The organism is Chryseobacterium sp. RR2-3-20, assembly GCF_017808115.1.
In the GTDB taxonomy this organism is placed as follows: Bacteria; Bacteroidota; Bacteroidia; order Flavobacteriales; family Weeksellaceae; genus Chryseobacterium; species Chryseobacterium oryzae.
This window is the reverse complement of the sequence record NZ_JADQBD010000013.1, coordinates 1-55,891: the sequence shown is the minus strand read 5'-3', so window position 1 is coordinate 55,891 and position 55,891 is coordinate 1. Positions and strand designations below refer to the sequence as shown.

Below are 55,891 nucleotides of genomic sequence, written 5' to 3'. Positions count from 1 at the left end.
TATCAAGGGGTTCTTTTTTGAAATTAAATGTAAAGCTAAATGTAAAATAGGTATTTAGGCTGTTTCTATTTTTAATAATTTTTATTTAGGACAGTATTGGGATTAGGAGAAAACACAAAGAAAAACGAACCTCAATAAAAGTTGTTATTAGTATCTCTAAAAGATATCACAATATTCAAAAGTTTGAAAAAGTATGGGTAAAAGAACTATGAATAGGTTTTCTTAACTTAACCTCATATTATAAGAATAAAATTTTAATTCAAACTCAACTGGGGAAATTATAGCTTATTGTTTACTACTAAAAATATCTAAAATAATAAAATCGACAAAACGAATAAGTTAATTCTCTTCAATTAAAATGAACTTATAAAAATATTAAAAACGCTATAAAATATTTTTATACAGCTGGAGTTGTATTACTATAAAGAAATTAATTAAAATATTTTATAAAAGCCCATATAAATTGATAAATGATAATTACTCTAATTATGATGAAAAATACACTAGCGAAAAATGAACTATGATATAAAATAAAAATATTGGTTTAGATGTGGAAAATGTTCAGGAATGACAGAGCAATTGTACTTGCAGTAACAAAATAACACATCTTAATCTAAAAAAAACCTTTAAATCCACCATAAAAAAACATAAAAAACCCGGAAAATTAAAATTTTCCGGGTTTTTATTCTAACTGAAATCTGTCAATATACTATATGACTATTTCAAAATAATAAGCAAATAGATTAATATCCAGTAAATACATCAGTATATGATGACTTTCCACCTGAGGTATATGTCGCTCCAGTTGGAGTACCATAAGATAATCTAAGATTCATTATTTTATTGCAAAAAGAAACATTCCCTTTTGAACCATCTACAGCAGGTTTAGCAAAAATTAATCCATTCGCTCCATTTACATATCCTGTAGACTGAGCTGTACTTGGTAAAGAAACCTCTCCTGTTAATGGATTAAAATTAACAATAATATCAAATCCAGTTGTAACATAATCTTTTAATACAAATGTATTTGGGGTTGAGCCCAAATTAATCTCTGTATCATATGTTCCAAAAAATGTATTTTTCACAGAAAAAATTCCAGGAAAAGTAGATGCAGGACATACCAAGTTAAAAGTAACTTCTACTTCTTTGTTAAATACTGCTATAGGTAAAGAAGCTGATTTAATGGTAAAATATGCTTTTTTCCCTGCTTTAGCAGCAGCTTCTTTTACATTAATTTTAAAATCACCAAAAGTTGCACCAGCCTTTAAAACATCTGTAGATTCAACAATAGTGAAGTCTGTTCCTAAAACAGCAGTAGACTTTGAAGAATTAAAAACTAATTCTACAGTATTATCAGAATCCGCAGGTTTAGTAACACCATAGGTAATAACATTATCAGCATTACCAGTGTCTTTGGTAACGAAGACTGATTGAGAAGTCTTATCAAAATGAGCTTCACTATTACCTTCAGTATAAGGTTGCTCAGCTTCACACGATACATTCAAACTGCATATTGCTATGCCAAAAAACAATGTATTTATAATTCTTTTCATAAGAAAATTTTTAAATATTAAATTAATAACCAGGATTTTGTTGAATAGCAGAGTTAACTCTAGTTTCAATTGTAGGGATTGGTAAAGCCCACTTATAACTATTTAAAGGTAAGTTTACAGGATTAGCAGCCGGATAATTAGCTGTTGATGATTGATAATCTGCAGGATCTCTATCAATACCTGAGTTAGCTAATGTACCAAGTCTTTTCAAATCAATAAATCTATAACCTTCAAAAGCAAACTCAATTCTTCTTTCATCTAAAATAGCTTTCCAAGCTGAAGTTACGTTAGCATATGTTGGAAGAGTTTGTGCTGTACTAAATCTATTATCTCTAATATTTTTAATAACTGTAGCAACACCCACTAAATCGCTAACGTTTGCTCTTGCCTCAGCTTTTATGAGATACATTTCGGAAAGACGCATTATTTTAATGTCATTGTTATTTGCATTCGTAGCTGTTCCAGCCCAAGGGTCAGCATTTATAGTTAATGTTCCACCGTGTTTATTTAACATTAATCTATCTGAAGATCTAACGTTTGCGGATGTTGCATAATTAGGATCAATAATAGAATTTGGATGTACTAAAGTTCTATAACGAGTATCATTCAAATCTAATTTATTATACAACGCTCTACTCAACTCAAACCAAGGTGCACCACTAGCAGATGGAGCTCCATTGTACCACGCATTATGTAAATTAGTAGTTTGGGCGTTTTGAGTTGCTAATCTCTTAAATTTGAAAATAACCTCAGAATTTAAAGCATTTGATTCTGTAAGAAATACATTTGGATAATTATTATAATTAGCAAGTACTAATCCTGAATTATTAATCACATTATCTGCCCAAGTTTCAGCATTTACATAATCCCCTGCATAAGCATAAGCTCTAGCTTTCAAGCCTTGAGCAAAAAATTTGTTTGCAAAAATATTAGAAAATGCCTTATTGGTAAGACCATCAAATAAGGTAATTGCATTAGTTAAATCGTTTTGAATAAAACTATAAAACTGAGCATTTGTATTTCTAGGATAATCATTATCATCTTTATAAAAGATTCTATCAGCTAAAATTCCAGCCAAAGCATTTGGATTTTTCATATCTGTTGTAAAATATGAAAGAATCGTTAAATGACAATATGCTCTTAAAGTAAGGGCTTCTGCCTTAATCTTATTAAGTTTATTTTTATCATCAGCAGTTTTGGCAGGCAATTTATCTGCTAAAATAAGAATTCTATTAATTCTAGCTAAACTCGCATAATTATTTGCCCAAATATTTTCTGGACCACTAGATAAAGGGTTAAGAAAGAATACATAATCATCATTAATACCCTGTCCACCATTATCAAAACCTATACTGGTTTCATCTGTAAAAACAGATACAAAAGCTGACTGACTACGACTTGTTAGCCCTGAATAAGTTGTATTTAAAAAAAGTTGTAAATCATTTGCATCTTGTATTGCAGTTTCTTCTATTAAAGCTCCTGGTGCATATGTTTCCATTAGTTCTTCGCTGCAAGAAATAAAGCTTAAACTGAAAACTGCTGCAGCTATGTAAAATATCTTTTTCATTAGTTAAATTTTAAGTATTAGAATTTAATATCAAATCCAAGAGTATATGTTCTTGGAGTTGGATATCTCCCTTGATCTGAAGCTATATTACTTTCAGCATCAAATCCTTTCCATTTACTCCAAGTAAGGATATTTTCAGCCTGCAAAGTAATAGCAAGACTATTAACAAAAGTTCCGCTAAGTAATGATTTTGGTACATCATATCCTACTTGTAAATTTCTTAATCTCACATACGAAGCATCTACTAAAAATCTGTCTGATAGACCTTGGGCACTGAAATTTGCAGCTTTTAGAGATGGTATATTAGTATTAGTATTATTTGGTGTCCAAGCATTAAGCAAATCAGCACTCATATTGAAGTTTCCGATACTACTAGGATTCATAACTGAAGACCAATCGTAATCATATCTATAAACTTGAGCAACATAAGTAAAGGTCGTACTTACAAATAATCCTTTATAGTTGAAGTCAAATCCAAAACCTCCTTGATATCTTGGGCTAAAACCATATTTCAACGGCTTCAAATCAGCAGAAGTAGGGTTTTCGGTTGGTCTTCCATTAATATCTTCAAATAAAAGATTACCATTTGCTTGATTAACTCCAAGATAATGATAAACATATGGTGTCTGGTATGGTTTACCATTAGCACTATAAACTTGAGGAATTTCACCATCAATTAGTGTTTCTGTAGGGAGATTATACACTCTTTCTTTATTGAAAGCTCCGTTTCCTCTCAAAGTAAATCTAACATTACTATTTTTAATAATATCATATGCTAAATTAACTTCTACACCATTATTTTTTAAATCGATTGGAGAGTTCATATTTATTGCCCCTTGTCCTACAAGAAAACTTTGTGGCCAAGGATAGAAGATTTCAACTCCTTTCTTTTCATATACATCGAATGTACCTCTTAATCTTCTGCTTAATAATTCAAAGTCAACTCCAACATTCCATTGTTTTGTAGTTTCCCAATGTAAATTTGGATCTCCCAATGTTAGGTTTAAACCTTGTGTTCCATTATAAGTATTTGTAACACCTAAGAAAGAATCTTTATATAATGGTGGATTTATACCTGCAAAAATAGACCCATCAAGAACTCTTTGGTTACCTGCAGTACCATAAGAACCTCTAAGCTTTAATATGTTAACAAAATCTACATTTTGCATGAAGTCTTCTTCATTAATATTCCATCTAGCACCTACTGACCAAAAAGTACCCCATCTATTATCTTTACTAAATCTACTTGTAGCATCTCTTCTAACATTGGCAACTACTCCATATTTTGAGTTATAATCATAATCTAAGTTACCAAAAAAAGAATACATATTGAGTCTAGACTGCCCTGCACTAACATTAGGAACATTATAATTATCCCCTGGCACGAATGCAGGATAACCCGTTCCTGTTCCTGGAACCCACAATTTCGGATTCAATCCATTCTGTGTAAAACCTTGGGTTTTTATCATATAATTATTATACTCAAAACCTCCCAACACATCAAATTTGTGATTACCTACACGTTTTACATAATTTAATTGATATAGGTTATTAAAATTAAATTGTCTTGAAGCAGACATAGATTCAAATCCTATCCAAGTTTGCCCTACACCTCTGAAATAGTTAGAATTCCAAGATTCAGGTCTTTCATAAGTATTTCCATCCAAAGACAATAATTGAGCGTTTGTTCTCATTGTTGCAGTCAAATCATCCGTAATTTTATAATTAACTTCGGAAGTCAAATCTAATCGCAAATCATCAACATAAGTCTTATACGTTTTAATTTTATCTATAAGCATCAATGGAGCATTAACCAAATTAGCTGAAATATTTCCATTTGGCGCCCATTGATCTGGCGATATGTATCTTGGTCCCCTAAGTGCACCAATCACTAAATTGTTATTAACACCTCCAGTACCTAAACCTGCAGCTTGGTTATTTCTAGACAAACCAGCATAAACACCCACTCTATAGGTTAGTTTATTATCATTAGATTTCCCATTAACATTTGTTCTCAAAGCAAATCTTTTCAAACCAGTTGTTGCCAGGATACCCTCTTGTTCTAGATAATGAACATTTGTGTAAGAACTTAAATTTTTAGCACCAGTAGTGATTGAAAAATCATGACTTTGTAACAAAGAAGGATTAAAGAAATAATTCAACCAATCAGTATTTACACCATTATAATTATTAATGGCATTATCTGTCATTCCAGAACCTCTACCCGCACCATACATCTTTTCAATTCTTAGCAATTGTTGGGCATCAGCCATATTGTATCTACTTGTCTGTAGAGTTGAAACCCCAATTTGAGAACGATAGTTAAATGTTGTTCTAGCATTAAAACCTCCTCCTCTTGTCTTAATTACAATTACACCATTTGCACCTCTGTTACCATACATTGCAGTAGCTGAAGCATCTTTTAAAACCTCCATACTTTCAACATCATTTGGATTCAGCGATCTAAAACTGTCTGCATTTGTAGGAAACCCATCAATAACGTATAATGGATCGGTGTTACCATTAATTGTACTAGCACCTCTAATAATTACCGTTGGCTTAGCTCCAGGCTGCCCACTTCCAGTAGATATATTAACACCAGCCAACTGACCTTGAGCAATATTCATAAGGTTAGGATTGGGTCTGTTGTTAATCTGCTCACTCTCTATTCTTGCCGTAGAAACTACAGCTTCTTTCTTTGTTGTTGATCTAATACCAACAACAACAACCTCATCAATTATTCTTTCTTTTCCATTTTTTACACTATCGCTAGGTTTTTCTTGCGCAATAGCCATAGTACCGCCTAAGAAAAAAAGCACACCAGTGCTTAGCAACTTTAGTTTCACATTCATATTAACAAATTTTAATATTATTTATTGCAAATATGTTAAAAAATATTAACACCACCAAATTTTCTATGTTTTTTTATTTAAAATAAAATATTCACAAAAAACAAATCATATAATTAAAGATAATTAATAGAATATGTTTTAATTAACACAAAATAACAAATTTTAGAATTTTATTATTTCAAAAACAATATTCTTTTAAATTTTACAAACATATATTTTGTCCATACCATTAATAAATTTATAAAAAAAGTATAAGATATTAATTTTGAAAACATTATCTTATTAAATAGATTATTATAAAATTAATCCTAACAAAAAGTAAATATTATTTTTCAATTATTATAAAGAAATAATACATAAAAAAAGGACTGTATCGAATCATCGAACAGTCCTTAATTTTAATATAATTTAAAAATAAATTAAAATTATTCTTTTATAAATTTAAAACTTTGAGATAATCCATTATTGTTCTTAACAGTTACCATATAATTACCTTTAACAAGGTTTCTAATATCAAGTTTACCACCTACTAGTTTAGAGGAAGACACTAATTTACCTGATAAATCATATATCATAATATCTGTATTACCTCCAACTTCATTTAAGTAAATAAAGTCTTTAGCAGGATTTGGATAAAAACTAACCTCATTTTTTTTATTTGGTAACTCTGATGTTGACAATGTAGATAAGTTGTCAGAAGTAACTATCAAGGTGAAATTTTGAGAATTATTTACTAAACTTCCTTTATGAGTTATTGTAATTGTATAATTACCTGAAGGATTATCAACATCTACCCTTTCAAAATTATCAACATTATTAGTAGAATTACGTGTTGCAGGTGAACTTGGAGCCGACATACCTTGTAACTTCCAAGGATAAAATGTAGAATCATCTTTTGTCACTTTAACATCTAAATCATTTACCAAATAAACATCTGTAGGATCAACATTTCCATTATTTTGAGCAGAGGAAGCAGGATCAGTCCAAGAAATTGAAACCCTTAGAGGTGTTGTTCCACTAGCAGTAATAGATTTGCTATAAGATTGTCCATTTTGCAATGTCAATTCCTCTATTATACTTTTAGATCCAGTCGATTTATTTTTATCACGAATTGCAATCGCAGCTTTTTCCGCGTTAACTAATCCCCAACCATACGAATAATCTGGACCTATTGTACTACCTGCTTCATCAGCATTGTGTAGTATTAACCCTTTTGCGGTTGCAGCTCTCATATATCCATTATACAACTGATTATAATATTGCTGAAGCAACAAAACAACTCCAGTAATACCAGGTGAAGCCATTGATGTTCCATCCATAAAACCGACAGCTGTATCAGAATCACTTAATGTTGATCTTACCTGTACACCTTTGGTTGAAATATCCGGCTTTATTCTTCCATCATCAGTGGGTCCCCAACTGCTGAAGCTAGACATAATCACACTAGATGGCCCAGTATAGTTACTTACCTGCTGAACAGCGGCAACGGTAATTATATTTTTGGCATTACCATGACCAAATATCAGATCATAGCCATTTTTTTGGGATATCTGAGTAGATCCTGGAGGAGTAGTATTATTACGATCATTACCAGCAGCAAAAACAGGTAAATAATATGGATTTTGAAAACAAATTTGATCAACTTGTTTAGCCCTAGAGTCATAAGCTCCATAATACCATAAAGAACTTAGGGCTCCCATAGCATAAGAATGATTAGATGTTAATAATCCATTAGATGCCTCACCAGTCATTTCTATTAAATCACTATTCCAATCATATGAATTTACGCTTGAATTGAAAGCAATCCCTCTTACCAAGGGATTAATTCCCTGAGCTGCAATAGTACCACACACATGCGTAGCATGTTCATCCTGCACTCCTCCATCCATAATGTTCACCTTAGGAAAAACACCCACAACAAACTCTTCATGTGTCGCCCTAACACTTCCACCATCCCAAACAGCAGCAGTCATATTCTGCCCCTGAATATTAATACCTAAAGAACCATTATTATAAAGTTTGTTGGCTCTAGATGTAGTTGCAGAACCAAAATTATGAGTTTGAGCATATATTAATTCTCCATTAGAATTTACACCTACAATTTCTCTCTTAGCCTTACTAATTGGGAGAATCTCAATCCTTTTTTTATCTGGATTATTAAGTAAATAGTTTTCAAGTCTAATTTTTGATTCTTTTTCCTCCTGAATTAACTGCTTAACAAGTTCTTGATTGGCCTTTTGATTAGAAAATGAAGCTATTTCAGCTTTTTCTTTCAAAGATTGTGAAAAAAAGAAATTAGGTAAAATTAACAAACCTATAATGCAATATTTATGATTCATTTATTAAATTTTTACAAAAATACATTTTTTTATAATATTATACCTTATCTTTTATTATTATATAAATTCCTTAAATGATAAAAACTATTAATAATAAAACAATACTCTTTTCAATGAATAAAATGCTTTATGATACAAAAGCCTTAAATAAATTTTAAGAATATATTCTATCTAATCATTTAAAATTTTTGCAATCTTTTTTACATCTTCTTCATTTTGAAATTTTATTTTGTTCTCTTTAAAGAAGATATTAAGTTGCTCTTTTTTGGCAGGAAATTGCTCAATAATCTCCTTTGAATTTTTAACTTTCTTTACGCTTCCATCTGAGTTTTTAAGATAATATACTGGATCTTGGGCTCTAAATGTAGCTGGTTTATCACTAGAATATGTGTTTGAGGCAGGGATAACATCAGTGAACTTGGTTTGAATTTTTTTATAAAGAGAAGCATATTTCCCATTAACTATTTCAAAAAAATACTCATCTTGATTGTCTGCTGTTTTCAAAAGAACTAATGTTTGCTTAGGAGATGTAATTTCTATCCTTGCAAATTTAGAGTCTTTTGGAAGCACCATAATTTTCCCATCCTTTTCAAATTCAACTTGATCTTTATAAGAATTATATCGCACAGGTATTTTCTCATAATTATCCGAGATTTTAGCCAATGAAAAGTTTGTATTTGAATAAGGAGAACCTACAACTTCATCGTAGTTGAGAGACCTCCCTGAATTCTTTGAACTAACAAGTCCAGAAAAAGTGCTACCTTCTGCAAAATCTCTATTAGATAGAATCATTCCATTTTGTGCAAAACAAATATTAGAAGAAATTAATAAAATACTTAAGACTATTATTTTCATTTTTCAATTTTTTTTGTTAAAAATACAAATTATATATCTTACATTATATTTATTATTTTTTTTTATGATTTTTTAACGTGATTAGTATTTTAGATCTATAGAAGTTTCTATTTTTATACTATAGTAGTTTATTTTTATTAGTTAGCAATAAAAATATCAAAGTAAAGTTTATTATTTAGAATTATTACTATTGATATATACAACCTTTAATAAATAATACCGCCCGCATCTTCGATGCGGGCGGTATTATTTATTAGCAAAATTAAATTACTTTAATTTCTTTTTCACAGCAACTTCTTCGTAAACTTCAAGAATATCGCCTTGTTCAATATCATTATAACCTTTAAGGTTCAATCCACATTCGTAGCCCTTCGTAACTTCTTTAACATCGTCTTTGAAACGTTTTAAACTTTCAAGCTCTCCGTCGAATTTCACGATACCGTCTCTTAGTAAACGTACTTTTGAGTTTCTTGTAACTTTTCCGGTAAGAACCATACAACCTGCAATGGTTCCAACTTTAGAAATTTTGAAGACTTCACGGATTTCTACATTACCGATAACCTGCTCCTGAATTTCAGGTGAAAGCATTCCTTCCATTGCTTCTTTAACCTCATCAATCGCTTTATAAATTACAGAATATGTTCTGATTTCAATTTCTTCACGATCTGCAAGGTCTTTTGCATTCGCTCCAGCTCTTACGTTAAATCCTATAATAATAGCATCCGATGCAGCTGCTAAGTTGATATCAGACTCTGTAATCTGTCCTACTCCAGAGTGAAGGATATTTACGCTGATTTCCTCAGTGGAAAGTCTTTGCAACTGATCAGAAAGTGCTTCTACCGAACCATCTACGTCACCTTTAAGGATAATGTTCAATTCTTTAAATTCACCTAAAGCAATACGTCTGCCCAATTCTTCAAGCGTTGTATGTTTTTTGGTTCTGATAGACAATTCTCTCTGAAGCTGTTCTCTTTTGTTAGCAATAGCTTTACCTTCACTTTCATCGGCATAAACACGGAATTTATCCCCCGCAGTAGGAGCACCGTCTAAACCTAAAATGGTTGCCGGAATCGATGGTCCTGCTTCTTCAAGGTTTTTACCTCTTTCGTCCAATAAAGCTTTCACTTTACCGTGGTTTTTACCCGCTACAACATAGTCTCCAACTCTTAAAGTTCCTGTCTGAACCAACATTGTTGCAACATAACCTCTTCCTTTATCTAGGGAAGCTTCTATCACTACTCCATTTGCAGAACGTTCAGGATTAGCTTTTAATTCCAGCATTTCTGCCTGTAATAAAACTTTCTCCAACAATACATCTACATTATTACCAAATTTAGCAGAAATTTCCTGAGCCTGAACATTTCCGCCCCATTCTTCAACCAGAATATTCATTCCGGAAAGTTGTTGACGAATATTATCCGGATTTGCATTCGGCTTATCTACTTTATTGATTGCGATAATCATTGGAACCCCTGCCGCCTGTGCGTGAGAAATAGCTTCTTTGGTTTGCGGCATCACATCGTCATCGGCAGCGATTACGATAATTGCAATATCCGTAACCTGTGCTCCTCTCGCTCTCATTGCTGTAAAGGCTTCGTGACCTGGAGTATCTAAGAATGTAATTCTCTGACCATTTTCCAGCTTCACATTATAAGCACCGATATGCTGAGTAATCCCTCCAGATTCTCCTGCAATTACGTTTGTTTTTCTAATGTAATCGAGCAATGAAGTCTTACCGTGGTCAACGTGTCCCATTACAGTTACAATAGGTGCTCTTGGCAACAAACTTTCTTCAGTATCGATATCTTCTTCTGAATCTGTATCTTCTAAATCAGCATCAGAAAATTCAATTTTATATCCGAATTCATCTGCAACTAATAATAAAGTATCGGCTTCAAGTCTTTGGTTCATGGTAACCATAACTCCAAGAGAGAAACAAGCTGAAATTACTTCGGTAGGAGAAACATTCATCAAACTTGCCAACTCACCAACGGTGATGAATTCGGTAACTTTTAATGTTCTGTCTGCAGCATCAATTTCCTGCTGACGTTCGTCCTGCTCTCTACGGAAACTTCTTTTATCTTTTCTATGTTTAGAAGATTTAGATTTGCCTCCTTTGTTGGTTAATTTTTCAAGGGTTTCCTTAATCTGATTTTTAACTTGTTCGTCAGTTAATTCAACAGGCATACTTCTTTGCCCAGGTCTGTTGTTACCAAAACGGTTTCCTCCTTGACCTTGAGGACGGTTTTGCCCGCCTTGTCCTTGAGGACGATTTCCTTGATTATTTCCGAAGCGGTTTCCTCCACCTTGACCTTGAGGACGGTTTTGACCACCTTGTCCTTGAGGGCGATTTTGCCCGCCTTGACCTTGAGGACGGTTTCCTTGGTTATTATTTCCGCCTTGTTGGTTATTCCCGGTATTTTGGTTTGTGCCTCCAGGCTTTTCTATTCTCTTTCTTTTCTTTTTAGCTCCTGAATTTGGTTTTGGTGCAAACTGTGTTAAATCAATCTTTTCACCAACAATCTTAGGACCATCCAGTTTTTGGTAAACGGTTTCTATTTTTTGAGGCTCCTGAGATTCTTCAGAAGGAGTTTCTACTTTAGGCTCCTCGGTCTTTTGCACTGGTTTTTCAGGTGCTTTAGGAGTTTCTTTTACTGGTTCCTCCGTTTTTTTCTCTGCTTTAGGTTCTTCAGCTTTTGGCTTTTCCTTTTTTGCAGGTCTGTTTCTATTGCTTTCGATTTGAGACAAATCTATTTTATCTAAAACCTTAAATTCCTGCTTTTCAACAACAGGCTTAACTTCAGCAACAGGTTCAGTTTTTGGGGTTTCCTTTACCTCTTCTTTCTTTTCCTCCACTGTTGGTGCAGGTGCAGGTTCAGGAGTAGGCTCGGACGCAACCGTTTCCGTTTTTTTAGGCTCAAGATCTATTTTGCCTAAAATTCTGGTTTCTGGTTTTATATTAGCTTTAGCTCTTATTACTTCAGGGGTTTTCTTTTCTTCGATTTCCAGCTTTTCTTCCGGAACTTTAGAAATCACCACCTCTTGGGAAGCCTTACGTTGCTCGCCATCTTTGGCAAACTCAGCTTCCAATGCAGAATATGCCGCTTCTTCTAATTGAGCGTTAGGATTGGTTTCAACCTCGAACCCTTTAGACTGTAAAAACTCTACCAATCTGGACATCGAAATATTGAATTCCTTAACCGCTTTATTTAATCTTATTTTTGGCATCTATATTTTTTACTGTTTTTTAATTCTTAAAAATTAAAGTTTCTTTTTACTTATTATTAAAATTTATTTCTAAATATTAATCTTCAAATTCTTCTCTCAGAATACGTTTTACATCTTCAATGGTTTCCTCTTCAAGATCCACCATATTCAGCAAACTTTCTGTATCCTTATCCAACACCGATTTTGCCGTAGTAAGACCTACTTTATTAAATTCATCCAAAATCCACTGTTCGATATCATCATTAAACTCTCTCAAGTCTACGTCATCATCTTCACTGGCTTCTCTGTATACATCAATTTCGTAGCCAGACAGCCACGAAGCCAGTCTGATGTTTTGCCCCTGCTTACCGATAACTTTGGAAATCTCTTCAACCGGAGTATATACTAAAGCATAATTAGTATCCTCGTTGATGTCAATTTTATTGATGGTAACATTTCCTAAAGCTCTCTTCACCATGATTTCAGGGTTTTTAGACCACTGAATAACATCTATATTTTCGTTTCTCAATTCTCTTACAACACCGTGAATTCTTGATCCTTTTACTCCGACACACGCTCCTACCGGATCTATTCTGTCGTCATAAGCATCTACAGCAATTTTCGCTTTTTCACCAGGAATTCTTACTGCTTTCTTAAGAATAATCGTTCCGTCCTGAATTTCAGGAATCTCCAATTCTAATAATTTCTCCAAAAATTTCGGAGCTGTTCTTGAGATAATAATCTGCGGTTTAGAACCTTTAAAATCTACACTTTCTACAATTGCTCGGATATTTTCGCCTTTTTTGAAGAAATCTGAAGGAATCTGGTTTTCTTTTGGCAGAATAAATTCATTTCCTTCATCATCAAGCAAAATTACATGCTTGTGTCGGATGTGGTGAATTTCTCCAATAACGATTTCGCCGATTCTGTCTCTGAACTGCTCATAAAGCATTGCATTGTTATGCTCCTGCAATTTTGTTGCTAAAATCTGTTTCAGCGTTAAAATATTTCTTCTTCCTAACTGTGCAACCGGAATTTCCATGGTAAAATCTTCCCCAACTTCAAAAGTAGGATCTATTTTTTTGGCTGCGGATATTTCAATTTCAAGATCATCATCTTCAGACATTTCGTCTTCAACGATTGTTTTATTTAAAAATATCTGAAAATCTCCTTTATCAGGATTTACAATTACATCAAAATGATCATCAGAATCGTATCTTTTTCTAAGCAATGTTTTAAGGGAATCTTCAATGATTGCCATTAAATCTATTTTACTGATCCCTTTTTCGTCTTTAAAATCACCAAAGGATTCAATCAACGCTATATTATCCATTTATCTTTTTTTCTTTTATTAAAATTTAATTACTACCAATGCCTTTTTAATCTCTGTGTAAGAGATTTCTTTTTCTTCCACCACATCTACTTTGCCTTTACCGATATCTTTAGGTTTTCTGTAACGAAGTATCAAGGTAATTTTTTCTTCGTCTATCTTAGCAAGTTCTCCTTCAATTTCAGACGAATCATTCAAAAGAACTTCAATCTCTCGCCCAATATTTTTCTGATACTGCCTAGGAATAGAAAGCGGCTCACTTAGTCCCGCAGACATTACCTGCAAACTGAAATCATGCTCTTCCCGATCCATATTAAACTCTATTGCACGGCTTGCATCCAGACAGTCCTGCACAGAAACTCCATTATCTCCATCTAAAATTACGGCAATATCGTCCGATGCAGAAAACTTCAAATCAATAAGAAACAAATCCTTTCTTGTTTCCAGGAAATCATTTAATAATGTTTCAATATTTTTTCTAAACTCCATATTTTAAAATAGCTGATTTACCAGTACGAAAAAAGGCTTTCTCGTAGAAGCCTTTCCATTTTTTCCGTAAATCTACGGCAAAGATAAAACATTTTTATAAAATACACAAACTCTATTCATAATCAGCAAAATACCGCTACATACTCCTAGTTCATATAAAATTAATACTCCGCAGAAATTTATGTTCATATCTTTCGCTTTAGATATACTATTTAAAATAGATTGAAAGTATTTTAGTATTTTTGTTGCGAATTTTAAAAACATACATTTTGAATATTACAATAGTAGGAACGGGCTATGTAGGATTGGTTACAGGAACCACTCTTGCAGAACTTGGAAATTCTGTATACTGTGTTGATATAGATGAAAAAAAAGTTGAAGGAATGAAAAACGGCATAGTTCCCATCTATGAGCCGAATCTTGAAGAAATGTTCCTCAGAAATATACAGTCTGAAAGATTGTTTTTCACCACCGATTTAAAAGAAGCTTTAGATAAAAGCGAAGTTATTTACTTAGCACTCCCTACTCCACCCGGAGAAGACGGATCTGCCGATCTTTCTTATGTTTTGAAGGTAGCACATGATATTGGAGAAATGATGACCGAATACAAGGTTGTTGTAAATAAAAGCACTGTTCCTGTAGGAACCGCAGACAAAGTTAGAGCAATGATCTCTTCTAAAACAAATTTACCTTTTGATGTGGTTTCCAATCCCGAATTTCTACGCGAAGGATTTGCCGTAGAAGACTCTATGAACCCTGCGAGAGTGGTTGTAGGATCTAGCTCTGAAAAGGCAAAAGAAATAATGGCTAAAATTTATCAGCCATTTACCAATACAGGAACTCCTATCATTTTCATGGACGAGAAATCTTCCGAACTTACTAAATATGCCGCAAATTCTTTTCTGGCAGTAAAAATCACGTTTATGAACGAGATTGCCAATTATTGCGAAAAAGTAGGAGCCGATGTTGACAAAGTAAGATTGGGAATGGGAAGCGACGACAGAATTGGTCACAGGTTTTTGTTTCCGGGCATTGGCTACGGAGGAAGCTGTTTTCCTAAAGATGTAAAAGCTTTAATAAAATCTGGCAAAGACGACAATTTCGATTTTGAAATATTACAGGCAACCGAAAAAGTAAACATTGCACAAAAAGTTATTCTTTCTTCTGAAATTGAAAAATATTTTGGCGGAAATTTAAAAGGGAAAAGAATTGCGATGTGGGGACTTGCTTTTAAAGCCAATACGGACGACATTAGAGAAGCTTCTTCTTTGGATAATATTGCTATTCTTTTAGAAAAAGGTGCAGAAATTGTCGCTTACGACCTTATTGCTGAAGAGAATGTAAAGAAACTTTTAGGCGACAGAATATCTTACGCCAACACAATGTATGATGCACTTGAAGGCGCAGATGCTTTATTCATTGCTACAGAATGGCCCGAGTTTAAAAACCCGAATTTCTCACTTATGGCAAAAAAAATGAACAACAAGGCAATATTCGACGGTAGAAATATGTTTCCTTTGGAGCTTCCACAGCAAAACGGTTTCTATTATAAATCTATCGGGAGAAAAACAATTCAACAATAACAATAAAATACTATTGCAAAGTCATTTGCACATTATTATGAAAAATATAATCATTACAGGTGGCGCAGGATTTATTGGTTCTCACGTTGTCAGAGAATTCGTAAAGAACAATCCAAATACCAAAATTATCAATCTGGATGCGTTAACATATGCGGGTAATCTTGAAAATCTAAAAGATATTGAAAATGAACCCAATTACATTTTCGAAAAAGCAGATATCACCAAACCGGAAGAACTAAGAAAAGTATTTGAAAAATACAACCCCGATGCAGTAGTGCATTTGGCAGCAGAAAGCCATGTAGACCGAAGTATTACAGATCCAATGGCATTCATTAATACCAATGTAAACGGAACCGCCAACCTTTTGAATCTTTGTAAAGAATTTTGGACTTTAAACCCAGATCACACTCACGGAAGATTTCCGAATGAAAAAAGAACCAATCTTTTCTACCACGTTTCTACTGACGAAGTTTATGGAAGCTTAGGAGAAACAGGCTTCTTTCTAGAAACAACTCCTTACGATCCACAATCGCCATATTCTGCAAGTAAAGCCGCATCCGACCATTTGGTAAGAGCATACGGAAATACTTATGGGATGCCTTTTATAGTTTCCAATTGTTCAAACAATTACGGACCAAACCATTTTCCGGAAAAGCTGATTCCGCTTTGTATTTCTAATATCCTTAATGAAAAAGATTTACCTATCTATGGTGATGGAAAATATACAAGAGATTGGTTATTTGTAATCGATCACGCAAGAGCAATTCATCAAATCTTCAACGAGGCAAAAACAGGAGAAACGTACAACATCGGAGGATTTAACGAATGGCAGAACATTGATTTGGTGAAAGAATTAATTAAACAACTCGACACCAAATTAGGAAAACCGGAAGGTTATTCTGAAAAACTAATCACTTACGTTAAAGACAGACCGGGACATGATAAACGTTACGCAATAGATGCCAATAAACTTAATAAAGATCTCGGCTGGAAACCCTCTGTAACTTTCGAAGAAGGCTTATCAAAAACGATTGACTGGTTTTTGGAAAACAAAGAATGGCTGGATAATGTAACTTCAGGAGATTATCAGAAATACTACGACAAGCAATATTCTTAATACTTAAAGTTATGAAAGGAATTATTCTAGCTGGAGGTTCAGGAACCAGATTATATCCATTAACCATTGCAGTAAGTAAGCAACTGATGCCTGTTTATGACAAACCCATGATTTATTATCCACTTTCTACGCTTTTATTGGCAGGGATTAAAGATATTTTAATTATCACAACACCACACGATCAGGCAGGTTTTATTAAACTTTTGGGTGACGGATCACAAATTGGATGCAATATTCAATACAAAATACAGCCAAGTCCGGACGGATTGGCACAGGCATTTATTTTAGGGGATGAATTTATCGGAAATGATGCAGCAGCATTAGTGTTAGGCGATAATATTTTCTACGGTTCTGAAATGGGAACACTTCTCAAACATAAAACCAATCCAGACGGCGGAGTGGTCTTCGCATACCATGTTACAGACCCCGAACGTTATGGAGTGGTAGAATTTGATGATGATTTTAAAGCAATATCCATTGAAGAAAAGCCTTTGAAACCAAAGTCGAATTATGCCGTACCCGGATTATATTTCTACGACAACGATGTTGTGGAAATTGCAAAAAACATTAAACCATCACCAAGAGGCGAACTGGAAATTACAGATGTAAATAATGTCTATCTGAGCAAAAACAAATTGGAAGTAGGCGTTCTAGACAGAGGAACAGCATGGCTGGATACGGGAACTTTCGATTCTCTTCATGATGCATCAGAGTTTGTAAGTGTAATCGAAAAACGACAGGGATTTAAAATCGGCTGCATCGAAGAAATTGCATGGAGAAATAAATTCATTAATGACGAAAAGCTTTTAGAAACTGCGACAAAATACGGAAAAAGCGGATATGGGAACTACCTTAAAAATTTAATAAAATAATCCGAATCACATCCAATAAACAAAAGCTACCTATATTTATCGGTAGCTTTTTTGCTAAAGGCATAAATATCAATACCTTTACATTAAGAATTGTTTATTTATCTGCTGTAACAACCTACAAGAATTCTGTAAATCAATAATTTATTATAAATTTGCAAAAAAATCCCCACAAATGAATGAACCACAGCAAAAGTGGACAGAAACCATTGAGGCGCATCACTCTTTATTCAAGCTTAATTTAAAGGAAGTCTGGCAATACCGTGATCTTGTATTCATGTTTGTAAAAAGAGACTTTATTGCATCTTTTAAGCAAACTATTTTGGGACCACTTTGGTTTTTCATTAATCCTATTTTAACAACTATTGTTTTCACTTTAGTTTTTGGGGGTATAGCCAATCTTCCCACAGACGGCATCCCTCCTATCCTCTTCTATCTTGCGGGTAATACACTTTGGGGATATTTCAGTACTACAATGCTGAGTGTTTCTAATGTATTTACCGGAAATGCAGGGATTTTCGGTAAAGTATATTTCCCAAGACTGGTTACTCCAATCTCTACCATCATTTCCAGCTTTATGCGGTTGGGAATACAGTTGGTTTTATTTTGGATTGTATTAGGATATTATTTTTACAAAGGCGAAGTACATCCCAATTCCTGGGCATTTTTCTTCCCTGTCTTAATTATATTTCTGGCTTTATTTTCTTTAGGATTGGGTATGATTTTCTCCTCTCTTACAACAAAATACAGAGATTTATCGTTGCTTTTAGGATTTGGAGTAAGTTTATTCATGTGGTTTACACCGGTAATTTTACCCACTTCTTTAGTGAAGCAGAAACTTGGAAGCTATGGATTCTTAGCAGACCTTAATCCTTTAACGCCGATTTTTGAATGTTTTAAATATGGTTTTATAGGTTCCGGAGACTTTAATGTTTCAAGACTTTTGATGAGTTTTGCATTTATCATTTTAGTTTTACTTCTTGGGATCGTTATCTTTAATAAATCTGAAAAATCTTTTATAGATACTGTTTAACCGAAAATTAAATGATGTATCCAGATGGATACATTGCTTTAGTTTTATCCTTTTTAATTTAAACATCAAATAAAACACATGCTTGCATTAAAAGCTGAAAATATATCAAAACAATACCGACTCGGACAGGTGGGTACAGGAACTCTTACGCATGACCTTAATCGGTTTTGGCACAAGGTAAGAGGTAAAGAAGACCCTTATCTTAAAATTGGAGACGCCAACGATCGTTCTTCCAAAGGGAGTTCGGATTATGTGTGGTCACTTCGCGATATTAATTTTGAAATTGAACAAGGTGATGCCGTTGGTATTATAGGTAGAAACGGAGCAGGAAAATCTACACTTCTTAAAATATTAAGTAAAGTAACCAAACCCACTACCGGAAAATTGTACACCAATGGTAGGATTGCCTCTCTTTTGGAGGTTGGCACCGGTTTTCATCCGGAGATGACGGGTAGAGAAAATATTTTTCTCAATGGAGCAATCTTAGGAATGACGAAAAAAGAAATTACCAGAAAGTTTGATGAAATTGTGGACTTCTCAGGCGTTGAACGATATATTGATACCCCTGTAAAAAGATATTCTTCCGGGATGTATGTTCGTTTGGCTTTTGCAGTTGCCGCACATTTAGAATCTGAAATCTTGATTGTAGATGAAGTTTTGGCAGTAGGTGATGCTGAGTTTCAGAAGAAATGCTTGGGGAAAATGGGGGATGTTACAAAGGGAGAAGGAAGAACTATTTTGTTTGTGAGTCATAATTTAGATTCAATTTCAAAGCTTTGCACAACTGGTATATACTTAGAAAACGGAAGAATGAAATATTCTGGAGGGATAAATAATACAATAAACACATATCTGTTGGCTAATGATAAAAATAATGCAAGGAAAATATACAATGAAAGAATAGATGATTTCATAACCCTAAAATATGCAAGTGTTTTGAATGATGAAAATGAAGAAATTTCTAGTTTGCTTGTAAACGAGAGTTGGAAAGTAAACATAACATTTGAAGTTAATAATGACATTTCTGGTTATGTTTTTGGCTTAGGGATGACTACGCAAACAGACATTGCTGTTAACACTTCTTGGAGTAATCCTTTAAATTTAAAATCTGGATTATATTCATTTGACTTTAATATTAGAGACTTTCCTTTACAAGCAGGGAGATATAATCTATTATTTGGTGTGACTAAAAACAAAAGATCTATATTTTATGATGATAATTTCCTTTCTGTTAACGTTGAGAATATATTTTCAAATGACAGAATTGAAAAAGCAGATGGATCTACTGGTATTTTCGCTAAACAATTTGATAATGAAATTACATCTCTATAAAATAAAAAATTTTCTTATCTCATTTTTTAAAAAAGAGATTCCTAGTTATAAAAAAAATTATGTGAATTACAAGAATTCTTGGATTCATAAGACCGTTAGAATTGATAATTATGACAACTTAATCATTGGTAACAATGTTGAAATTAAGGAAAATGCTATTATTCAAATCTTTAATGGAAAGATAAAAATAGGCAACAATACGCAACTAAATCCTTTTACTGTAATCTACGGAGGCAATGTTACAATAGGCGAAAATGTACTAATTGCTCCTCATTGTATGATAGCTTCTGGAAATCACAATTTTCTCCAAGTAAAAGTACCAATAAGGTTTGCTGATGATATTACTAAAGGCCCTATAACTATTGATGATGACGTTTGGATAGGTGCTAATTCTACTATTACTGATGGAGTACATATTGGTAAAGGTGCAGTCATTGCAGCTAACAGCTGCGTAACAAAAGACGTTGAAGATTATTCTATTTATGGAGGGGTTCCTGCAAAAAAAATTGGTTCAAGATTAGAAAAAAGCACAAATGATAATCACTAAACTCCAAGGCGGTTTGGGAAACCAAATGTTTCAGTATGCTATAGCCAAAAGCAAAAGTATTAATGAAAAGGTTTTTTTAGACTTTTCTTTTCTGAAAACCAATAATATTTCTACAGAGCATTTCACTAAAAGAGAGTTTGAACTTGATATTTTCAATATTGCTTACAGAGATTTTTCACAGAAACAAAGAAATATATGCTTCGGAAAGTCTCTCAAAAACAGATTACTAAGAAAACTGTTTTACGGGTATACAAAAATTATAAAGCAGACCGAAAACGAGCTGATCTCAATTCCTGATGTAAAAAACATATATTTCGACGGATATTTTCAATCGGAAAAATATTTTAAAGATATCCGTTCAATACTTATAAAAGAATTTACCTTTCCTAATTTGGATACTCAGAATAAATATACTTCGCATAAGATAACATCTGTGAAAAATTCGGTATCTGTTCATATTAGAAGAGGTGATTACTTAAAGCCCGAAGTGTTGAAGTATCATGGTATTTTACCATGGGAATACTACGAAAGTGCCATTAATTTTATAAAGAATAAGTTTGATGAAACACATTTTTTTGTATTTTCTGATGATTTAGAATTTGCAAAAACACTATTCAATGATTCACAAGAAGTAAGTTTTGTAGAAGGAAATATGGGTAAAGATAGCTGGAAAGATATGTGCTTAATGTCTCATTGCAAACATCATATTATCGCTAACAGCAGCTTTAGCTGGTGGGGGGCATGGCTTGGTGATGAAAATGGCTGCACAATAGCACCCAAAAACTGGTTTAATCCTAAAGTTGCCAACTTTAATATTGACGACTTTATTCCTCAGAATTGGTTCAAAATATAAACAATGGAAAATCCTAAAATATCAATATTAATCGCCAATTACAACAATGGTCATTTTTTCAAAGACTGTTATAATAGTCTAATGGCTCAAACTGAAAAAAATTGGGAAGCTATAGTCATAGATGATGGCTCTACCGATAACTCTGTTGAGGTGATAAAAGATTTGATTCAACAAGACACTCGTTTTCGATTCTATCAGAACGAAGAAAATCTAGGATATCAAAAAACATTGATAAAAGGTATTTCTCTTAGTAGAGCCGATATTTTTGGAAGATTAGACCCAGACGATGCTTTCACACCTAATGCCTTAGAGGCCTCTATAAAGGCTCATTTGGACTTCCCAGAAGTAGGGTTGGTATATTCTAATTTTATTTTTTGTGATGATTTGCTAGTACCTACAAGTGCACATAAAGCCACTCAGATCCAAGAGCTTGATGTTTCTGCTTATTATAACTTTGCAGGAGAAATATCTCACTTAGCGACTTTTAAGAAAGCTGTTTATAACCAAACCAGCGGAATTGACATACAAAATAAAAAAGCCGAAGATAAGGATATATATATGAAAATGTGCGAGGTAGCTCCTGTAAAATATATTGATGAAGACCTCTATCTCTATAGGGTACATGCTGGCGGGATTTCTACAAATAGCAATACAGATAAAGCCTATTTTTGGCATTGGGTGGCTCTTATAAAAATGGCAGAACGAAGAAATGTTAATATCGAAAATTTGTTTCTGGAAAAATTTGTAAGAAAAGAGCGTTATGACTTCGAAATTGCACAAAAAGACCGCAAATTAAGTTTGTTGAAGAAGTCGAGAATTTTAAAACTTTTATACAAAATAGGTCTTTTTAAAGCATATAAGTATTTGTGATAAAAAATGACAATGAATATCTTTAATTATATATAGTTTAGCTCTATTTTGTAATAATACAATAAAACAGTTTAGCTTTCTACAGAATGATAACAACTTGTTTGTTTTTAGTACTATTATTAAAAGTGAATGGAGATTCATTCATCAGGATATGCCTCAGTTTTTTAGCAAAACCACAGCAGAACTAAAGAACGAAAAATCTTGTTAATACAATAGCTTTATATAAAAAACAACCTAAAGGACTTTTGGCATCCTGCCAAAAGTTTTTTACTCTCTATCTTTTGCCATTCAACTTATAACCCATAGCACCATGAGTATTTTATCTCACATTTTACTCCAAGAAAAAAGGCAATCTTAGGCAAATCTTAGTCTTCTATCTCAAATTTCAATATCTTTGTCAACAAGAAAACAACAAATGACACAACCTCTTATTTCCGTCATCGTCCCCTGTTATAACCAGGCACAGTACCTCGATGAATGCCTGCAATCTGTCCTCGACCAAACCTACGAAAACTGGGAGTGCATTATCGTGAATGATGGATCGCCAGATAATACCGAAGAAGTAGCCAAGCTATGGGTTGAAAAAGATTCTAGATTTAAATATTTATATAAGGAAAATGACGGGTTGTCATCTGCAAGGAATGCTGGAATAGAAATTTGTAATGGAGAATGGATTCAGTTTTTAGATTGTGATGATAAAATTGCGAGGGAAAAATTTGAGAGTTCAAATCTTTTTTTTGAAAACAATGATATTATTATCACGAATTTTGAGTTATTTAAATCAGAACTTAATTATCCACCGTTTTGTCATTTAGAAAACGCTAGTTTTAATTTGGAAAATATAATTCTAAAATGGGACAATGGCTTAAATATTCCAATTCATTGCGCGTTATTTCATAAAGATACAATCAACAATATTACGTTTAATACAAAATTAAAATCGAAAGAAGATTGGGATTTTTGGATTCGATATTATGAATCTGAAAAAAGGACATTTTTTGTAAATAAAAACTTAGCTTACTACCGTATCAATCCAAATTCAGTAGGGTTAAATTTTGAACTTATTAATTTTGCTAATGCTGTAATATATAATAATCACTCAGACATTATAAAATCATTAATGTTTAAGAGATTAAATGACCTTAATCTGTCAAAAGATATTCTTAATAGAAATCTAGAGGCCAGAATTCAAAAATTAGTTAATAGTAGATTTTACAAAATTTATAGTAAAATTAGAACTACAATTAAGTTTTAAAATAATGCTTTCAATAATAACCTCATCTTATCAAGAAGATTTTTTCGTTCAATTTTCTGAAAATGTTAAAAATACAATTGGAAAAAATATTGATTATGAAATCATCCAAATATGGAATCCCGGTGTAATGGGGATATGTAAAGCATATAATATAGGTGCAGAAAAAGCAAAATATGAAAACTTACTTTTTGTGCACGAAGATGTTTTGTTTGAAACTCAAAATTGGGGCGAAATATTAGTTGACTATTTACAAACCGAGAATATTGGATGTATCGGTGTGGCAGGAGCTACTTACATACCTAATGTACCCTGCGGATGGTGGATGGTTTCCGGATATGCATACAGTCATCTTGCCCATATTAATAAAAAGACAAACGAAAGACACGATTACACCTTTGCAGGCAGTGAAAATGGATTGCTAAAAGTGAGGTTTATAGATGGCGTTTTTATCGCATGTAAAAAAGCTACTTGGGCAGAGTATAAATTTGATGAAAGATTAACAAATTTTCATTCTTATGACATTTCTTTTTCTTTGCATTTAGACAGTAAATTTCAGAATTTCATTACCAATAGAATTAATATTTCTCATTTTTCTGCAGGAAGCTTAACAAAAGTTTGGTTAGAACAATTGCTCTTAAACCGAAAACTCAACAAAAATTTTTACAAAGAAAACAGAATTAATAATGACACAGAGATTAGGATATACAGGCTTTTTGCTCATCATCTAAAAGAATATGAATTTACAAAAAGGGAAATTTTATTTCACCTCGTTAAATTTCTAAATTTAAAAAGATTAGGCGTAAAAGGCTTCTTGAAAGCATTAAGAATAATCTATTGGAGTATATAATATAATTTTTTAATGAGTCCAAAAATACTAATTATAGAACAAGGCTTTATACAACAAGATGCTATATGCTTTTTGCAAAGTTTAGGTTATAATATCGATTTCTTTTTAATTGATAATAATTTTACTTACAAAAGAAAGTTTTATCATAAATATATTAATATTTTTAAAAGGCTGTTTTTAAAAGATAATTCTTATTGGACAAATTTGGACATTAAGCATAAAAATAAACATTATCTAAGACAAATTAAAGAAAAAGTATGCGATATTTATGATTATATCATAATAATCCGCTCAGATAATTTTAATGTACATTCCTTACGTTATCTTTCAAAACATTCTCACCATAAACTTGTCAGCTATTTATGGGATAGTGTGAATATGCCAAAATCCATTTCGATTCGTAAGTCGAGGCATTTATTTTCAGACATATTTTGTTTTGATAAGAACAGCATCATCAATTATCCGGATCTTAGACTCAAATACGAAACTAATTTCTATTATCCGGTCGCACAAATTGAACAATTAAAAAAAGATTTGCCTGTAAAACGTGCTGATGTTATATCCTACGTTGGCAATATTGCAGATAGAAGAGATAGAATCATTACAGAGATTCTGGATAATATAAATTTTCAAAAAGCCAAAATCAATCTTGATATTAGTATCGTAAAGCATGACCTGGAGGTAGATACTTTGGAAAATAAATATGCTTTCAATTATCTGCAGAACGGCATTTCAATTCATGATTATTTGAAAATTACATTAAATTCTACGATTGTTTTAGATATTCAGGCAGGATGGCAAAATGGTTTTACATTTAGAATTATTGAGGCAAGCTACCTCAAGAAAAAGGTAATAACAACCAATCAGTTTGCTAAAGAGTTAAAATTTTTCTTTTCGAGACTTTCCTTTAATCAACAAAAAAAGATGATCAAAAAAATAATTTGGAGTAAATAATCCTAAAAATTAACTCAAGATCTATAAAAATAAATACAAACAACAGAATATGCTTCATAAATCTAACCTGTTAATTGTAAATCCTCTTTTCACAGAATTATTCATAAAAAACAGCAAAGAAATTCTGAAGGATGAATATATTGTTGACGAATTTTTTATTAAAAGAACAAGGAGAGAATATCGACTTTTGAAGTTATTCCACAAAATTTGCAATTTATTCTACATTCATATTCTTAAGAAAAGAGATTACTATAAAAAAGTTGAAACTACAATCCAAAATAATTACTACAAACGTTGCTTAGATAAAATTAAAAATAACAAGTATGAAAAAATTTTATTTTGCAGAGGAGATAGGTTACCTGCACATGTATTAGCTAGACTACGTGTATTGGGAAATGAATTAATAAACTACCAGTGCGATGGTGTAAAAATGTGCCCTGATATATTTGATAAAAAGAAATATTTTTCTTCAATCTACAGTTTTGAAAAAGATGATATTTCTCTCTACCCTGAGCTAGAATTAATATTTATTCCTAACTTTTATTTTGAGCATTATCGTGAAACCAAAGAAGTTGTATATGATCTTTATTACATTGGTATAGGTTTAAACGAACGTATTAAAATTTTGGAAAATTTGGCTCACCTTCTACCTCAGCAAAGAATCCATTTTATGGTTTCGGGGCAAGAGAAAGAAAACTCATCAGCTTTGATATTTTTTTCAGATTATATTTCTTATGAAGAAAACCTCAGCAATGTAATGAAGTCAAAATGCATAATAGACCTTAAAATGGATGTTCATAATGGTTTATCTTTTCGTTTCTTTGAAGCAATGTATTACGAAAAAAAAATAATTACCAATAATACAGATGTTAAAAATTATAACTTTTATCATCCAGACAATATTTTAGTTGTCGATTATAAATCTATAGACACTGTTGAGGTTTCAAACTTTCTTAACAGAGATTATTATAAAATTGATAACGATATTATACAAGATTATTCTTTTAAAGTCTGGTTGAGAAAGATATTAGAAATTTCTTCTAATTAAGCTTAAAAATCTCAGTTACCAAAAGAAAATCCCATCATGAAAATCGGTTTTTACAGTTCTATGCCTCTGGAAAATAAGGCAAATTGGTCCGGAACAATGTATAAAATGTACGAACAAATCTCTGCATTAGGCTATGAGATAGAATGGATTCCGCAAATAAAGTTAGATGAGCAGGAAACTGCAAAACTCACCAAAATCCAGAAGCTATTTTATACAATTTTTCATCGCGGTTACAATACAAAAGTTAATTTTCACTCGTCAAAAAAACTCGGGAAAAAAATTTCCTCTTTTTTAAAGGATAAAAATTATGATATTCTTTTTGTTCCAACTTACCTCAACGATTTTGCTTTTGTTAAAACCAGAATACCCATTATCTATCTCAATGATGCCAATGTTGCCCAATTATTAAATTATTACCCCTATTATTCGGGATTTGGATGGCTTTCTAAATGGGAAACCAAACAGGTTGAGAAAATAATGCTGAATAAAAGTGCCATAAATATTTTCTCTTCCGAATGGGCTGCGAATTATGCTGTTCAAGCTTATGGCATTAATCCTGAAAAAGTAAAAGTTTTAAAATTTGGAGCCAATTTAAAAGCTCCTGCGGCAGAAAACTTAATCCAAGAGAAAAATAAAGAATTTATTTTCTTATTTCTAGCGGTAGACTGGGAAAGAAAAAGAGGCCACCTTGCTTATGAAACCATAAAGATTCTTCACCAAAAAGGTTATTCGGTAAAATTACAGATTATCGGCTGCAACCCCAATTTAAATGAGACCTGGGTAAATATTATTCCCTATCTTAACAAGAATAACGATGAAGATTTAGCAAAGATTCAGGCTCATCTTTTGCAGTCTCATTTTCTTTTTGTTCCCACAAAAGCAGATTGTACACCTATTGCGTTCTGCGAAGCTGCAGCATATGGTTTGCCCATCATTACAACAGATACAGGCGGGGTTTCGGCTCATGTAGAAAACGGAAAAACAGGATTGCTGCTTTCTCAAAATTCGTCTGCGAAAGAATATGCAGCGGCTATCGAAAAAATTATTAATAATGAAGAACTCTTACATAGTTTTTCCCAACAGGCAAGAATAAAATATGAAAAAGAACTCAACTGGGAGATTTGGAGAAAAAAATTTAAGGAAATTACCCACAAAATTATTTCGTAAAAGATGACAAAGGTTCTATTTATATACAAAAACCAAGTATTAGGCGAACCATTCGTAGATCAGTTTATTAAAAACGGGTATGATCTGGAAATACTTTTTAAAAACAAACTCTACTATAATCAGTTTACTTTCCTTCAAAAGCTAACGAATCTTTTCTATAGAAATGTTCTTAAAAATAAACAATATCCTATCATTGCCAATAAAATAAACTTTGAGAGATATTGCAAAAAAAGTGTTCAGCAACTTCAAAATAATAGTTTTGATTATTGTCTGGTCATTCGGGGAGATCTTGTTCCTGAATATGTAATAGAAAAAGCAAGAAAAATCAGCAAAAAAATGATAGATTATCAGCTTGACGGCATTTCTGTATCCAAAAAAATTCTTTCTTACCGAAAATATTTTGATGAAATTTTTGTTTTTGATCAAGAAGATATAAAAAACTACCCGGATTATGATTTAAAATTCATCACGAACTGTTTTTATGAAAAAGATGATACGGATTATAAAGCAGAGTACGATTTTTTTTACATTGGGCAGTATCTTCCGGAAAGACATGAAAAAATACAGCATCTTCTATCCTATCTTGATGACAATAAAATTTCTTCAGAACCTCTTATTTATCTTAATACAGATAAAGAATATGCCAATAACGACAACAGAATTAAAAACCTTGTCGAGGCAACATCTTATCAGGAAAATTTAGAAATGGTAAAAAAAGCGTCTGTGTTGATTGATATGAAACGTGAGGAACATGGCGGACTTTCACTTCGTTTTTTTGAGGCTCTCAATTATAAGAAAAAAGTAATTACCAACAATGCTACAGTACAATCGTACGATTTTTATCATCCCGATAATATTTTCGTTACCGATTATAAAAATTTCGAGGGGTTATCAGAATTTCTCAAAAAACCATATCAAACAATTGAATCAAAAATTGTAGAGCAGTATGAATTCAAAAACTGGGTTCAAAGATTACTTGTTTAAATAGTAGAGAATAATATTTGATGGAGAAATATCTTTCAGAATTCTAAATATTTGGTTGGGGATATTATGGGAAAATGCAAAATAGTTTTTCAGAGCTTTTATTCTGATTTCTTTAGGAATATTGGATGATGCAAGTTCTGACCAGTAAATAAGAGCGTAATTTACCGATTTTTTAAAGTTTTCCCAGTATTTTGCTGATAAGCCATCTTCTAAATAATCTCCTGTATATATCGACCTACCAAAGTAATAAAAGGTATAGTTTTGGGAGATTCTGTTTAGCACCAAAGACTCCGGACAAAACTTCTCTCCCTCTATAACAGGAAATGGAAATTGTTGAGCTATTGAAGTTTTTATGCAGACTGCCATTTCTTCGTTGTAGCCATATTTGTAGGTAAAATCCAAAGAAGAACATTCCATTTGTTGACCATCGAAAGATCTTTTAATAACATCCTGATTAATATAAGACCTTAAACCAATCAACCCCGCATTATTATCTTTTTTAATATTATTACTTTCTTGCTGCAATATTTCTAAACTGTCATTGGGTAAAAAATCATCACTATCCACTGTGAAAAAGTAGAAACCTCGGGCTTCTTTTAGTCCTGAATTAATTGCAATATGTTTACCCTGATTTTTTTGTTTAAAATATCTTATATTCAACTTATTTTCAGCAATAAAAGATTGAATTAATGCTTCCGTATTATCGGTAGAACCATCATCAACAATTAACCATTCAAAATCTCTGAAAGACTGTTTAAGCAAACTTTGGTATAAGTTTTCAATAATATATCCTCTATTGTATGCTGGAGTAAATATGGTAAATAGCATAAACTTTTAATTTAAGAAAAAATTTCTTTAAAAAAAGGAGACTTTTTAGCATATTTTTCGAATAAAAGACCGTCTATTCTTTTTCCCATCCAGGGTTTATCCTTCCCAACATAATGATAGATATAAAACCAATTTTCTTTTTTACTGAGACCAAAAAACTCTTTCATATTTTCTAAAAAAATTCTTTTGGCTGTAATCCGGTAAGATTTCGTCATGTTATATTTACTGGAAATCAATTTTATACCACCATTTCTTGATAAAACAGAATTAAGAATATCCTGATCCTGCAATAACGGTTCTTTAATGGTTTCTAACGCACCGAAAAGTTTTTCAGTTATATTAATTTCATTCATTTTCTTCAAATTATATAACATTACCCCGGCATTAAAATACTTTAACGGATCGGGCATTTGCAGATAATTGCGAAAATAAGTTTCGGTAAAAACTTTATCTTTTCCTTCCTTTATTTTGTCTATAACGAATGGACTTGGCGAACAGATGGCTAATCGCTCTTCAAAATCTATTGAAGCCAGCTCAGAAATATCTGCATCCACAATAAGATCACTATCCAGATACAATATTCTTTCATATTGAGGAAACAACTGAGGAATATAAAATCTGTAGTATGTACTTACACTCATATAGGAATTGAGATAGAATTTATCCGCATCAAAATTTTCTAATGTTATAAATTTCAGAGAGAAGTTGGGAAACTTAGAAATTTGCTGTTCTGCCAGTTTTTGATTTTCCTGACTTATGTATTCACTTATGATATTAATTTCATACCTGCAATCCTTATTTTGGTTCGTTAGAAGTGAGGCAATAACCACACTCGTGTACTTGAAATAAGAATCATCACAAGTAAATACAATGGGAAGAAAATTCATCATTTTAAAAAATATCTCAAAAATACAAAGAAATACATTAAAAACTTTAATCTTCATATATTTGCAGAAAGTTATTTCTATCACAGATTAAAGAAATATTTCCTGCCGCTGTAAAATAGAATGATAATGATGAAAAAAACTAAGCAAATTCATGAGAATTGAGCAATTAACCTTTACTCGTTTTGTAGCAGCATTGGCTATTGTTGCTTATCATTTCGGAAGACCTCTTAACATTTTTTCTAATCCAATCGTTAGTAAAATTCTAACGCAAGCTAATGTAGGCGTAAGCTTTTTTTTTATTTTATCTGGTTTTGTAATGATAATTGCTTATGGAAACAGTAAGACGATTAAATTTAAGTCTTTTCTTAAAAACAGATTTGCAAGAATATATCCTTTATACCTTTTTGCCATATTCTTAATGCTTGCTTTGCATTTATTATATCCTAAAGAAAACATTCTTGCTACAGATATAATTTTAAATATAATAATGTTACAAGCATGGTTTCCGGATAAGGTTTTTACCGTTAATCTTACAGGATGGTCATTATCCGTAGAACTTCTTTTTTATGTTATTTTTCCTTTTGCTTTTAATTATTTTTACAGAAAATATACTGTTAAGCAGCTTTTATTCCCTATACTCATATTTTGGGGGATTACACAGATTTTTCTTTGCTGGGCAATAAACAGCCATTGGGAAATCAATAACGCATTATTTACAAAAAGATTTCTTTTGTATTTTCCGATCATGCATCTCAATCAATTTTTGGTTGGAAATCTTGCAGGATTATTTTTTATTCAATATTTAAAAAATAAGTCTGGAAATTATGATTATGCCATTCTTCTCATTTTCCTAGCAATACCCACTGCACTGGTTTTTCGCCCGGAATTCTTGAATTATCATGATGGATTTTTGGCGTTACTTTTTATCCCATTCATCATAATAATGTCTTTAAATACGGGAATAATAACCCAGATTTTCAGATGTAATTTTTTTGTATTCTTAGGAGAGATAAGTTATGGTATCTATATTTTGCAAATTCCTGTTTTTTTATTCACAGAGTTTATTTTACAAAAATTTCATGTATCAGGGGATCTGAAACTTTTTATTTGTGGTACTATTGCTTTATTATTTTTTTCTGCTTTAAGCTATCGTTTTATAGAGAAGCCATTGCGTGAAAAAATTAAAAAAATTAATTTCTAATATCCAGAAACATGCTAGGAACATTATTATATAGAATTGAACGCGCTTGGGCTGTACTAAAAGGGGAAGCCATTGCTACCAACAAAAAAAAGAAAGAAAAGCCATTCCGTGATGAACCTTTTTCTGAAGCAGATCAAACCTTCATCAGTTCTATAAAAATAGAATTTTTCTTCGCAGAATTTGGAGAACAGAGAGTAAATGGAGGTGGAGCCGATTTTCAGAATGGAGAATCCCGTTTGGATCCTTCTTTACGGACTTTAAAGAAATATTTCCCTAATGCCAAATATACTGTTTACTCCGATTTCAATTTAGAAATAGAGGGAGTAAACCTCATCCGGGCAACTTCCCCCGTTGCTCATCCAGAGCATGAAAGATATGGCTACAGAACTGCAGATTATTTTAAATTTTATTCTTTGACTCAATCTGATGCAGATTTTAAATGTGTTTTAGATTCCGATATGGAAGTAGTTTCCAGCGACATAATAGCTCTTATTTATTTAACTGAAAAATTCGGATTCTGTGTCCCCGATAACGACAGGCAACTGCTAAGACAGGATATGATCTGGTCCAGAGACGGAAAACCAATCACCGATGAAAGCTTAGGTTTAGGGCATTCTTACAACCAAAGCCCCATGACTTTATGGAAAAATGACGAAAAAGGAAAGATTTTTTATGAAAATTGTTGTGAAATCATGATGACAGATCCTTCAAGAGCATCCCTTGTGATGTGGAAATCCGCATGGAAAACCGGATTTTACCCATACATCCTACCCAAACAATGGTGTCTTTGCGATGGAAACGAAGGTCTTGGCGAAGAAGTTATTCTACATGTTGGACATAAGAAAATAAAGGACTTTTATAAATTGTAGTTTAATGAAAACAATACATTAATCATTAATATACTAAATTTTAAAATATCCATAATTGTATAACATGAAAGACAAAATTTATTATACAGTTCCTCTTATACATATATTCGTTATAATATATAGTGCCTTATACTTTATAACAGAGACAAATGATTCTCGAGATTATTATATGATTGCAGATAATTTACCTCGAATTACAAATAGTCTTTTTCCTATCATGTATCCTGTCATTCTGCGAACTTTCAATACTTTTTTGAATGATTATTTTCTATGTTCAAAAATTATTAATGCAATATGCATTTTATCATCTTTATTTATTGCAAAAAAATATCTCCAAGAATGGAAGCTATATTGGATTTTAACTTTATCCTGGGGCTTTTTTTCCATTACAACATATTCTTGGTCAGAAATATTAATCATTCCTCTTGGGTTACTCTTATTTATAAATCTTAAGAGAGTTTTCGAATTAAACCATTCTTACTGGAAAATAGGCTTATTGCTTTTTTTACTCTTTTTAACAAAATATTCATTAATTTCTATTTCACTAGGCTTATTATTAATATCTGCCGTGAAATATTACATCAGTAGAAGTAAAACTTATAAAAACTTAACGATATGGTCATTTTTCAGTATTGTAGCTAGTTCCATTTATTTGTTTTTGAATTATCTTCTCACTGGTTTTTTAACAGGAAACAGAGAAGCATTGGGCGAAGTAAAGTTGAATCTTAGATTAAGTTTTTTCAATACTTTACAGGCATTTAATCCTCTTTTTTCAAATTTGTTTGGGAGAATGCCATACATCATTGTTATCCTAATTTTTATTACTTTAATTTTTATTTACAAAAAAAGATTACAGGTTCTTTTAAATAAAAGCTTACAGGTAAATACAAATTTCATATTTATATCTATTTTTTATCTTGCATTTTTATGGATAACATATTTTTTCACAAAATTAGATGTTTTAAATATAAGACTGCTATTTCCGTTTTACTACTTTTTTTTCATGGGTATTTTTTTAAATTCGCAACAGATAAAGGGTAGAAAAATGATGGAGATTTTAATAGTCAGTAATTTCATATTATTTATTGTACTTTCATCTTTACGCATATCAGATTATTTTTAAATGATTATAGGAAACGGACTTATTGCCTCGCTTTTTAAAGAAAATGACTTAAAAAATGTCATGTTCTTTGCATCTGGTGTTTCAAATTCAATGGAGACAAGAAAAGAAGAATTTCTACGGGAAGAAAACCTCATTCACAAAACCATTTCTGAAAACCCCGATACCATTTTTGTTTATTTTTCAACTTGCAGTATTTATGATTCTTCCAAAACAGGAAGCGACTATGTTCTACACAAACTGAAAATGGAGCAAATTGTAAAGAATTCGTGCACTGATTATCTTATTTTAAGAGTAAGTAATGCCGTAGGGAATGGCGGAAATCCAAATTTATTGATGAATTATCTAACCCGGTCTGTTCGGGCAGGAGAAACGATTAATGTGCACACCAAAGCCACAAGAAACCTTATTGATGCAGATGACATCAAAAAAATAACATTGAGCTTACTTGAAAATCAAGAATTAAATAAAATTGTAAATATTGCATATCCCCAAAACTATACGATTATAGAAATTCTGGAGATTATTGAGCAGTTTTACCATAAGAAAATTGATATTCATCTCATTAAAAGTGGGTCGGGATACGACATCAACATTACCGATCTCGAATCTTATTTTGCAGAAAATGTTTTAACAAGCAAAGAAATTTATTTAAAAAATATTCTCAAAAAATACTATTCTGTAGTTTAACACAAAGATCCCATGCAAGATTTACCTCTTATATCCGTAATTACAACGTATTACAACTCTGTTCAGCTGGGCGATTTCGTACAATCGTCTATGAACTGTCTGCTTCATCAGACCTATAAAAACATCGAATTTGTATGCGTTAACGATGGTTCTACAGATTCTACACTTGCGGAATTGAAAGTATTTGCAAAGCATGATTCCAGAATAAAAATTTATACGAAAGAAAACCAAAAATATGCACAATACTCCAAAGCTTACGGACAGGAAAAAGCTTCAGGAAAATTCATTTTTTTATTCGATCATGATGATGTGATTGATCCGGATACTGTTGAGAAGTGTTATCAAACTTTTTTAGAGCATCCAAATCTCGACATTGTAACCCCCATTGTAGTTACTCAATTTACAGACGGAAAAATAAAAAGTATAAATAATATTTATCATGAGGATTCGTTGGATAAGAAATTTGAATATAAAGAATTTTCAGGGAAACAAATTATACACGACACTGTAGGGCGTTACGACATTCATATAAGAGGACTTTATCGGGCAAAAACGTTCAAATCTCATTCTTTTTCTTTTACAGAGCCACTTTTAAATGCCGATGAGATTGTTGAGCGGCTCATCTTTGAAGAAGCCTCTATGATCGGGAACTGCAATGCCGTTTATACCCATTTTATTCATCCAGATTCTTCCGCAAAAAAATTGTCCATTAAAAAAATAGATCTTGTGCGAACAGATGTACTGCTCAGAAATATTTTTAAAGAGAAGAATATTTATGAAGACCGAAAATCAATTTTTGAATTTGTTGCGTATAAAAATCTGGTGAATGCCATCAAAATTTTTCATCATTTTTCTCATGAAATGACAGCTGAAGAAAGGCACATTCAGTTTAATAGAATCAAAAATTCTTACAAAAATTTAGATAAAAATGAAGTTAAAACTCAGTTTAAAGGATTGAGTAAGGCTTACAATTCTATTTTGCTTTCAAATTTCAGTTTCTTATTTCTCTATTATAGATTCAAAAAATAAAATATTACCTTTCAAAACGGTAAATAAATAATTTCGCCGCAAAAGCCGATGGTATATTTTGGAATAAATTCTTCTTTTTAACGTCGCTGCTGTATTCAGAACTAAAATAATCGGCGAAACTTAATCTGGTAAGTTTTTGCATTCTATCGATATTAGTCTGAAGATAGTTTTTATCCTTTAGTGCTTTCCATTGCATAATAAGAACCATTTCTTTGAAGAGTATAATTTTGTTCTTAATAAGACGTTTTAGTTTGATGTTTTTTTCATTCCGGTAAGCCGTGGTAAAGTATTCTAAAATAGTTAGAAAGTTTTCGAAATTCCTTTTAGTTCTATTGAAAATAACCGATTCTCCATGCAGATAGTACAGATAAGTAATATCGTCTATTACGGCTAAAGAATCTGTTTTAAGCAAAAGATGAAAGAACCAAAGTTCGTCTTGTGCGTACAGCCCGGGAACAAAGTAGATTTTGTTCTCTACAATAAAATCTTTTTTAATTAATTTATTCCATGAAGATGAAGGAAAACCGCCGTTACTGTATTCGGAGAAAATTTCCAGTCGGTTAGAGTATTTTTTTTTTGCAGCATTGGTTGGAAAACCGAAATCTTTAGTTGTATTATCAAAAGTATTAATCCAGCGGTTTTGGGCTACTGTTATTTGGGCATTGGTCTTTACCGCATCGTTTACCAATAATTCGATACATTCTTCAGTAATTTCATCGTCACTGTCTAAGAAATAAATATAATCACCTGAAGACGCATTAATACCGGAATTTCTCACCACAGACAACCCCGAGTTTTTTTCATGCTCCAAAACTTTGATATTGAGTGAAGGATTCTCCTGTATAAAATCTTTAACAATCTTCATACTTTCATCCGGCGTACAGTCGTTAACCAATATAACTTCAATATTCTTATATGTCTGCTTTTCTACAGATTTTAAGCATCTCCAGATGTATTTCTCACATTTAAAAATGGGAATACTAATACTTACTAAAGGTTTATTTTTATCCATCAGTCGTTTTGGTCTTGAAAAATAGCAAAAGTATGAAGAATATTTAATACTTTTGACTAAACATTTTTAGATGAAAAAGACAGCAGGTTTCTTTTTTATAAAATTTCAAAATTTCTTCAACAGTTGTATCAACGCAAAAAAACGAGATCTTTTTTTTACTGAGAAAAGTATAATAGACCCTTCATTTAGATTGGGATCTGGTAATATTCTTGATATCTCAGAAAAAGCAATATTTAATTTCGGAAAAAACGTTTTTATCAACAGTTCAAATTTCATTACTGTAAAACCCAATGCAAAGTTCTCTATTGGTGATGAAACTTACATTACAAGAGCAACAATTTCTTGTTTGGGAGAAGTAGAGATTGGGAAAAACTGTATTCTGGGAGAAGGTATGAAAATTTTCGACCACAACCATCAATATACCAAAAATCCTTTTTCTGTTGCCAAGACCGATTTCAATATAGGAAAAATTAAAATCGGAAATAACGTATGGACGGGTGCAAACGTAATTATCCTTAAAGATGTAACGATTGGAGATAATGTTATTTTGGGAGCGGGTTGCGTTATTCACAAAGATGTTCCTGCAAATTCTGTAATTATTAACAAACAGGAATACCTTATTAAAGATATTAAGTGACATTTTCTTATATCTTAATAATAAAATACAAATATGATTCTCGTAAATAAACCTTTTTTACCTCCTTTACCAATTTATCAATCTTACCTGGAAGGCATTTGGAAAAGACAATGGCTTACCAATATGGGACCCTTGGCCAACGATTTAGAATTAAGACTAAAGGATTTTCTTAAAGTTAATCACCTGCTTTTTGTTACTAATGGTACCGTGGCTATACAAATGGCGATTAAAGCCCTTGATTTAACCGGAGAAATTATTACTACACCATTTTCTTTTATTGCCACCACAAGCTGCATTGTCTGGGAAAACTGTAAGCCTGTCTTTGTGGATATTGACAAAAACTCGCTTAATATTGATGCTGATAAAATCGAAGTTTCTATAACGGAAAAGACCTCGGCTATATTAGCCACGCACGTTTACGGAAATCCTTGCGATGTCGAAAAAATTGAAAGAATCGCCAAAAAATATAATCTCAAAGTCATCTATGACGCCGCACATGCTTTTGGTGTGGAGATTAATGGCCGATCTATTTTTGACTATGGTGATATCTCCACATGCTCTCTTCATGCTACTAAACTCTACCATTCTACAGAAGGCGGCTTGCTTATCACAAAGGATCCCAATCTTTTAAAAAAGCTAGCTTACATCCGTAATTTTGGTTTTGATGGTCCAGAAAACTTTGCCGAGTTAGGCATTAACGGTAAAAACTCAGAATTTCACGCGGCTATGGGCTTAGCCAATCTAAAGTACATCGATAGTATTCATCAAAAAAGAAAAGAATTAACATTACGCTATGATGAAAAACTTAAAAACCTAAAAGCGGTTAGACCAATCTGGCATAGTAATTCTGAAAACAACTATTCGTATTACCCAATCATTTTTGAGTCTGAAGCCTTCATGCTAAAATGCATAGAGCAGTTAAATGCCCACGAGATTTTTACCAGACGCTATTTTTACCCTTCTCTAGCTAACTCTTTGCATTATTTAGAAAAACAAGAACTAGAAATTACCGACAATATTGCAAGACGCGTGCTATGCCTGCCTTTGTATTATGATCTCACGCTAGAAGAAGTAGATTTAATCGCTAGACATTTATTAAGAATTCAAAATAATTAAAATGAAAGTAGCCATTATGCAACCTTATTTCATGCCTTACATTGGCTATATTAGCCTGATAAAGCATGTTGATCTATTTATATTATTTGATCCTGTGCAATTTATTACACACGGATGGATTGAAAGAAATAGAATCTTAAAGCAGAATGAGGGTTGGCTCTATATACAAGTCCCATTAATCAAAAATAATAGCCGCCACACCAAAATAAAGAACTGTCTAATAGACAACACAAAAGACTGGAAATCAAAGATAAAGTCACAACTGCAACCCTATAAAAAGATTGCACCACATTATTATAAAGTGATGGCGCTTATAGATAGTATATTTTCTAGAACATATGAGGACATCGTCACACTTAACAAAATTTCTTTAGAAGAGATCTGCAAATACCTTGGTTTTCCAAAAGAATTACCTGTCTTCTCGGATATGGGTCTTAATATTGAAGAACCTCAAGCGGCTGACGAATGGGCATTAAATATCTGCAAAACAATTAGTAAAAATACAACTAACAAAATACATTACATTAACCCAATCGGCGGCCTCGATTTTTTTGACAGATCAAAATATGCATCTCAAGACATAGAGTTGTCCTTTCAAAAAATACAGATAACACCATACAATCAAAAAAGAGAACCTTATGAACTAGGTCTATCCATTTTAGATGTTTTAATGTTTAATACACCTGATGAGATTAATGTGATGTTAGATCAGTTTGAATTAATATAGTATGGATAAAGCTATTGGAGGCTATTTTGGACTAGAGCTCTCTCCTAAAGAAGATTATCTTTTTAAAGATTTTGTACACCTCAATACAGCACGCAATTGTTTTGAGCACATATTAAAAGTTTCTAACTTCAGTAACGTATATTTGCCTTATTACACCTGTGAGGTAATGCTAGAGCCTCTCCATAAGTTGAACATTGCATTTGAGTTTTATGATGTAGATGATCATTTAGAACCTCTATTTGATTTTGAAAAAATGCCCGAAAATACAGCTTTCTTAATGACTAATTATTTTGGTCTTAAAACCAATTTCATAAAAAATCTTAGCACCAAAATCCCCAATATGATAGTAGATAATGCGCAAGCATTATTTGCACAAATAACAGATTGTATCGGATCTTTTTACTCTCCACGGAAATTTATAGGCATAGCTGATGGTGGTCTATTGTCTTGCAATAATAATTTAGATCTTCATTTTGAACAAGATTACAGTTATGAGCGCATGGCTCACTTATTAAAACGGATAGATCTTTCTGCTGAAGAGGGATATTTTGATTTTTCTAAAAATGATAAATCATTAGAAAACCAAGCAATCAAACAAATGTCTAATATATCTAAAAGCATCCTAGCCTCTGTTAACTTTGAAGAGGTTGCAAAAAAAAGAAAGGAAAATTTTGCGATATTGGATCAAAATTTAAGTTTTAAGAATGGATTAAAAATAAGCCTTGACTCATCAGACGTGCCAATGGTGTATCCTTTTAGAACAAAAAATGCAAAAAAAATCAAAGAAAAATTAATCTCAGAAAAAATATATTGTGCAACCTATTGGCCGAATGTTTTGAACTGGTGTGATAAAGATAAAAATTCTTATCATCTCACCAATGAAATTATTGCATTACCAATAGACCAAAGATATACAGAGCAAGATATGAAAAAAACTTTAACTTTAATACAAACCAATATTTAAGACATGAATATCGCAGGAAAAAAAATCAGATTAAGAGCAATAGAACAAGAAGATCTAGAATTACTTCATAAATGGGCTAATGATCCCGAAATTAATAATATGATTGGAGGTTGGCACTTTCCTAGCAGTAAAAAAGATCAACAAAAGTGGTTTGAAAGCCTTTCGGTTTCATCGCTCAATCAGAGGTTTGCAATAGACACCGATGAACTTGGGCTAATTGGCACTGCTAATCTGGTAGATATCAATTGGAAAGATAAAAATGCACACCATGGTATGCTGCTTGGTGACAAAGATATTCGAGGAAAAGGCCACGCTGTAGATACGATTATGACTATCATGAGATATGCTTTTGAAGAATTAGGACTCAATCGTTTAGACGGATCTATCATAGATTATAATGCACCCTCTTATGGCGTCTATGTAAAAAAATGCGGATGGAAGGATGAAGGCATACAAAGAGAATGGTATTTTAGACATAACAGATTTTGGGACAAAAAAATAGTGGGAGTTACTAAAAATGATTACAATGAACTAATCTCAAATACTAATTATTGGAATAATGAGCAATAGCTATACTATTATAGACAATACCCTCCCTAATCCAATGGTAAGCGTAGCTATGTTAGCTTATAATCATGAAGACTATATTGAAAAGGCTATTGAAAGTGCGTTAATTCAAAAAACCAATTTTTCTATTCAGATTGTTATCGCGGAAGATCATTCTACAGACAATACCAGAAACATCATTTTGGATTATCAAAAAAAATATCCAAAAATTATCAAGTTGCTATTACAAAATAAAAATGTTGGAGCAACTCAAAATAATAAGGATCTTTTCAAGGCTTTAGAAGGCAAATATATCGCTGCTTTAGAAGGTGATGATTATTGGATTGATGAGAATAAGATTCAAAAACAAGTAGATATCCTCAATGCCAACCCAAATTATAGCCTGTGTTTTACTAATGCTAAAGTTTTGAATGATGACCTCATTGCAATAAATGATAAAATATCTAACGTTGAAAGCAAAACATATAAAGATACAGATTTGCTTAATCAATGGTTAATTCCTACTGCCAGTACATTATTTATAAATTCTTTTACTGAAAAGGATTATGAGATACTTTCTCATCCAGACATTATATTTGGAGATATTATTTTATTTTTAGTTCTAGCTAATAAAGGAGAATTAATTGGACTAGAAGACTATACTTCTGTCTACAGAATTAACAATAATAGTTTTACCAATAAAGAAAAATCTATTACTTATTATGAAAAACTATTCAGACATTTAAATTATTTATCTGTTATTTTTGATGGAAAATACAAACCCCTAATTCAATCACACATAAATCATCAAGGTTATAAATTATTTAAATATTATTTATCCAAATATAATTTTAAAGCGTTCAACTATATAAAATATTATTTCTCACATTCTTCTTAAATTTACCTCTACAATGCTGTTCTCTCTACTTATTGCTCATTATAATAATTTTACACTTTTTAAAGACTGCTATCAAAGCATTATTAACCAAAGCTATGGAAATTTTGAAGTAATAATTCTGGATGATTGTTCTACGGATGAATCCTACGAAAATTTACAAAATCTTATTGGCAATGATAATCGTTTCACAATTTACAGAAACCCAGAAAATAAAGGTGTTGGATACACTAAAAAGAAATTGGTAGACTTCGCAAATGGGCAAATTTGTGGCTTTGTGGATCCAGATGACGCTCTCACTCATCATGCAATTAAAAAATCTATAGATTGTTATTTCACAAAAGAAGTTATTGCTACTTATTCCAAAATTAATATATGTGATGAAAATTTAAATTTCAAAAAAATATTCCCCAATACCTATAAAGTAAAAAAAGCAAATCCATTATTTTTTAATATTCAGTTCGAAATTTCGCATTTTTTTACATTTAGAAAAAGTGCCTATGAAAAAATCACAGGAATTAATCCCGATTTGAAAATAGCAGAAGATATGGATTTGTATCTACAGCTATATGAAATTGGAGAAATACAGTTCATTCCGGAAGCATTATATTTTTATAGAATTCACGACAACGGTCTTTCTCACACTCAAGAAAAATCGAAAATAAAAGAAGATAATTGGCATCAAGTAATTCTGAGTGCTACAAAACGTAGAAATCTAAACACTCTTTACGGAAAGAAAATTGATGATATACCCAATCTTCCAAAATTTATCTATGAGAAACAAAACACTTTTTTTAACAGAGTGATAAAAAAACTGAGCTAAAATTCACTATATGAAGATTAAAATACTTATTCGCCATCGCTCGATGGAAATGGGAGGAGTAGAATGGCTTATTTTAGATTTATTACAAAATCTTCCGCGAGAGGTGTTTGATGTAACTTTATTATTAACTATTTTCCAAGGGGAGCTTAGAAATGAAATTCCCAGCGATATAAAAGTTATCAGCATACAAAAAGGACGGGAAGACATGAGTTCTAATCGCTGGATAAGAAATCTCCAGCTTGCGAAAAGAGCCTTCATTCTTTGGTATTACAGAAAAAATCCAAAAGCTCTTTACAGAGATTACATCAAAAAAGATTACGACATCGAAATTGCACCGGGTTATACAGATTTCGATTCGGTTTTGAAAAGCCCTATTCCATCAAGAAAAATAGGATGGTTCCATACCGATGTTTCGTACGACCCGAATAAGGATCGTGTAATGTATCGCATCAACAGTCTGAAGAAATTCGATTGGGTTATTTTCGGATCAAAGCAGACGAGAGATATTATTAAAGATCTTTACCATATAGAATATCCCAACAGCTCTGTAATTTATAATGCCATTAAAATTGATGCAGCAAAAGAAAAGTCATTGAAATTTCCTGTATCTTACGATGTACATCCCGTATTTTCATCTATGGGAAGGCTTCATAGCCGGAAAAACTATCATACGTTGATGAACATTCACAAAAGACTTTTAGATGAAGGCTACATGCACTCTATTGCAGTAATTGGAGGCGGCGGGGAAATGGAAAATTTAAAGGCTCAGGCAAAAGAACTTAATGTTGAGGAAACATTTATTTTATTAGACAGCCAAATAAATCCTTATCCTTATATAAAAAACTCAGATTATTTTGTGCTTCCATCAGAATCCGAATCTTATCCGCTAACTATTGGAGAAGTAATGGGACTTGAAATTCCGATATTAAGTACAAATGTCGGCGGAATTCCCGAAATGATTGAGCATAATTATGACGGATATCTTACAGAACCCACAGAAGACTCTATCTACGAAGGCATGAAACTTTTTCTTACTCATACTGCATTACCGGAAAAATTGAAAGAGAATTCTAAATTCTCGGTTCGAAAATTCGACAATGAACAAATTCACAAACAATTAGCAAATGTTTTTGAAGAACAATTTAAGCTGAAACAATGAATTCACCTTTAGTAACCATTCTCACTCCAACATACAACAGAGCCCACACTTTGCCACGCGTGTTTGAATCTTTGCAAAAACAGACTTTCAAAAACTTTGAGTGGCTTATCATTGATGACGGCTCTACGGATAAAACAGAATTGCTTATAGAAAATTTTAAAAAACAGGCAGAGTTCGATATCAGGTATTATCATCAGGAAAATCAGCATAAATTTCTCACTTTTTTTAAAGGAATACACCTCGCAAAAGGAAAATATTTTTCTCCATTAGACTCCGATGACGCATTAATGCACGATGCATTAGAGTTTTTAGTAAAAACATGGCAAAGCATTAATAATAAAGAGGAAATAGTTTTTGTTTCCACATTATGTCAGGATCAAAAAGGATTTATTGTTGGAGATCAATTTCCGTACGAACCACTTATTTGCAGTATTTTTGATATGCGATACAAATTTAAGGTGAAAGGTGATAAATGGGGAATGGGTAAAATTGAAGTTTATAAAAAAATGAAAATAGATTTTGAAAATCTTTCCGGAAAAGGCTTCATTCCGGAGGGTGTTTTTCAGTTTCAGTTCGACAAATTAGGTTTTCATTACTGCGTAAATAAGGTAAGCAGAATCTATTACCGCGATGAAAATGACAATCAATCCCTTGCAAACCAATTCTATGACGATAAAAATGCTTTCGGACTTGCAGAAAATTACAAAGCTTTTTTGAATACCTATAGTTCCAAATTATGGACACATCCAAAAACAATCATTAGAAATATAGGTGGATATCTGAAATTTTCTCAAAAAGACAAGAGATCTTACAGAATGATTATTTCTGATATTCAATCAAATACCATCAGGATTTTAGCTACTTTGCTGTATCCGTTTTCAAAATTTATATAAAATAATTGAATGCATCAAAAAAAGAAAATTCTTATTCGTATTGGTTCTCTTCGCCATGGTGGTGCAGAAAAAGTACTCGTTACTTTTTTGAAGAATCTCCCCAAGGATCAATTTGAAATCGATTTACTTTTAAACCTTTATTCGGGGAAATATTTGCAGGAAGTTCCCAACTGGATAAATGTTTTGTACCTCAACAAAGGAGAAATGATTACCACAAACCGAATTCAGGATATTCCTAAAAAGGCATCTCGCGTTATTTATCAAAATTTATTGAGAAAATTCCCGAATTTACTTTATAAAAGAAAACTTCAGAACAAAAAATACGATATAGAATTTGCCGCCATCCACGGCATGAGGGACGAAATATTAAATTCTCCTTTGCAGTCGTCCAAAAAAATTGTCTGGATTCACAATGATCTTTCGGAGGTACAAGGCTATAATAACGATGAAATTAAAAAGTTTTTTGGCTTTGATAAAATCTTAGTTATTTCTCAAAAAATTGAAAAACTTTTTCACGATTTGGTAGAAAATATTGCTGAAAAACAAAAAATAATAAAAATCTACAATCCTTTAGACACACACGAAATCTTAACTGAGGCAGAGAAACCGGTAATCAATTATGCATTTGATAAAAATATTCCCACATTTATTTCTGTAGGAACTGTTTTTCCGCAAAAAGGATTCGACAGGCTTCTCAATGTTCATAAAAAACTTTTAGAAGAAGGATTTCAACATAAATTGCTGATTGTAGGAGATGGGTACGATTTTGAAAAAATCAAAAATTTGAAAAATGAATTGGGAGTTGATGATACAGCCACACTTTTAGGCTTTACAGAAAACCCTTATCCATATTTTAAAAATGCAGATTTTTACATTCTGAGTTCCCGATATGAAGGATTTCCTACGGTTTTATTTGAAGCCATTACTCTTCAAAAAAAAATTATCGCAACAGAAGTTTCGGGTGTAAAAGAAATGTTAGACAATGGCAGTTTAGGATTAATCGTAGACAATTCTGAAAAAGGAATTTACGAGGGAATGAAAAAAGCCTTGGTAAACCCTACTCTTTTCGAGAATTACACCATAAGAATGAAAAGTTACACCAAGCCATTTACTCTGGAAAAATCCGTAAAAGATATTACAGACATTCTCAATAAGCTCTGATTTTTACCTTAAAGATTTAAATTTGTTTTTTATGACAGATCATCACTCAACATTACAGAAAGATTTTTACAGAGAGAGCGGGAAATGGCTTTCAACGCTACAGATGTTAAAAAAATGCATCAGTCCCAATCTTCATTTTATATATATTTTCAGAAAAACTCAGCAATACAGCAAAACTCCGATTTTAGGATTTTACTGGAGACTTATCTTGAGGCATTTTCAAATTAAATACGGATTTCAAATTTATCCTGAAACAGAAATCGGAGAAGGTTTTTACTTAGGACATTGGGGAAGTCTGGTCATTAACCCAAAAGTAAAAATCGGGAAAAACTGCAATATTGCACAAGGAGTAACAATAGGGCAGCAAAACAGAGGAAACAAAAAAGGCTTCCCAATCGTAGGAAACCAAGTCTGGATAGGCCCAAATGCGGTAATTGTGGGCGGAATAACCATTGGAAACAATGTATTAATCGCTCCGAATGCTTATATAAATTTCGATGTTCCAAACGATTCTGTTGTGGTGGGAAATCCGGCTCAAATATATACTAATCCTAATGCTACAGAAGGATACATTAATAACCTCATCTAAATTTTTCAGTATTAAATTTTGTTAAAAACTATTAAAGCTGATTCAAAATTAATATATTTGTATGATTATTGATTTAATCTATCAACTTCCCGAAGTTATTAAACTAAATGAATAATTCTAAAATTTAAACTATGACATCTTCTTACGACCATATTTTTGAAAATAACAAAAAATGGGTAGAATCTAAGATTGCAGATAATCCTAAGTTTTTCGAGGAGCTTGCAAAAACTCAAAATCCTGAATATCTTTATATAGGATGTTCAGATAGTAGAGCAACTGCTGAAGAGCTGATGGGAGCTAAGCCGGGAGAAGTTTTCGTTCATAGAAACATTGCCAATGTGGTAAATACTTTAGACATGAGCTCTACTGCTGTCATTCAGTATGCGGTGGAACATTTAAAAGTAAATCACATAGTGGTTTGTGGACATTACAACTGTGGCGGTGTAAAAGCTGCTATGACTTCTCAGGATTTAGGACTTCTGAATCCGTGGCTCCGAAACATCCGTGATGTGTACAGATTACATCAGGAAGAACTTGATTCTATAGAAGATGAAGGAAAACGTTATGATAAACTGGTAGAACTTAACGTTCAGGAACAGTGTATTAACGTCATTAAAATGGCTTGTGTTCAGGAAAGATATATCCTTGAGGAGTATCCCGTTGTTCATGGTTGGGTTTTCGATCTCAGAAGCGGAAAAATTATCGATTTGAAGATTAATTTTGAAGAAATATTAAAAGACATTCAAAAAATATACAACCTGACGGGATCCGATTGGGTAATGAGCCGAAAGACAAAATAATTTGTCTAAAACTAAGTAAATGAAATTCTGGAGTATTGTTACATTACTGTTTATGCTAAACTTTACAGCTTTGCCAAGCATTGCTGTTATGGCAGGATGGGAAATTCCCAAAACAAATGTAATGCTTAATGAGGAAGAGCCTCACTCCCAGTATTCTTCGCTTTTCACGATGTTTGAAAAAACATTACCTAAGACTTTAAACGTACACGACTTCCTGAAATTTTTCGAAAATGATCTGGAAGAAAAACCTTTTATCCTGATTGATGATGCCTCTCATCTCTCTCCTCTTTTAACGATATTCTCGCCTCCCCCAGAAGCGTAATTTTCTTTACATATAATTTTCATCACCTTTATTTACAGGTTATGAGGATTATGCATTCCTTAAATTTCCACAATTTAATTTATTTCAGCGGGCTTATAATACCATAAAGTTCGTCGGATTATTTTAGCATTTTTCAATCATCATGAAAAAATCAAAATCATTATTTGGAGGGATTAAAGAAAATTTCCCTTCAGGTCTCGTAGTATTTTTAGTTGCGCTTCCACTTTGTCTTGGTATTGCACTTGCTTCGGGAGCACCACCATTATCCGGAATTATTTCCGGGATTATTGGCGGACTTGTTGTTGGGGCAATCAGTAACTCCAATATCTCAGTTTCGGGACCGGCTGCTGGTCTTACTGCTATTGTTTTAACGGCAATTACAGACCTCGGAGCGTTCGAACTCTTTCTATGTGCGGGAATTATCGCTGGACTCATTCAATTGGTTTTAGGCTTTATACGTGCAGGAAGTATTTCGAACTATTTCCCTAACAATGTTATAGAAGGTATGCTTGCCGGTATCGGGATCATCATTATTTTAAAACAGATTCCTCATGCTGTAGGTTTTGACAAAGATTATGAAGGTCACGAATCTATATTCGATAATGTATTAAACTTCAACTACTTTACCGAACTTTTAGGAGCAATACAACCTGGAGCAGTGGTAATTACATTAGTATCTATCGGAATTCTTCTAGCGTGGGATCATATAACATTTTTAAAGCGAATGAAAATGCTTCCCGGAGCTTTGGTAGCCGTAGCTGTTGGTATTTTACTTAATGAGTTATTCAAATCTACAGGAAGTTCGCTTGCCATTGGTAAAGAGCATTTGGTTCCTCTTCCGGTTCCAAAATCTCTGGAAGACTTTAAAAATCTCATAACATTACCAGACTTCTCCGGATTTACCAATTCTAAAGTATGGCTTGCCGGTGGAACCATTGCCGTAGTTGCTTCGGTTGAAACGTTATTATGTATTGAAGCTTCCGACAGGCTGGATGTTCAGAGAAGAATAACGGACACCAACCTCGAACTTAAAGCACAGGGAATAGGGAATCTGGTAAGCTCATTTATTGGTGGACTTCCGATGACCTCGGTTGTGGTAAGAAGTTCTGCAAACGCTAATGCAGGAGCAACGTCTAAAGTATCTGCAATGATTCATGGTGTTTTACTTTTGGTTTGCGTTCTTACAATTCCTTTCCTGCTGAATTTAATTCCTTTAGCTACGCTTGCTGCGGTATTACTTTTGGTAGGATATAAACTGGCAAAGCCGGCAACTTTCAAACATTTCTGGCATTTAGGAAAGTATCAGTTCATCCCGTTTGTAGCAACAGTGATTGCTATTGTGGCAACCGATTTACTGAAAGGAGTAGGAATAGGTTTAGCCATCTCTATTTTCTATATATTACAGGGAAATATGAAACGGGCATACTATTTAAGCAGGGAAAAGCTGAGCAATGCCAATGGTATTAAAATAAAACTGGCAGAAGAAGTTTCTTTTCTAAACAAAGCAGCTATTAAGAAGACTCTTAAAAATATTAAACCTAATTCTAATATTACAATTGACGCAACAGAAACATCTTATATCGCAACGGATGTTTTAGAAATGATTCAGGACTTTGCCAATATCAGAGCTAAAGAAGATGATATTAACGTGGAACTTTTAGGATTTAAAACATCATACAGAGATTACGAGAGCAACGAAGATTCTCACATCGTAATTACACACAATGAAGCAATTTAATTAATTTCAAAAAAAATAAGAATAAAAATATGAAAGCACATACATCAGAAACCCAATCTACTATTACTCCGGAAAAAGCACTTAATTTTCTTAAAGAAGGTAATGAAAGATTTGTTAATAATTTAAAAGCAAACAGAGACCTTTTAGGACAGGTAAATGCAACAAGAGAAGGACAGTGGCCTTTTGCTGTTGTTTTGAGCTGTATCGACAGCCGTACTTCTGCAGAATTGATATTCGACCAAGGGTTGGGAGATATTTTCAGTATCCGAATTGCCGGTAATTTTGTCAATCAGGATATTTTAGGATCAATGGAATTTGGATGCAACGTTGCAGGCTCTAAGCTTATCGTAGTTTTGGGACACACAAAATGTGGAGCATTAAAGGGCGGACTTGATGCTGCCGAAATCGAAAGCATGGGTATGGATAATCTTAACCATCTTATCAGCCATTTCGATCCTATCATCAATAGAATTATTGAAGACGGTGAAGAACGTTCTTCTAAAAATGCCGAGCTTTTAGAAAAGCTTAATCAGCATAATGTTCTGAATGCCATTCAGGATATCCGCAAACAGAGTTCAACTCTTAAGAAATTGGAAACTGAAGGGAAAATAAAAATCGTAGGAGCCAATTATGATGTCGAAACGGGCGTTGTAAACTGGTTATAAGAGTTTTTATTTAAAACATAAAATTGCAATAAGTCGGAAATATGATTTCCGACTTATTATTTTGTAAAAATTTTTTTCTAGATTTACCAAATTAAAGACACAAAACGATGATTTTCCTCTTAGGCTTAATGGCAGCTGTGAGTCTTGGATTTGCTCTGCTCATAACATATTTCTGTTTAAAACTCACAAGAAACATCCGCCAATATTGGCTTTACTGGTTATTAAATACAATAGTTTTTACCGTTAGTTTTTATATTTCGGTTATAATCACAACATATATTGTATTTGGAGATGTGGATGGCTTATTTTAAAAAGGCAGTTTGAAAATATCATTTATGTTGACTTTAGCCCCTTTATCTTTTTGGATTATGAAGCTTTTTGGTCAACATCTAAAGAAAACTAAATATACATGGTTCAGTAATCTATGTATTTTTATTGCTGTTCTCTTTATTTTAATATATTTATTTACAAATATTAACTATTATCTATTTTATGCATTCAAATGAAAAGGGCTAACTAGTTTTACAACAACTATTTGCCGTTAAACGAAGACATGGTATTATTAATTCCTGCAAAAACAAAAGAAAGACTGGCTTTGGCAAACTTATCTATTCTTTCCGGCAGTTTCTCGCTTTCTTCGGTATTCCAAACACCTAAAACATAGTCTACCTGTTTTCCTTCGGCAAATTCAGCAGAAATTCCAAAACGCAGCCTTGCATAATTTTGGCTTTGCAAAACTTCCTGTATATTTTTTAATCCGTTGTGTCCTGCATCAGAACCTTTCATTTTCATGCGTAGTGTACCAAATGGCAATACAAGATCATCCGTAATTACCAAGATATTCTCCATTGGGATATTCTCTTTCTGCATCCAGTATTTTACAGCATTTCCAGATAGATTCATATAGGTATCGGGCTTCAGAACCAGAACTTTTCTTCCTTTATATTTACCTTCTGCCATCCAGCCAAAATTGGTACTGTTAAAAGGTGCTTCTAAATTTTCTGCGATTTTATCGGCAACTTTAAAACCTATATTGTGACGGGTATTTTCATATTCAGTTCCTTTATTACCTAAACCGACAATTAAATACTTCATGAATTTATTTTTTTTGCAAAATTAAGTCTTATTCAACAAAAAACTCAACCCTAACAGGATTGAGTTTAAAAAATATTTTAGTTGATATTACATCGGTTTGTAAAAATAATTCACCATGAAACCTTGAGTTACATACGTTTGAGGATCGTATCTGTAATTGGTTGAAAAAACAACCGGCGTAGGAATAGGAACCATTAAATCTGTAATAGAAACTCTTTTAGGGTTATTTGGTGATAAAATTAAACTTCTGTCGTCATTAATCTCTGTAGAAATTAGCACAGAAACTTTATATTCGAAAGGCAGTAAAGTATATGCATTTATGTTGGAATCATAATTCAAAAATTCAAAATTATACTTCTCTGTTGGAGCATTTAAGGTACTTCCGTTAATAACCCCAATTTCCTTTAAAGTTGAAGAAACATTATCTCCTAAATAACTGAAAGTTGCTCTTGAATAATCGGTATATGCAAAAGAACTTCCTCCAGCATCCGGACCGTCTTTTTTCAAGATTGTAGCCAGTTTTCCAGTAGTAGAACTGTACGTTAAGGTATATATAGATTTTGTTTTAGAGAAAACTACCCATGGTTGAGGCGGTGTTCCCGAAGCTTTTCTGTAAACAGTTCTATTTTCAGAAATTAAAGTAAGCTTTCCTAAATTTCCGTATGTGTACTGTTGGGTATAAGAAGTACTGTCGGTATCCAAAACACCATCACCATCAGAATCCAGATAACCGTTAAAAGTTACTTTACTTATTTTATCGCCGCTGTACTCAATCTGAGTTACAGAGCCTTTTTCTGTAAGAACTTTCGTTAAAAGAAGACCACTGTACTGATATTCTGCAATAGTTCCTGCGTCTGTAACTTCTCTGGACAAAGCTCTCGGTCCAACAAGACCTGTATTTGGGTTCAAATCCAAAAGCGGATCACCTTCCTCATTGGTGAGATCTTTACAAGAATTTACAGATGACAAACCTGCTATCAGTAAAACAAAGTAGAAAAGTCTTTTCATTTCTAAATGGATTATATAATTTTCCACAAATATAATTTTTTTTTGTATAAAAACTATCTTTTTGCAGATATTATCGCAAAAAATACAATAAAAAATAAATGATAAAGCTTGGTAAATAAGTTTTCCTACCTACGTATTTACTTCACGCGCATAAATCTGAAAATCAACCAAATAAATATCTCATTCGGAAATTAGGCTGATTAAGAATTTTCACGTTACAAGTAAAAAGCTCTTCATTATCATATTCCCAAAATAGATTTCAGCAAAACATTTACTTCATCTACATTTTTCACTTTATCTTTTCGCATCATAAGCTGATTGCCATCTTTAGCCACTTTTTCTTTCAGTTGAGCTTTTGCGGGGTTTTGAGTAAGATAAGAAATAATATGTCTGAATTTATCGGTCTGATAAAATTTATCCTGAGGATTTCCCGGAAAATACCCTAAGAATATACCGTTTTTCATCACTATTTTTTCAAAACCTATTTCGGCAGCGAGCCATTTCAGCGCAACACTTTTCAGTAAATTAACAGCTTCATCAGGCAAATCTCCAAAACGGTCTTTAAGTTCAGATTCAAATTGATGAAGATCTTTTTCGTTGTCGATTTCTGCCAGTTTTTGGTAAAGCTGCAATCTCTCTTCAGTGCTGGAAACGTAAGAATCGGGTAACATCAGTTCCAAATCTGTATCAATATTTACTTCTTTTACCGATTTGAATAGTTTTTGTCTTTCCTCTTCATTTTCGAATAAATTTTCAAAATCTTTATCATCTTTAAGTTCTTCCAATGCTTCCTGCATAAGTTTCTGATAGGTTTCGAAACCCATTTCATTGATAAATCCGCTCTGTTCGCCACCCAACAAATCACCGGCTCCACGAATTTCCAAATCCTTCATCGCAATTTGAAATCCGCTGCCCAAATCCGAAAACTGTTCTATCGCTTCAAGTCTTTTTCTGGCATCGGAAGTCATCATATCAAAAGGCGGAGTAATAAGGTAGCAAAACGCTTTTCTGTTGCTTCGTCCTACTCTTCCTCTCATCTGGTGGAGATCTGCCATCCCAAAACGCTGTGCATCATTAATGAAAATAGTATTGGCATTAGGAACATCTACTCCACTTTCTACAATGGTGGTAGAAACCAAAACATCATATTTCCCATCCATAAAATCGAGTACATTCTGCTCAAGCTGTTTACCATCCATTTGTCCGTGACCCGTAATAACTTTTGCATCCGGAACCAACCGTTGAATAAGCCCTGCAATATCTTTCAGGTTTTCTACTCTGTTATTGATAAAATATACCTGACCGTCTCTTTGAAGTTCATAAGACACCGCATCGCGAATAATTTCTTCATTAAAGCCAATAATCTGAGTATCTACAGGCTGTCTGTTTGGCGGAGGAGTTTTAATGACCGACAAATCTCTCGCTGCCATTAAAGAAAACTGAAGTGTTCGCGGAATGGGTGTGGCTGTAAGAGTAAGCGTATCAATATTACTTTTTAACGTTTTAAGTTTATCTTTTACCGCAACACCAAACTTATGTTCTTCATCTATAATGAGTAATCCTAAATCTTTAAATTTAATTTTTTCTGATGTGAGTTGATGTGTACCAATCACAATATCCAGTTTCCCGTTTTTTAAACCTTCAATCGTTTCATTTTTCTGTTTTGCAGTTCGGAAGCGGTTCATATAAGAAATATTAACAGGAAAATCTTTCAGTCTTTCTTTAAAGCTTCTGTAATGCTGAAACGCCAAAATTGTGGTAGGAACCAAAACCGCCACCTGCTTTCCATCGGTTGCAGCTTTAAAAGCAGCTCTAATAGCAACTTCAGTTTTACCAAAACCTACATCACCACATACCAAACGATCCATAACGCCTTCATTTTCCATATCATTTTTCACATCGATGGTCGCTTTTTCCTGATCGGGAGTATCTTCGTAGACAAAGCTTGCCTCCAACTCATTCTGCAGATAAGAATCCGGACTGAAAGCAAAGCCTCTTGCTGTTTTTCTTTCGGCATAAAGTTTTATCAGGTCGAAAGCAATCTGTTTAACTTTGGCTTTGGTTTTCTGTTTTAAAGATTTCCAGGCAGGAGATCCCAGTTTACTTAAAACAACTTCTTTTCCGTCTGGGCCGTTGTATTTGGAAATTTTGTGTAAAGAATGAATACTTACATAGAGTAAATCTCCATTTTTATAGGTAAGTTTGAAACATTCCTGGATTTTTCCATCATTATTTACTTTCACCAATCCCATGAATTTACCAATTCCATGGTCGATATGTGCAATATAATCTCCCACTTTTAAAGACATTAAATCCTTCAATGTTAACTGCTCAGATTTCGCAAAAGCATTTTTTGCTTTGTACCTTTGGTAACGGTCGAAAATCTGATGATCGGTATACACCAGAATTTTATGATCCTGATCTAAAAACCCTTCATGCAGTTCAGATTTAAAGCTTTTAAAAGAAATTTGATGTCCCAGTTCTTCAAAAATAGATTCGAGTCTGTCTTTTTGCTTTTCTGTGGAAAAAGAAATCCATAAATCGTAGCCATCATCATGTTTCTCTCGGAGATTTTCGATGAGCATTTCAAAATTCTTATGGAAAGAAGGCTGAGTGGTTTGGCTTAATTTTAATTCAGTCGATTTCAAATTTTCTATACCTACACTACTGAAATCGATTGTTTTGAATTTCTTATAATCAAACAAAAACTCTTCATCCGAAATAAAAAGTTCCTGCGGAGTTCTGTGAGAAATATCTTTATTTAAACCTTCATATTTCTCTAATGCTTTTTCGTAGAAAGATTTAATTTTCTGAAGCCCGACTACCACATTTTTAGAAATAATTACCGAATCTTGAGGTAGAATTTCCAGTAAAGAAACCTTTGTACCCGAAACCGAGAAATTCATATTGGAAACCAACTGAAAACCGTCTACTTTATCTACTGAAAGCTGAGTTTCTATATCAAAAGTTTTTATACTTTCTACTTCGTTGCCGAAAAATGTAATTCTGTAAGGCTTTTCGTTGGAAAAAGAAAAAACATCTACAATCCCGCCTCGAGCAGAAAATTCTCCGGGTTCGGAAACAAAATCGGTCTGCTGGAACTGATAATGGTTCAACAGTTCATCAACAAAATCAAAATCCAGATGATCTCCGGTTTTTATATGATGCGAAATGGCTTTAAAATCTTCTTTTTTAAGAACTTTTTCAGATAAAGCACCCATGAAAGCCACAATTACTTTAGGCGACTTTTCAGAATTTATTTTATTGAGAACTTCGGTTCGCAAAACAAGATTTGCATTCTGTGTTTTCTCGATTTGATAAGGTTCAAGGTGAGTCGCCGGAAAATAAAGTACATTTTCATTACCGAGCAAATCTTCCATTTCTGTATTTGCATACAATGCCTCTTCTTTTTCATCCAAGAGAAAAAGAACCGTTTTGTTCTGGGTAAGGAAAACTTCTGCCGCAAAAACAGAAGAAGCAGAACCTGCACTACCCTTTACTGAAAGATGAGTATTATTTTCTAAAGAATGTAAAATTTCTTTTCCAAATTCTTTTTTTAACAAATCGGGCAAAAATTTTTCGCTGATGTTTTTTAACTGCATAGATAATTTGTAAAAACGACAAAAACGATTTCGGAGAACTTCCCGAAACCGTGCAAATATCATACAAAGGTAACAGTTTATTTTAAAATGATAAGATTTTCCAAAAAAGAGCCGATGTATAGAAATCATCTTAAAATTCAACCAAAATATTAGAATTTAAGTTAAAAAAGTAAACCAAAATATTTTTTAGGCATACAATTTGAAAACCCTATACCACTAACCGAAAAAATAAATATTATGAAAAATGTATTCAAAATTTTAGGAGTCTTCGTACTTCTATTTGCTTTAACTTCGATCACTTCATGCAGTAGAGACGACGATCCTGCAGATAACGATTTTTTTGCAGGCACTTACAAAGGCAGTATATCTTACAAAGACAGTTCTAACGATATTGCTACGGATAACGGAGAAGTTTTTGTTACAAAAATCGCCAGCGGAACAAAATACAACTTCCGATTCTCTAACAGCATTCCCGATCTGAACGGTCTTCAATTTGAAAAACAAGGAGATAATTCTTTGGTAATGGTGGGATCTAATGCTTTAGTATATGTAAGAATAGACAATAAAGAATTAAAAATGTTCTATAAAGCTGACGGTAAAACTTGGACAGCCAATTGCACCAGATAATAAAACATTCTTGATACATGAAAATCCATCTCATATTTGACGATGGATTTTTTAGTTACAGCAAATCTTAATATGTTATAAAATTTGGTTAAGAAAATGAAATTAAATTTTTTCTATTGAAATTTTATCTAAATTTACTTTGATTATCCGTTTTTAATCATAACCCTGTAATGTTAGCAATAATAAGCCTTTCAAAGAGGCTATCTCCAAAATATCTTCGATTTAGCTTGTAGATGA

The 55,891-nt window shown here is 32.6% G+C and carries 48 protein-coding genes; 34 read left to right on the top strand and 14 right to left on the bottom strand.

Features of this window, described 5'->3' with window-relative positions; all coding sequences use genetic code 11:
- Nucleotides 1–743: 743 nt before the first annotated feature.
- From IV513_RS05375 to rimP, 8 genes are all read right to left on the bottom strand, one after another.
- On the bottom strand, nucleotides 744–1,553 hold the full coding sequence (locus IV513_RS05375; protein WP_209389530.1) for a hypothetical protein: 810 nt from the start codon (nucleotides 1,551–1,553) through the stop codon (nucleotides 744–746).
- A gap of 22 nt (nucleotides 1,554–1,575) precedes the next feature.
- Nucleotides 1,576–3,120: a RagB/SusD family nutrient uptake outer membrane protein gene (locus IV513_RS05370; protein ID WP_209389528.1), complete on the bottom strand. Its 1,545-nt coding sequence runs from the start codon at nucleotides 3,118–3,120 to the stop codon at nucleotides 1,576–1,578.
- A gap of 17 nt (nucleotides 3,121–3,137) precedes the next feature.
- Nucleotides 3,138–5,972, bottom strand: coding sequence for a SusC/RagA family TonB-linked outer membrane protein (locus IV513_RS05365; RefSeq protein ID WP_209389519.1), 2,835 nt, complete (start codon nucleotides 5,970–5,972; stop codon nucleotides 3,138–3,140).
- A gap of 425 nt (nucleotides 5,973–6,397) precedes the next feature.
- A complete protein-coding gene (locus IV513_RS05360) occupies nucleotides 6,398–8,311 on the bottom strand; it encodes a S8 family serine peptidase (protein WP_209389510.1) in 1,914 nt (637 codons plus the stop codon).
- A 171-nt stretch (nucleotides 8,312–8,482) separates the two neighbouring features.
- Complete coding sequence (locus IV513_RS05355; RefSeq protein WP_209389508.1) at nucleotides 8,483–9,166, bottom strand: hypothetical protein; 684 nt, start codon at nucleotides 9,164–9,166, stop codon at nucleotides 8,483–8,485.
- A 267-nt stretch (nucleotides 9,167–9,433) separates the two neighbouring features.
- The gene (gene infB, locus IV513_RS05350) at nucleotides 9,434–12,394 is read right to left on the bottom strand and encodes a translation initiation factor IF-2 (RefSeq protein ID WP_209389506.1); all 2,961 of its coding nucleotides are present in this window, start codon (nucleotides 12,392–12,394) and stop codon (nucleotides 9,434–9,436) included.
- Between the two features lie 76 nt (nucleotides 12,395–12,470).
- Complete coding sequence (gene nusA, locus IV513_RS05345; protein ID WP_209389504.1) at nucleotides 12,471–13,706, bottom strand: transcription termination factor NusA; 1,236 nt, start codon at nucleotides 13,704–13,706, stop codon at nucleotides 12,471–12,473.
- Between the two features lie 18 nt (nucleotides 13,707–13,724).
- Nucleotides 13,725–14,192: a ribosome assembly cofactor RimP gene (rimP, locus tag IV513_RS05340; protein ID WP_209389502.1), complete on the bottom strand. Its 468-nt coding sequence runs from the start codon at nucleotides 14,190–14,192 to the stop codon at nucleotides 13,725–13,727.
- Between the two features lie 269 nt (nucleotides 14,193–14,461).
- On the opposite strand from rimP, the gene IV513_RS05335 reads away from it, so the two are divergent.
- The 14 genes from IV513_RS05335 to IV513_RS05270 all read left to right on the top strand — a co-directional run bounded on the left by IV513_RS05335 (nucleotide 14,462) and on the right by IV513_RS05270 (nucleotide 28,651).
- On the top strand, nucleotides 14,462–15,775 hold the full coding sequence (locus tag IV513_RS05335) for a UDP-glucose/GDP-mannose dehydrogenase family protein (protein WP_209389500.1): 1,314 nt from the start codon (nucleotides 14,462–14,464) through the stop codon (nucleotides 15,773–15,775).
- Nucleotides 15,776–15,812: 37 nt separating this feature from the next.
- Nucleotides 15,813–16,892: a dTDP-glucose 4,6-dehydratase gene (gene rfbB, locus IV513_RS05330; protein ID WP_209389498.1), complete on the top strand. Its 1,080-nt coding sequence runs from the start codon at nucleotides 15,813–15,815 to the stop codon at nucleotides 16,890–16,892.
- 11 nt (nucleotides 16,893–16,903) lie between these two features.
- Entirely contained in the window at nucleotides 16,904–17,764 is an 861-nt protein-coding gene (gene rfbA, locus IV513_RS05325) for a glucose-1-phosphate thymidylyltransferase RfbA (RefSeq protein WP_209389496.1), read from the top strand.
- A gap of 172 nt (nucleotides 17,765–17,936) precedes the next feature.
- Nucleotides 17,937–18,794 (top strand): ABC transporter permease, encoded by an 858-nt coding sequence (locus tag IV513_RS05320; RefSeq protein WP_209389494.1) that lies wholly within the window; start codon nucleotides 17,937–17,939, stop codon nucleotides 18,792–18,794.
- Between the two features lie 78 nt (nucleotides 18,795–18,872).
- The gene (locus IV513_RS05315; protein ID WP_209389493.1) at nucleotides 18,873–20,126 is read left to right on the top strand and encodes an ABC transporter ATP-binding protein; all 1,254 of its coding nucleotides are present in this window, start codon (nucleotides 18,873–18,875) and stop codon (nucleotides 20,124–20,126) included.
- The gene (locus IV513_RS05310) at nucleotides 20,107–20,673 is read left to right on the top strand and encodes a DapH/DapD/GlmU-related protein (protein ID WP_209389492.1); all 567 of its coding nucleotides are present in this window, start codon (nucleotides 20,107–20,109) and stop codon (nucleotides 20,671–20,673) included. The genes IV513_RS05315 and IV513_RS05310 overlap by 20 nt, the downstream gene beginning before the upstream one ends.
- Nucleotides 20,660–21,526, top strand: a complete 867-nt coding sequence (locus tag IV513_RS05305) for an alpha-1,2-fucosyltransferase (RefSeq protein ID WP_209389490.1) — start codon at nucleotides 20,660–20,662, stop codon at nucleotides 21,524–21,526. Before IV513_RS05310 ends, IV513_RS05305 begins: the two co-directional genes overlap by 14 nt.
- 3 nt (nucleotides 21,527–21,529) lie before the next feature.
- Nucleotides 21,530–22,396, top strand: coding sequence for a glycosyltransferase family 2 protein (locus IV513_RS05300; protein WP_209389489.1), 867 nt, complete (start codon nucleotides 21,530–21,532; stop codon nucleotides 22,394–22,396).
- 394 nt (nucleotides 22,397–22,790) lie between these two features.
- The gene (locus IV513_RS05295) at nucleotides 22,791–23,651 is read left to right on the top strand and encodes a glycosyltransferase family 2 protein (RefSeq protein ID WP_245168868.1); all 861 of its coding nucleotides are present in this window, start codon (nucleotides 22,791–22,793) and stop codon (nucleotides 23,649–23,651) included.
- A 4-nt stretch (nucleotides 23,652–23,655) separates the two neighbouring features.
- A complete protein-coding gene (locus IV513_RS05290) occupies nucleotides 23,656–24,498 on the top strand; it encodes a glycosyltransferase (RefSeq protein ID WP_209389487.1) in 843 nt (280 codons plus the stop codon).
- A 12-nt stretch (nucleotides 24,499–24,510) separates the two neighbouring features.
- Nucleotides 24,511–25,452: a hypothetical protein gene (locus tag IV513_RS05285; protein ID WP_209389485.1), complete on the top strand. Its 942-nt coding sequence runs from the start codon at nucleotides 24,511–24,513 to the stop codon at nucleotides 25,450–25,452.
- 49 nt (nucleotides 25,453–25,501) lie between these two features.
- Entirely contained in the window at nucleotides 25,502–26,500 is a 999-nt protein-coding gene (locus IV513_RS05280) for a hypothetical protein (protein WP_209389484.1), read from the top strand.
- Between the two features lie 36 nt (nucleotides 26,501–26,536).
- Entirely contained in the window at nucleotides 26,537–27,667 is a 1,131-nt protein-coding gene (locus IV513_RS05275; protein ID WP_209389483.1) for a glycosyltransferase family 4 protein, read from the top strand.
- A 3-nt stretch (nucleotides 27,668–27,670) separates the two neighbouring features.
- Nucleotides 27,671–28,651 carry a hypothetical protein gene (locus tag IV513_RS05270; RefSeq protein ID WP_209389471.1) on the top strand — a complete coding sequence of 327 codons (981 nt, stop codon included), beginning with the start codon at nucleotides 27,671–27,673 and terminating at the stop codon, nucleotides 28,649–28,651.
- Here the strand turns inward: IV513_RS05270 and IV513_RS05265 are convergent.
- Nucleotides 28,640–29,479 (bottom strand): glycosyltransferase family A protein, encoded by an 840-nt coding sequence (locus IV513_RS05265; protein WP_209389469.1) that lies wholly within the window; start codon nucleotides 29,477–29,479, stop codon nucleotides 28,640–28,642. The genes IV513_RS05270 and IV513_RS05265 overlap by 12 nt on opposite strands.
- Nucleotides 29,480–29,490: 11 nt before the next feature.
- Nucleotides 29,491–30,369 (bottom strand): glycosyltransferase family 8 protein, encoded by an 879-nt coding sequence (locus tag IV513_RS05260; protein WP_209389467.1) that lies wholly within the window; start codon nucleotides 30,367–30,369, stop codon nucleotides 29,491–29,493.
- 148 nt (nucleotides 30,370–30,517) lie between these two features.
- On the opposite strand from IV513_RS05260, the gene IV513_RS05255 reads away from it, so the two are divergent.
- From IV513_RS05255 to IV513_RS05240, 4 genes are all read left to right on the top strand, one after another.
- Nucleotides 30,518–31,567, top strand: a complete 1,050-nt coding sequence (locus IV513_RS05255; protein ID WP_209389464.1) for an acyltransferase — start codon at nucleotides 30,518–30,520, stop codon at nucleotides 31,565–31,567.
- Nucleotides 31,568–31,578: 11 nt separating this feature from the next.
- Nucleotides 31,579–32,436, top strand: a complete 858-nt coding sequence (locus IV513_RS05250) for a hypothetical protein (RefSeq protein WP_209389462.1) — start codon at nucleotides 31,579–31,581, stop codon at nucleotides 32,434–32,436.
- Nucleotides 32,437–33,559: 1,123 nt separating this feature from the next.
- The gene (locus IV513_RS05245; protein ID WP_209389460.1) at nucleotides 33,560–34,246 is read left to right on the top strand and encodes an NAD-dependent epimerase/dehydratase family protein; all 687 of its coding nucleotides are present in this window, start codon (nucleotides 33,560–33,562) and stop codon (nucleotides 34,244–34,246) included.
- A 12-nt stretch (nucleotides 34,247–34,258) separates the two neighbouring features.
- Nucleotides 34,259–35,275 (top strand): glycosyltransferase family A protein, encoded by a 1,017-nt coding sequence (locus tag IV513_RS05240; RefSeq protein ID WP_209389459.1) that lies wholly within the window; start codon nucleotides 34,259–34,261, stop codon nucleotides 35,273–35,275.
- A 4-nt stretch (nucleotides 35,276–35,279) separates the two neighbouring features.
- Here IV513_RS05240 and IV513_RS05235 read toward each other — a convergent pair whose 3' ends face one another.
- Nucleotides 35,280–36,287: a glycosyltransferase gene (locus tag IV513_RS05235; RefSeq protein WP_209389458.1), complete on the bottom strand. Its 1,008-nt coding sequence runs from the start codon at nucleotides 36,285–36,287 to the stop codon at nucleotides 35,280–35,282.
- 70 nt (nucleotides 36,288–36,357) lie between these two features.
- Between IV513_RS05235 and IV513_RS05230 the strand changes: the two genes are divergently transcribed.
- From IV513_RS05230 to IV513_RS05160, 15 genes are all read left to right on the top strand, one after another.
- Nucleotides 36,358–36,924, top strand: a complete 567-nt coding sequence (locus IV513_RS05230) for a DapH/DapD/GlmU-related protein (RefSeq protein ID WP_209389457.1) — start codon at nucleotides 36,358–36,360, stop codon at nucleotides 36,922–36,924.
- A gap of 33 nt (nucleotides 36,925–36,957) precedes the next feature.
- Nucleotides 36,958–38,040 carry a DegT/DnrJ/EryC1/StrS aminotransferase family protein gene (locus IV513_RS05225; RefSeq protein ID WP_209389456.1) on the top strand — a complete coding sequence of 361 codons (1,083 nt, stop codon included), beginning with the start codon at nucleotides 36,958–36,960 and terminating at the stop codon, nucleotides 38,038–38,040.
- 1 nt (nucleotide 38,041) lies between these two features.
- A complete protein-coding gene (locus IV513_RS05220; RefSeq protein ID WP_209389455.1) occupies nucleotides 38,042–38,767 on the top strand; it encodes a WbqC family protein in 726 nt (241 codons plus the stop codon).
- Nucleotide 38,768: 1 nt separating this feature from the next.
- The gene (locus tag IV513_RS05215) at nucleotides 38,769–39,731 is read left to right on the top strand and encodes a hypothetical protein (RefSeq protein ID WP_209389454.1); all 963 of its coding nucleotides are present in this window, start codon (nucleotides 38,769–38,771) and stop codon (nucleotides 39,729–39,731) included.
- A 3-nt stretch (nucleotides 39,732–39,734) separates the two neighbouring features.
- Nucleotides 39,735–40,301, top strand: coding sequence for a GNAT family N-acetyltransferase (locus tag IV513_RS05210; protein ID WP_209389453.1), 567 nt, complete (start codon nucleotides 39,735–39,737; stop codon nucleotides 40,299–40,301).
- Complete coding sequence (locus IV513_RS05205; protein WP_209389452.1) at nucleotides 40,291–41,175, top strand: glycosyltransferase; 885 nt, start codon at nucleotides 40,291–40,293, stop codon at nucleotides 41,173–41,175. Before IV513_RS05210 ends, IV513_RS05205 begins: the two co-directional genes overlap by 11 nt.
- Before the next feature lie 13 nt (nucleotides 41,176–41,188).
- Nucleotides 41,189–41,995, top strand: coding sequence for a glycosyltransferase family 2 protein (locus IV513_RS05200; protein WP_209389451.1), 807 nt, complete (start codon nucleotides 41,189–41,191; stop codon nucleotides 41,993–41,995).
- A 10-nt stretch (nucleotides 41,996–42,005) separates the two neighbouring features.
- Entirely contained in the window at nucleotides 42,006–43,154 is a 1,149-nt protein-coding gene (locus IV513_RS05195) for a glycosyltransferase (protein ID WP_245168867.1), read from the top strand.
- Nucleotides 43,151–44,047 (top strand): glycosyltransferase family A protein, encoded by an 897-nt coding sequence (locus IV513_RS05190; protein WP_209389450.1) that lies wholly within the window; start codon nucleotides 43,151–43,153, stop codon nucleotides 44,045–44,047. The genes IV513_RS05195 and IV513_RS05190 overlap by 4 nt, the downstream gene beginning before the upstream one ends.
- A gap of 9 nt (nucleotides 44,048–44,056) precedes the next feature.
- A complete protein-coding gene (locus IV513_RS05185; protein WP_209389449.1) occupies nucleotides 44,057–45,208 on the top strand; it encodes a glycosyltransferase in 1,152 nt (383 codons plus the stop codon).
- 31 nt (nucleotides 45,209–45,239) lie between these two features.
- Nucleotides 45,240–45,797: a serine acetyltransferase gene (locus IV513_RS05180; protein WP_209389448.1), complete on the top strand. Its 558-nt coding sequence runs from the start codon at nucleotides 45,240–45,242 to the stop codon at nucleotides 45,795–45,797.
- A 131-nt stretch (nucleotides 45,798–45,928) separates the two neighbouring features.
- A complete protein-coding gene (locus IV513_RS05175; RefSeq protein WP_209389447.1) occupies nucleotides 45,929–46,597 on the top strand; it encodes a carbonic anhydrase in 669 nt (222 codons plus the stop codon).
- A 19-nt stretch (nucleotides 46,598–46,616) separates the two neighbouring features.
- Nucleotides 46,617–46,919, top strand: coding sequence for a hypothetical protein (locus IV513_RS05170; RefSeq protein ID WP_209389446.1), 303 nt, complete (start codon nucleotides 46,617–46,619; stop codon nucleotides 46,917–46,919).
- Between the two features lie 142 nt (nucleotides 46,920–47,061).
- Nucleotides 47,062–48,657 carry a SulP family inorganic anion transporter gene (locus tag IV513_RS05165; protein WP_209389445.1) on the top strand — a complete coding sequence of 532 codons (1,596 nt, stop codon included), beginning with the start codon at nucleotides 47,062–47,064 and terminating at the stop codon, nucleotides 48,655–48,657.
- A 29-nt stretch (nucleotides 48,658–48,686) separates the two neighbouring features.
- The gene (locus tag IV513_RS05160) at nucleotides 48,687–49,322 is read left to right on the top strand and encodes a carbonic anhydrase family protein (protein WP_209389444.1); all 636 of its coding nucleotides are present in this window, start codon (nucleotides 48,687–48,689) and stop codon (nucleotides 49,320–49,322) included.
- A 531-nt stretch (nucleotides 49,323–49,853) separates the two neighbouring features.
- Here IV513_RS05160 and pth read toward each other — a convergent pair.
- From pth to mfd, 3 genes are all read right to left on the bottom strand, one after another.
- The gene (gene pth, locus IV513_RS05155; RefSeq protein WP_209389443.1) at nucleotides 49,854–50,417 is read right to left on the bottom strand and encodes an aminoacyl-tRNA hydrolase; all 564 of its coding nucleotides are present in this window, start codon (nucleotides 50,415–50,417) and stop codon (nucleotides 49,854–49,856) included.
- Between the two features lie 87 nt (nucleotides 50,418–50,504).
- Entirely contained in the window at nucleotides 50,505–51,452 is a 948-nt protein-coding gene (locus IV513_RS05150) for a hypothetical protein (protein ID WP_243576366.1), read from the bottom strand.
- A 212-nt stretch (nucleotides 51,453–51,664) separates the two neighbouring features.
- Complete coding sequence (gene mfd, locus IV513_RS05145) at nucleotides 51,665–55,027, bottom strand: transcription-repair coupling factor (protein WP_209389442.1); 3,363 nt, start codon at nucleotides 55,025–55,027, stop codon at nucleotides 51,665–51,667.
- Nucleotides 55,028–55,264: 237 nt separating this feature from the next.
- On the opposite strand from mfd, the gene IV513_RS05140 reads away from it, so the two are divergent.
- The gene (locus tag IV513_RS05140; protein WP_209389441.1) at nucleotides 55,265–55,654 is read left to right on the top strand and encodes a hypothetical protein; all 390 of its coding nucleotides are present in this window, start codon (nucleotides 55,265–55,267) and stop codon (nucleotides 55,652–55,654) included.
- The last annotated feature ends 237 nt before the right edge of the window (nucleotides 55,655–55,891 follow it).

Excerpts from the sequence above, each read along its gene's own strand:
- IV513_RS05255 (WP_209389464.1), top strand. The coding sequence starts at position 30,518 with ATGAGAATTGAGCAATTAACCTTTACTCGTTTTGTAGCAGCATTGGCT.
- IV513_RS05360 (WP_209389510.1), bottom strand. The coding sequence starts at position 8,311 with ATGAATCATAAATATTGCATTATAGGTTTGTTAATTTTACCTAATTTC.
- IV513_RS05250 (WP_209389462.1), top strand. The coding sequence starts at position 31,579 with ATGCTAGGAACATTATTATATAGAATTGAACGCGCTTGGGCTGTACTA.
- IV513_RS05275 (WP_209389483.1), top strand. The coding sequence starts at position 26,537 with ATGAAAATCGGTTTTTACAGTTCTATGCCTCTGGAAAATAAGGCAAAT.
- IV513_RS05355 (WP_209389508.1), bottom strand. The coding sequence starts at position 9,166 with ATGAAAATAATAGTCTTAAGTATTTTATTAATTTCTTCTAATATTTGT.
- IV513_RS05375 (WP_209389530.1), bottom strand. The coding sequence starts at position 1,553 with ATGAAAAGAATTATAAATACATTGTTTTTTGGCATAGCAATATGCAGT.
- IV513_RS05280 (WP_209389484.1), top strand. The coding sequence starts at position 25,502 with ATGCTTCATAAATCTAACCTGTTAATTGTAAATCCTCTTTTCACAGAA.
- IV513_RS05230 (WP_209389457.1), top strand. The coding sequence starts at position 36,358 with ATGAAAAAGACAGCAGGTTTCTTTTTTATAAAATTTCAAAATTTCTTC.
- rfbA (WP_209389496.1), top strand. The coding sequence starts at position 16,904 with ATGAAAGGAATTATTCTAGCTGGAGGTTCAGGAACCAGATTATATCCA.
- IV513_RS05195 (WP_245168867.1), top strand. The coding sequence starts at position 42,006 with ATGAAGATTAAAATACTTATTCGCCATCGCTCGATGGAAATGGGAGGA.
- IV513_RS05185 (WP_209389449.1), top strand. The coding sequence starts at position 44,057 with ATGCATCAAAAAAAGAAAATTCTTATTCGTATTGGTTCTCTTCGCCAT.
- IV513_RS05210 (WP_209389453.1), top strand. The coding sequence starts at position 39,735 with ATGAATATCGCAGGAAAAAAAATCAGATTAAGAGCAATAGAACAAGAA.
- IV513_RS05180 (WP_209389448.1), top strand. The coding sequence starts at position 45,240 with ATGACAGATCATCACTCAACATTACAGAAAGATTTTTACAGAGAGAGC.
- IV513_RS05265 (WP_209389469.1), bottom strand. The coding sequence starts at position 29,479 with ATGCTATTTACCATATTTACTCCAGCATACAATAGAGGATATATTATT.
- rfbB (WP_209389498.1), top strand. The coding sequence starts at position 15,813 with ATGAAAAATATAATCATTACAGGTGGCGCAGGATTTATTGGTTCTCAC.
- IV513_RS05290 (WP_209389487.1), top strand. The coding sequence starts at position 23,656 with ATGCTTTCAATAATAACCTCATCTTATCAAGAAGATTTTTTCGTTCAA.
- IV513_RS05215 (WP_209389454.1), top strand. The coding sequence starts at position 38,769 with ATGGATAAAGCTATTGGAGGCTATTTTGGACTAGAGCTCTCTCCTAAA.
- IV513_RS05190 (WP_209389450.1), top strand. The coding sequence starts at position 43,151 with ATGAATTCACCTTTAGTAACCATTCTCACTCCAACATACAACAGAGCC.
- IV513_RS05300 (WP_209389489.1), top strand. The coding sequence starts at position 21,530 with ATGGAAAATCCTAAAATATCAATATTAATCGCCAATTACAACAATGGT.
- nusA (WP_209389504.1), bottom strand. The coding sequence starts at position 13,706 with ATGGATAATATAGCGTTGATTGAATCCTTTGGTGATTTTAAAGACGAA.
- pth (WP_209389443.1), bottom strand. The coding sequence starts at position 50,417 with ATGAAGTATTTAATTGTCGGTTTAGGTAATAAAGGAACTGAATATGAA.
- IV513_RS05175 (WP_209389447.1), top strand. The coding sequence starts at position 45,929 with ATGACATCTTCTTACGACCATATTTTTGAAAATAACAAAAAATGGGTA.
- IV513_RS05320 (WP_209389494.1), top strand. The coding sequence starts at position 17,937 with ATGAATGAACCACAGCAAAAGTGGACAGAAACCATTGAGGCGCATCAC.
- IV513_RS05160 (WP_209389444.1), top strand. The coding sequence starts at position 48,687 with ATGAAAGCACATACATCAGAAACCCAATCTACTATTACTCCGGAAAAA.
- IV513_RS05220 (WP_209389455.1), top strand. The coding sequence starts at position 38,042 with ATGAAAGTAGCCATTATGCAACCTTATTTCATGCCTTACATTGGCTAT.
- IV513_RS05205 (WP_209389452.1), top strand. The coding sequence starts at position 40,291 with ATGAGCAATAGCTATACTATTATAGACAATACCCTCCCTAATCCAATG.
- IV513_RS05285 (WP_209389485.1), top strand. The coding sequence starts at position 24,511 with ATGAGTCCAAAAATACTAATTATAGAACAAGGCTTTATACAACAAGAT.
- IV513_RS05270 (WP_209389471.1), top strand. The coding sequence starts at position 27,671 with ATGACAAAGGTTCTATTTATATACAAAAACCAAGTATTAGGCGAACCA.
- IV513_RS05260 (WP_209389467.1), bottom strand. The coding sequence starts at position 30,369 with ATGATGAATTTTCTTCCCATTGTATTTACTTGTGATGATTCTTATTTC.
- IV513_RS05240 (WP_209389459.1), top strand. The coding sequence starts at position 34,259 with ATGCAAGATTTACCTCTTATATCCGTAATTACAACGTATTACAACTCT.
- mfd (WP_209389442.1), bottom strand. The coding sequence starts at position 55,027 with ATGCAGTTAAAAAACATCAGCGAAAAATTTTTGCCCGATTTGTTAAAA.
- IV513_RS05310 (WP_209389492.1), top strand. The coding sequence starts at position 20,107 with ATGAAATTACATCTCTATAAAATAAAAAATTTTCTTATCTCATTTTTT.
- IV513_RS05245 (WP_209389460.1), top strand. The coding sequence starts at position 33,560 with ATGATTATAGGAAACGGACTTATTGCCTCGCTTTTTAAAGAAAATGAC.
- IV513_RS05140 (WP_209389441.1), top strand. The coding sequence starts at position 55,265 with ATGAAAAATGTATTCAAAATTTTAGGAGTCTTCGTACTTCTATTTGCT.
- IV513_RS05225 (WP_209389456.1), top strand. The coding sequence starts at position 36,958 with ATGATTCTCGTAAATAAACCTTTTTTACCTCCTTTACCAATTTATCAA.
- IV513_RS05370 (WP_209389528.1), bottom strand. The coding sequence starts at position 3,120 with ATGAAAAAGATATTTTACATAGCTGCAGCAGTTTTCAGTTTAAGCTTT.
- IV513_RS05200 (WP_209389451.1), top strand. The coding sequence starts at position 41,189 with ATGCTGTTCTCTCTACTTATTGCTCATTATAATAATTTTACACTTTTT.
- IV513_RS05305 (WP_209389490.1), top strand. The coding sequence starts at position 20,660 with ATGATAATCACTAAACTCCAAGGCGGTTTGGGAAACCAAATGTTTCAG.
- IV513_RS05165 (WP_209389445.1), top strand. The coding sequence starts at position 47,062 with ATGAAAAAATCAAAATCATTATTTGGAGGGATTAAAGAAAATTTCCCT.
- IV513_RS05365 (WP_209389519.1), bottom strand. The coding sequence starts at position 5,972 with ATGAATGTGAAACTAAAGTTGCTAAGCACTGGTGTGCTTTTTTTCTTA.
- IV513_RS05315 (WP_209389493.1), top strand. The coding sequence starts at position 18,873 with ATGCTTGCATTAAAAGCTGAAAATATATCAAAACAATACCGACTCGGA.
- infB (WP_209389506.1), bottom strand. The coding sequence starts at position 12,394 with ATGCCAAAAATAAGATTAAATAAAGCGGTTAAGGAATTCAATATTTCG.
- IV513_RS05235 (WP_209389458.1), bottom strand. The coding sequence starts at position 36,287 with ATGGATAAAAATAAACCTTTAGTAAGTATTAGTATTCCCATTTTTAAA.
- IV513_RS05170 (WP_209389446.1), top strand. The coding sequence starts at position 46,617 with ATGAAATTCTGGAGTATTGTTACATTACTGTTTATGCTAAACTTTACA.
- rimP (WP_209389502.1), bottom strand. The coding sequence starts at position 14,192 with ATGGAGTTTAGAAAAAATATTGAAACATTATTAAATGATTTCCTGGAA.